Source organism: Lachnospira hominis (ex Hitch et al. 2025) (genome assembly GCF_040096395.1).
Lineage (GTDB): Bacteria > Bacillota > Clostridia > Lachnospirales > Lachnospiraceae > Lachnospira > Lachnospira hominis.
The window spans coordinates 1-53,814 of record NZ_JBBMES010000017.1 but is presented as its reverse complement, the minus strand read 5'-3'; the positions used below and the strand labels follow the sequence as shown (position 1 = coordinate 53,814).

The 53,814-nt window shown below is 35.8% G+C and carries 43 protein-coding genes and 2 pseudogenes; 6 read left to right on the top strand and 39 right to left on the bottom strand.

Annotated elements, in window-relative coordinates:
* Nucleotides 1-777: hypothetical protein (locus tag WMO38_RS12530; protein ID WP_349162924.1), on the top strand; the 777-nt coding region annotated here is incomplete at its 5' end.
* A gap of 77 nt (nucleotides 778-854) precedes the next feature.
* Nucleotides 855-1,148 carry a fatty acid kinase subunit FakA-related protein gene (locus WMO38_RS12525; protein ID WP_021865254.1) on the top strand — a complete coding sequence of 98 codons (294 nt, stop codon included), beginning with the start codon at nucleotides 855-857 and terminating at the stop codon, nucleotides 1,146-1,148.
* A 62-nt stretch (nucleotides 1,149-1,210) separates the two neighbouring features.
* Here the strand turns inward: WMO38_RS12525 and WMO38_RS12520 are convergent, their stop codons facing one another.
* The 5 genes from WMO38_RS12520 to WMO38_RS12500 form a co-directional block, all read right to left on the bottom strand.
* Complete coding sequence (locus WMO38_RS12520; RefSeq protein WP_349162923.1) at nucleotides 1,211-6,793, bottom strand: MBG domain-containing protein; 5,583 nt, start codon at nucleotides 6,791-6,793, stop codon at nucleotides 1,211-1,213.
* Between the two features lie 182 nt (nucleotides 6,794-6,975).
* Nucleotides 6,976-9,393, bottom strand: a complete 2,418-nt coding sequence (locus WMO38_RS12515) for a hypothetical protein (RefSeq protein WP_349162922.1) — start codon at nucleotides 9,391-9,393, stop codon at nucleotides 6,976-6,978.
* A gap of 281 nt (nucleotides 9,394-9,674) precedes the next feature.
* Entirely contained in the window at nucleotides 9,675-11,522 is a 1,848-nt protein-coding gene (locus tag WMO38_RS12510; protein WP_349162921.1) for an O-antigen ligase family protein, read from the bottom strand.
* A 19-nt stretch (nucleotides 11,523-11,541) separates the two neighbouring features.
* Nucleotides 11,542-12,420 carry a hypothetical protein gene (locus tag WMO38_RS12505; RefSeq protein WP_349162920.1) on the bottom strand — a complete coding sequence of 293 codons (879 nt, stop codon included), beginning with the start codon at nucleotides 12,418-12,420 and terminating at the stop codon, nucleotides 11,542-11,544.
* Nucleotides 12,407-14,809 (bottom strand): bacterial Ig-like domain-containing protein, encoded by a 2,403-nt coding sequence (locus WMO38_RS12500; RefSeq protein WP_349162919.1) that lies wholly within the window; start codon nucleotides 14,807-14,809, stop codon nucleotides 12,407-12,409. Before WMO38_RS12500 ends, WMO38_RS12505 begins: the two co-directional genes overlap by 14 nt.
* Before the next feature lie 170 nt (nucleotides 14,810-14,979).
* Between WMO38_RS12500 and WMO38_RS12495 the strand changes: the two genes are divergently transcribed.
* On the top strand, nucleotides 14,980-15,210 hold the full coding sequence (locus WMO38_RS12495) for a helix-turn-helix domain-containing protein (protein WP_349162918.1): 231 nt from the start codon (nucleotides 14,980-14,982) through the stop codon (nucleotides 15,208-15,210).
* 310 nt (nucleotides 15,211-15,520) lie between these two features.
* Here WMO38_RS12495 and WMO38_RS12490 read toward each other — a convergent pair whose 3' ends face one another.
* The 23 genes from WMO38_RS12490 to WMO38_RS12380 form a co-directional block, all read right to left on the bottom strand.
* On the bottom strand, nucleotides 15,521-17,086 hold the full coding sequence (locus tag WMO38_RS12490; RefSeq protein ID WP_349162917.1) for a glycoside hydrolase family 25 protein: 1,566 nt from the start codon (nucleotides 17,084-17,086) through the stop codon (nucleotides 15,521-15,523).
* 193 nt (nucleotides 17,087-17,279) lie between these two features.
* Nucleotides 17,280-18,626 carry a sensor histidine kinase gene (locus WMO38_RS12485; protein WP_349162916.1) on the bottom strand — a complete coding sequence of 449 codons (1,347 nt, stop codon included), beginning with the start codon at nucleotides 18,624-18,626 and terminating at the stop codon, nucleotides 17,280-17,282.
* A 2-nt stretch (nucleotides 18,627-18,628) separates the two neighbouring features.
* A complete protein-coding gene (locus WMO38_RS12480) occupies nucleotides 18,629-19,315 on the bottom strand; it encodes a response regulator transcription factor (protein ID WP_021865250.1) in 687 nt (228 codons plus the stop codon).
* 34 nt (nucleotides 19,316-19,349) lie between these two features.
* Nucleotides 19,350-21,170, bottom strand: coding sequence for a Na/Pi cotransporter family protein (locus tag WMO38_RS12475; RefSeq protein WP_349162915.1), 1,821 nt, complete (start codon nucleotides 21,168-21,170; stop codon nucleotides 19,350-19,352).
* Between the two features lie 128 nt (nucleotides 21,171-21,298).
* Nucleotides 21,299-21,955, bottom strand: a complete 657-nt coding sequence (gene phoU / locus WMO38_RS12470; protein WP_186837418.1) for a phosphate signaling complex protein PhoU — start codon at nucleotides 21,953-21,955, stop codon at nucleotides 21,299-21,301.
* A 120-nt stretch (nucleotides 21,956-22,075) separates the two neighbouring features.
* Nucleotides 22,076-23,359, bottom strand: coding sequence for a homoserine dehydrogenase (locus WMO38_RS12465; protein WP_186837419.1), 1,284 nt, complete (start codon nucleotides 23,357-23,359; stop codon nucleotides 22,076-22,078).
* 11 nt (nucleotides 23,360-23,370) lie between these two features.
* Nucleotides 23,371-23,811: a hypothetical protein gene (locus WMO38_RS12460; protein WP_349162914.1), complete on the bottom strand. Its 441-nt coding sequence runs from the start codon at nucleotides 23,809-23,811 to the stop codon at nucleotides 23,371-23,373.
* On the bottom strand, nucleotides 23,792-24,550 hold the full coding sequence (locus tag WMO38_RS12455; protein ID WP_349162913.1) for a zinc ribbon domain-containing protein: 759 nt from the start codon (nucleotides 24,548-24,550) through the stop codon (nucleotides 23,792-23,794). Before WMO38_RS12455 ends, WMO38_RS12460 begins: the two co-directional genes overlap by 20 nt.
* A 5-nt stretch (nucleotides 24,551-24,555) precedes the next feature.
* Nucleotides 24,556-25,347 carry a zinc ribbon domain-containing protein gene (locus tag WMO38_RS12450; RefSeq protein WP_349162912.1) on the bottom strand — a complete coding sequence of 264 codons (792 nt, stop codon included), beginning with the start codon at nucleotides 25,345-25,347 and terminating at the stop codon, nucleotides 24,556-24,558.
* A gap of 92 nt (nucleotides 25,348-25,439) precedes the next feature.
* Nucleotides 25,440-25,811, bottom strand: a complete 372-nt coding sequence (locus WMO38_RS12445; RefSeq protein WP_349162911.1) for a heavy-metal-associated domain-containing protein — start codon at nucleotides 25,809-25,811, stop codon at nucleotides 25,440-25,442.
* 67 nt (nucleotides 25,812-25,878) lie between these two features.
* Nucleotides 25,879-26,880 carry an SGNH/GDSL hydrolase family protein gene (locus tag WMO38_RS12440; protein WP_349162910.1) on the bottom strand — a complete coding sequence of 334 codons (1,002 nt, stop codon included), beginning with the start codon at nucleotides 26,878-26,880 and terminating at the stop codon, nucleotides 25,879-25,881.
* A 36-nt stretch (nucleotides 26,881-26,916) separates the two neighbouring features.
* Nucleotides 26,917-27,492: a histidine phosphatase family protein gene (locus WMO38_RS12435; RefSeq protein WP_021866263.1), complete on the bottom strand. Its 576-nt coding sequence runs from the start codon at nucleotides 27,490-27,492 to the stop codon at nucleotides 26,917-26,919.
* 48 nt (nucleotides 27,493-27,540) lie between these two features.
* Entirely contained in the window at nucleotides 27,541-28,368 is an 828-nt protein-coding gene (locus WMO38_RS12430; RefSeq protein WP_021866264.1) for an undecaprenyl-diphosphate phosphatase, read from the bottom strand.
* Nucleotides 28,369-28,418: 50 nt separating this feature from the next.
* Nucleotides 28,419-30,542 (bottom strand): polyphosphate kinase 1, encoded by a 2,124-nt coding sequence (ppk1, locus tag WMO38_RS12425; RefSeq protein WP_349162909.1) that lies wholly within the window; start codon nucleotides 30,540-30,542, stop codon nucleotides 28,419-28,421.
* 28 nt (nucleotides 30,543-30,570) lie between these two features.
* Nucleotides 30,571-31,644 (bottom strand): 6-phosphofructokinase, encoded by a 1,074-nt coding sequence (locus WMO38_RS12420; RefSeq protein ID WP_021866266.1) that lies wholly within the window; start codon nucleotides 31,642-31,644, stop codon nucleotides 30,571-30,573.
* Nucleotides 31,645-31,787: 143 nt separating this feature from the next.
* Nucleotides 31,788-32,642 carry a DegV family protein gene (locus WMO38_RS12415; RefSeq protein ID WP_349162908.1) on the bottom strand — a complete coding sequence of 285 codons (855 nt, stop codon included), beginning with the start codon at nucleotides 32,640-32,642 and terminating at the stop codon, nucleotides 31,788-31,790.
* 2 nt (nucleotides 32,643-32,644) lie between these two features.
* Nucleotides 32,645-33,913, bottom strand: coding sequence for a peptidase T (gene pepT, locus WMO38_RS12410; protein ID WP_349162907.1), 1,269 nt, complete (start codon nucleotides 33,911-33,913; stop codon nucleotides 32,645-32,647).
* A gap of 58 nt (nucleotides 33,914-33,971) precedes the next feature.
* Nucleotides 33,972-35,126, bottom strand: coding sequence for a DUF4317 domain-containing protein (locus WMO38_RS12405; RefSeq protein WP_021866269.1), 1,155 nt, complete (start codon nucleotides 35,124-35,126; stop codon nucleotides 33,972-33,974).
* Nucleotides 35,127-35,265: 139 nt separating this feature from the next.
* Nucleotides 35,266-36,135 (bottom strand): L-serine ammonia-lyase, iron-sulfur-dependent, subunit alpha, encoded by an 870-nt coding sequence (gene sdaAA, locus WMO38_RS12400; RefSeq protein ID WP_349162906.1) that lies wholly within the window; start codon nucleotides 36,133-36,135, stop codon nucleotides 35,266-35,268.
* Between the two features lies 1 nt (nucleotide 36,136).
* Complete coding sequence (sdaAB, locus tag WMO38_RS12395; RefSeq protein ID WP_021866271.1) at nucleotides 36,137-36,799, bottom strand: L-serine ammonia-lyase, iron-sulfur-dependent subunit beta; 663 nt, start codon at nucleotides 36,797-36,799, stop codon at nucleotides 36,137-36,139.
* A gap of 151 nt (nucleotides 36,800-36,950) precedes the next feature.
* Nucleotides 36,951-38,642: an NADH-dependent [FeFe] hydrogenase, group A6 gene (locus WMO38_RS12390; protein WP_021866272.1), complete on the bottom strand. Its 1,692-nt coding sequence runs from the start codon at nucleotides 38,640-38,642 to the stop codon at nucleotides 36,951-36,953.
* On the bottom strand, nucleotides 38,636-40,471 hold the full coding sequence (locus WMO38_RS12385; RefSeq protein ID WP_279287884.1) for an NAD(P)-binding protein: 1,836 nt from the start codon (nucleotides 40,469-40,471) through the stop codon (nucleotides 38,636-38,638). The genes WMO38_RS12390 and WMO38_RS12385 overlap by 7 nt, the downstream gene beginning before the upstream one ends.
* Nucleotides 40,472-40,701: 230 nt before the next feature.
* Entirely contained in the window at nucleotides 40,702-41,286 is a 585-nt protein-coding gene (locus WMO38_RS12380; protein WP_021866274.1) for an ECF transporter S component, read from the bottom strand.
* A 240-nt stretch (nucleotides 41,287-41,526) separates the two neighbouring features.
* On the opposite strand from WMO38_RS12380, the gene WMO38_RS12375 reads away from it, so the two are divergent.
* The gene (locus tag WMO38_RS12375) at nucleotides 41,527-42,888 is read left to right on the top strand and encodes an MATE family efflux transporter (protein ID WP_349162905.1); all 1,362 of its coding nucleotides are present in this window, start codon (nucleotides 41,527-41,529) and stop codon (nucleotides 42,886-42,888) included.
* 97 nt (nucleotides 42,889-42,985) lie between these two features.
* On the opposite strand, the gene WMO38_RS12370 is transcribed toward WMO38_RS12375, so the two are convergent.
* From WMO38_RS12370 to WMO38_RS12325, 10 genes and pseudogenes are all read right to left on the bottom strand, one after another.
* Entirely contained in the window at nucleotides 42,986-43,180 is a 195-nt protein-coding gene (locus tag WMO38_RS12370) for a hypothetical protein (RefSeq protein WP_021866276.1), read from the bottom strand.
* A 22-nt stretch (nucleotides 43,181-43,202) separates the two neighbouring features.
* Nucleotides 43,203-44,957, bottom strand: coding sequence for an ABC transporter ATP-binding protein (locus tag WMO38_RS12365; RefSeq protein ID WP_349162904.1), 1,755 nt, complete (start codon nucleotides 44,955-44,957; stop codon nucleotides 43,203-43,205).
* 2 nt (nucleotides 44,958-44,959) lie between these two features.
* A complete protein-coding gene (locus tag WMO38_RS12360; protein WP_349162903.1) occupies nucleotides 44,960-46,693 on the bottom strand; it encodes an ABC transporter ATP-binding protein in 1,734 nt (577 codons plus the stop codon).
* Between the two features lie 28 nt (nucleotides 46,694-46,721).
* Nucleotides 46,722-47,735: an L-lactate dehydrogenase gene (locus WMO38_RS12355; RefSeq protein WP_349162902.1), complete on the bottom strand. Its 1,014-nt coding sequence runs from the start codon at nucleotides 47,733-47,735 to the stop codon at nucleotides 46,722-46,724.
* A gap of 55 nt (nucleotides 47,736-47,790) precedes the next feature.
* Complete coding sequence (locus tag WMO38_RS12350; RefSeq protein WP_349162901.1) at nucleotides 47,791-48,513, bottom strand: acyl-[acyl-carrier-protein] thioesterase; 723 nt, start codon at nucleotides 48,511-48,513, stop codon at nucleotides 47,791-47,793.
* A gap of 127 nt (nucleotides 48,514-48,640) precedes the next feature.
* Nucleotides 48,641-48,871: pseudogene (locus WMO38_RS12345) on the bottom strand (transcriptional repressor); the annotation flags it as partial.
* Nucleotides 48,872-48,886: 15 nt separating this feature from the next.
* The gene (locus tag WMO38_RS12340) at nucleotides 48,887-49,024 is read right to left on the bottom strand and encodes a FeoB-associated Cys-rich membrane protein (RefSeq protein WP_186837432.1); all 138 of its coding nucleotides are present in this window, start codon (nucleotides 49,022-49,024) and stop codon (nucleotides 48,887-48,889) included.
* A gap of 38 nt (nucleotides 49,025-49,062) precedes the next feature.
* On the bottom strand, nucleotides 49,063-51,558 hold the full coding sequence (feoB, locus tag WMO38_RS12335) for a ferrous iron transporter B (RefSeq protein ID WP_021866282.1): 2,496 nt from the start codon (nucleotides 51,556-51,558) through the stop codon (nucleotides 49,063-49,065).
* A 93-nt stretch (nucleotides 51,559-51,651) separates the two neighbouring features.
* A complete protein-coding gene (locus tag WMO38_RS12330; protein WP_021866283.1) occupies nucleotides 51,652-51,870 on the bottom strand; it encodes a FeoA family protein in 219 nt (72 codons plus the stop codon).
* A 48-nt stretch (nucleotides 51,871-51,918) separates the two neighbouring features.
* Nucleotides 51,919-52,131, bottom strand: a complete 213-nt coding sequence (locus WMO38_RS12325) for a FeoA family protein (RefSeq protein ID WP_021866284.1) — start codon at nucleotides 52,129-52,131, stop codon at nucleotides 51,919-51,921.
* Nucleotides 52,132-52,398: 267 nt separating this feature from the next.
* Between WMO38_RS12325 and WMO38_RS12320 the strand changes: the two genes are divergently transcribed.
* Together WMO38_RS12320 and WMO38_RS12315 are read left to right on the top strand one after the other, a co-directional pair.
* Complete coding sequence (locus WMO38_RS12320) at nucleotides 52,399-52,773, top strand: metal-dependent transcriptional regulator (protein ID WP_021866285.1); 375 nt, start codon at nucleotides 52,399-52,401, stop codon at nucleotides 52,771-52,773.
* 376 nt (nucleotides 52,774-53,149) lie between these two features.
* Nucleotides 53,150-53,443: a hypothetical protein gene (locus WMO38_RS12315; RefSeq protein ID WP_349162900.1), complete on the top strand. Its 294-nt coding sequence runs from the start codon at nucleotides 53,150-53,152 to the stop codon at nucleotides 53,441-53,443.
* Between the two features lie 110 nt (nucleotides 53,444-53,553).
* Here the strand turns inward: WMO38_RS12315 and WMO38_RS12310 are convergent.
* Nucleotides 53,554-53,814, bottom strand: a pseudogene (locus tag WMO38_RS12310) (hypothetical protein); the annotation flags it as partial.

The following is a 53,814-nucleotide window of genomic DNA, read 5'->3' as shown; positions in this document are numbered from 1 at the left end:
ATTGTCTATATGTCTTATAAGAATGACATATCTTTTATTCTTGGAAGTGAGATGTCACTTTTTGAGCATCAGAGCACATTTAATCCAAACATGCCGCTCCGTGGATTGTTTTATTTTTCAACTCTTTATAAAAAGTATGTGGCTGAAAATAATATCGACATCTACTCATCAAAACGGGCACAGATTCCAATACCACGCTACATAATATTTTATAACGGTCGTCAGGAGATGCCGGAAAGATGCACGCTGAGGCTGTCGGATGCGTTTTCTAAAGTCTGCGACACTACGGAAGATAAAATGTCCCAATTTATTTTTCCACCGGCAATGGAAATCACCGCTCATATGATTAACATAAATATTAGTAATAATGCTGAATTGATAGAAAAATGCAGGCTGCTCCACGATTATGCAGTATTTATCGGGCTAATCCGTAACTATATATCTCAGGAAAATGATATTAACACAGCCGTTACACTTGCAATTAACCATGCCATAAGCCATAATATTCTAAAAGAAGTATTATCAGTGCATACAGCGGAGGTGCGTGACATGATTCTGACAGAATATAATGAGGAACAACATATTAAAAATGAGAAAAATATCAGCTATGACGATGGATTTAATGATGGAGTCGAGCGAGGTATTAGCCAAGGAACACAAATAGCAAATACCAAAGCAATAAAAAACATGATTAAACTTAATGTCCCAAAGGATAAGATACTGGAATGTTATTCGGAAGAAGAATATAATTCTGCCCTTAATGATACTGAGAATTAAATTTCTTGAATATATGCAAAATTTATGTCATAATAGCGTAGATTAAGAATACATATACAAAGAAAGGCGGATTTTTTATGTCAGAAATTCACAGTATAGATGCGGAGGACGATCAGTTCGCATATCGTTATGACACCCAGCTTTTAATTGACAAAAGAGACAAAGATTTGGATGAAGATGAAATTTCCGATTACATAACAGAACATTTTGAAGGCAACAGCCTTATCGCTGCCGGAGATGAAGATTTAGTAAAGATTCATTTTCATACAAATGAACCATGGAAAATCCTTGAATATTGCAACACTGTCGGTGAAATTTATGATATTGTCGTAGAGGATATGATTCGTCAGACTGCCGGATTACAAGGTTAATAAACAGGCTCCGCCAACACATAAGTGCCAGCGGAGCCTTGATTTACAATTAATTATTATTATTATTTACAGTTCTTCTTTTTTCTTCTTCCAGACATTACTGCAAATCCAGCAAACGATACCATGAAAAGCATTGACCAAAGAACCGGCTTTGCTGTATCTCCCGTCTGTATAATATCTGTACCCTGATTATTATTTGTATCTGCAACTTCATTATTGACAATTGTAAAACTTGTAGATGCTATACCATCTTTCCATATAATTTCAAATACATGGCTTCCTACAGACAATGTCTTAATATAATCCGGCTTTAATGTGATTATTGTTGAGCCCTCTGCAACTGTATAATTCGTGGCATCAACGCTCACACCATCCACTTTAATTCTTATGAACTTGGCAAAATCACCATTTCCTTTTATCACAAGATTCATATCAGTATTCTGTGACCATGAACTGTCTGCACCGGCAATAATCTTATATTCCAACGGCACAAGTTTTTCAATATCAGCTTTTTCAAGAATTGTTCCGCAAACCTTACATTCTTTGTGTCTGCTTCCTTTCTCTTCAATTGTTGCCTCTTTATCTGTCATCCATTCACTTACGGTATGATTTGCGTTTACAACAAAATTAACCTCTGTGCTGTTACCTGCTTTATCATAAGCGATTACCTTATGCATTCCATCTGCTAAAATATATCTGCCATTAATTGATGTCAGCGTTTGCACATCATCACCAATTATATCAGTCACCTTGTCAAAATTGTCATCTGATATAGTAAATTCTACCTTTTCACAGTAGATTTCACCTTCTGCAACACCATCTATAACAGGTGTAGTTGAATCAATTACCACACCATCTGATGAAATATATGTTGCATTTCCTGCGTGGTCTTCAATTCTTGCAAAAACAACATACTTGTTATCGGGATTAACATTAAATGATGCTTTGTAATTCTTAAATTCTCCCGCTGTGAATCTCTTATCAAGTTCATCTGTTGTATAAGCCTTCGCTTCGTCTCCACTTGCAAGCAGATATGAAATCTTAACCGCATCTTCAGATAAATTAAAACCATCACTGCTATAACTGTCATCTGTTCCTGCAATTGTTACTTTCTGTGTCGCACTAAAGAAACGTCCGAAAGTTATTTTGTTAAGAAGTGTATTCCATGTATTATCACTTAACTTAATCTCACCTGTCGGCTTAATCGTATCTGCCTTAAAATCTCCGTGTTCCGCTTTACAGTCATCACATATTGCCTTTTTGAAATATGTAGCTGTTCCACCGGAACATTTTTCTGTTTCCTTATACGTGCAGCCTGAATTCGTACAAATCCTGCTGTGTGTATTGTCTCTGTTTGATGTCCATTCTGACATATTGTGTCCTGTTGCTGGTGCTGCCTCAAAATTTCCTTTTATTTGTGTCTCAAAATCGTTATATAAAGAATTCTTAAATCTAGCAACATATTCTATAATTTCAGGATTTGTACAATCTCTGTTTTGTACTACCACAATATCAGAAGCGGCTGTCTCTGAATCAGTATACTCACATATACTGCATTTTCTTACTGCAGTACATGTCTTATAATCATCCGACCATGTATAAGTATATTCACATGTATGGGATATCTCCTGGATTTTATAACCGTCACTCTTGTCACAATAAGATTTTGTACATTCTTTCCAGTGATTTATGCTATCACTGTGCCATACTGCATTATCGAATCCATGTGTATGAGTAACGATAATTTTAAATCTACATGTCTTTGTATCACCGTTTTTTGTATATGATACCGCAAGAATCTTTTCACCTACCGTATTCATATCCAATTCATCTGCATTTGTTGTATATCCTGTAATCTGCTCACTATAACCGTCTTCATAATATGCAGTTACCGTAATATCATCAACATTCAAAATTTCTCCTGCTTCATAAGCAGTTTTTTTCTTGTGGGCATCAAGCCTTGTCGGAGCAAGAGATGTATTATGTTCAATTACAAGCTTTCCGTCAGACAAAGCAATGTCATAATTTGATGTCACATCCTTTGAACCGTTTGTAATTGCTATACTGCTTACGCTGATTGTTCCGTTATCTGTAAGTGCCGTTGTACTTGCTTTAAGTGTAATCTCCGAAATACCGTCGCCTTCTGTCAAACCGCTTACATTATATTTTGTGTTATCAATATCATTTCCCCATACTATCTTCTGGTCATCAACTTTAACTTCAAGATCTTTTTTCGCAATAACTACTTTCTTTTCACCTGTAACCGTGCCATAGTTTGACTTTTCAATCTTATAGCAGACGGTATATTCACCCGCATCGGTAAATACAGGATTATTTGTGCTGTAAGTTTTTCCGTCCGTACTGTAAGTTACATTTGTCGAAGACGGACTCATAACATCAACGCTTATACTATGCGGTTTGCCGTCATATGTGCCGCTGTAATCCGTAGCGTTATACAATATCGTGCCGTTTTCCACAGTAAGCGTAATTACAGCTTCACCAGCCGCATAATTTCCGTTTGCCGCTGTTATAACTTTTACTTTAAAAATTCCTGTATTTTTAATATTTAAAATACTTCCGTCAAGTGTACCCTCACCGGTAACCGAACCGTCAGTCTCTTTTGAAACCAAAGAATAGACCGCTGTACCTGCATTACTGTCGATTGTAAAGTATTGTGACACATCAATATCCGACTCATCATACTCAAGTCCTGTATCTGTTCCCGTAATACTGACAGGTGTAGCCGCTTTATTTTTAATTACCGCTATACCTGTTGTCTCACATCCTACAGCTATTTCATAATCTTCTAATTTGCTAACATCAAAGCTCCATCTGAAAGTATTTTCTGCCGAAGGACTATCATTATAATCTCCCTCTAAAGTCCATGTAACATCAATTTCACCCGTAACAGGTTCCATGCTTCCGTCAAATGAAAGACCTGCCGTGTTTCCAAGTTCATCATTACTATCTAAAATACTGTCCTCTGTATAATATTGCGTAAATGTATTATCAGCAGGAACTACAGGTTTTTTTATGGTTGTAATCTTACGTTTATCTGATTCAAAGCCTCCTGTTGCACTAATAATTCCGTTTTTATCAACAACCTTTCCATCCACAAATTCTCTTCCGTTTATAAATATCTTTGTATACGGTGCCAATACATAACCTTCGGCAGGTGAAAATGTTAAATGTGCCTTATACTTAGCCGGATAGTAGTCCACCGTTGAACTTACAGCGTTTCCCTGTATATCCGTCCATGTGATTGCTGCATCTGCAATTCCCTCTGTATTACATTTTATATCTGTATCAAACTTTTCTTCTCCTTTTGGAGCATTGATTGTCGCATCAATCCTGTCTATAACTTTACCACTTAATGCATTTACGGCATATGCCATATCATCTTCTTTTGTTTCCAGCCAGATGTGGCATTTTGACAGGTCAATATCTTCAGATAAATTCAATGCCTCTTTAATATATGAAGATGTACATACATACTCTGCTGAATCCAACTCTGGGCTGCAATAAAACCAGTTACTTCCTCCGTCATTTCCCTGAACCATAAGAACCACACGACCTGAGCATTTTCCTTTTTTAGCAATAATCTTTCCTTCTCCGGCATCATAAGCTGCAAAACCAATATCTTTATTACCTCCGTCAAGTCGCAATGTCATAGCTGTTCCATCGTAAACAGTCCCCTTTGCCTCATCGGTCTGAGAGTAAAATGCTGTTGCTGATGACGCAAAAAGAACCGATGAAAGATTCAGATTGGAAGCCGCACGTACTGCACAAACATTCTCGGCACTTTCAAAGTACCTTGAGCCGACTTTATCACCGCAAACAGCTATAAGTGCACGATCTGTACCTGCCGTACGCAGCCAAAATGCACTGTCTTGACTGTTATTCCAAAATGTCCTCATTGGCAATATTATTTTGTCAAAAGTTCCTATCTTTATATCTAAATCACCATAACCGCCCCCGGGTACATATAATTTATCGGAAACAGTATATGAATCGGAATTCAATGTATCCCACATATTAAGCGTTGTAGCCTGCATCAGGGTTTTCTCTGTCGCGGTAAATCTGCTGCTGTCAGCTATACTCAACAAATTTTGTCTGAGTTCACATGCGCCGTAATGATCAGAACTTACTGTCGTAGGAACATAATCATAGTATGTATATGTTCCCATACCTTCCTGAAATGTTACATCATTATTATCAGGATTAAACTTGATTCCCGTTGCCAAAGGACTCACGGTAAAAATAACTGTATTATCACCATCTATATTGTTATCTTTTCCCAATATGTACCAAGAATATGCACCGTCTTCATTTTTACCTAATTCCAGCTTTCCGATACCATCAGGTGTTCCGTCATAATGTAAAACCGAATCCATCAATTGGTCTTTTGTTGCAAAAACCGTACTGATTTCTGCCGGTACAGCATAAGTTATTCTGTCCCCATCTGTTGTCTCAAGCCATATCTGACAATTTCTCCAATCAATATCATCAGAAATATTTAATGCACTCTGAATATCTGAAACTTTAACCGTATCCGTTTTGTCTATTTTTTTACTGTAATACCAGTCATTCGTTCCATCGTTTCCTTGTATCACAAGTGACACCGTATCAGAAATGCTTCCCTTTGTTGCTCTAATATATCCGTTCTCGAAGTTATAGTACACAGACCCTATATCCTTATTCTTTCCGTTAACCCGCAGTCTCATCGCTGTACCCTCTGCGATTGTGCCATACACCGCAGAATCAGAAGTAGCTGCCGTGGCTGAAGACGCAAAAAGAACCGTTGCCAGATTCAGATTGGCAAGAGGACGTACTCCGAATTTTTCGTCCACATCATGACCTTCTATTCGATACGAATTCTTTATTTCATCGGGATTCGCAGTAAGTCCTATAGTTGCACCTCTAGGTGTACGTATCCAAAAACGTTCTCCGACAGCCCAATAAATGCTGCTTGCTATTTTCTTTGTATTAGTATATACTGCTATCAGCAGTTCTTTCTGACTAGAATCATATAAATTACAACCTGGAGCATATAACTTATCCGATATAGTATAGCTTTTATTGTTTAAACCCTCTATTGTTACTTCTACCTCATTCATTATAGCCTTCTCTGCATCGGAAAAGTATGTATCATTGTCATCTCTTACCATATCCTGAAGAACTTTCCTTAACTCACTTGCACCATAGTGACTTGCATATACTTCTTGCGGAGCATTATTTCCATAATTTCCGTACTCCTCCTTATATGTTTTTGTTGTCGAACCTGAAGATATGTCCTCAAATATCTGTTCTTTTTTTATGGAATCGGCTGCAAAAATAATTGTATTATCCTTTACATTATTTACACCCCCATCCTTTCCAAGAATATACCATTCCTGTATATTTCCGTCTTCGTCATTACCAAATGCCAGTTTACCGACAATATCCGATATTCCTTTATAATTCGGTGTAAATGTCTTATCCATCAACTGTTCCTTTGTCGCATACGCCGTTACGCTCGGCTCCTTGCTTCCTGCTGCCGCCTGCACCTTGCTCACACTATGTGGCATAAACGGAACAAGTCCCGCCATTAATGCAGTTGACAGTATAACTGCCGTTCCTTTTTTGATTTTTTTAATTAATCTCATATAAGTCCCTCCTTTGTATATAAATATTATTAATATCAAACGCACAATAAAAGTATCACGAGAAGATAATATATCTTAACAATATTATACATTAAACAGCATAAAAAAAATGCCATTTGCACGAAATGACATTTTTTCAACACGAATGATATTAATTTGTCAGAACACAAATTTCATCACACTTATTTATTAATTTTCGATAATCCCAATATATCTTTTTGAACTGCCTCAAGATCTAAAACAGATATATCATTATTCCCTTCTGATAGAAGTGCTGCCTTTTCATATACTCCTGTTAATATATCAATTCCTAGAATAGATTTTTGTATTAATTCCATATCTAACACATCTATCAATCCATTTCCATCTGTATCTCCTTTAATTACCACCACAGCTTTATCCATAACACTGCCGCTTTTTATTAATTGAATCTCACAACCGGTACCTACTTTATCACTATTTGTTAATTCATTTCCATCCTTATCGCATATTTTTACATCGTCAAATTTATCACTAACATCTTTAGCTGAAAGATTCTCTGATAATCCTAATACCAATTGAACATCCGAATTATATGTTTTATCAATCTTAATTTCTTCGTCTTTTATAACATCTGATAAAGTTTTCTTAGCCAAATTATTAAGTCTCAGAACTGTACCATCTTCACATATAACAATATATAAGTCGCCTGTTTTTATACAGTGTTTATAATTATTTAACATCAATTTTCCATCATATGAATACAAATTGTAATAAAATGTGGTGGATTTATCTTCGTTATATCTGTAATAATGGATTATAAAATATGGATATTCATTAGATGTATTTGTTAAAGCAACATCTATATTTTTATTATTTTCATCATTATATAATTCATCTAGATTTATATCTACCTCATTACCTTCAGGGTCATACAACCCACATCTATTATCAATTTTATCAGTATAATATCCTGTATCACCTATGTACTTAACTGTTGTCTGTGTTGTATATATTATTTCTTTATATGAACCATTATTATTTACATTATATTTTTTGCCGTCTTCCGTATAGTAGTAACTTGAATAATTTTTACTATCACTATACCATTCCATGTCGGGCATTTTTTCAACAATTTTTTCAGATGAAAAATCATACATTTTGTTTATTCTGTAATAAAATGTTTTACTTGCTCCGTTAATATCAATATTTTTATCTACAACATCATATGAGCAGATTCCCTTATCATCATATCCCAAATTTCCTCTTAATACCTTGACATCAGTAAAGTTACTCTCTTTTGAAACAAATAAATAACAATCTTCGCCACTACTATTATATTTATATAAAATTCCTGCATTATATATTGTTTCATAATAGTAATTTGGGGCTACCCCTTTTATATTTTTTACCGTCTCATTACATAAATCTCTTATTTGCTTCATATCTTTTTTTATATTACCATTATTATAATAATACCAGACATCTCCATTATCATCTTCAAATACAGCACCATTATAATCTCTATCATATTGCACAAATTTCATACTTTGCTGTGGCCAGCAATGTCCACTTGAATCTCTTATTATTGACTTTCCATTGCTATCTGTAATCTCTATGTTATCCCCATACATAGAGAAATACTTCCAATTACCATCAATAAAAAACTGTTCGTCCATGTTCTCATTATAAAATACAGCTTTATCTTCCCTCATACTGCATATATATTTATATCTTTTATATCTGCCGTTTTCTACACACACTTTGCCTGTGTCAAAATTAATATATACAAAAAAATTACTATAATCCAATATAATATATTTATAATCGGATTTTGTTTTAAAATCTGGATCAAAACCTGTTTTACCCTGATACATTTTCTTACCGGTCATATCATATACAGATACACTGTCATCGCTATGACTTATTATCATTCCTCTATACAATAATTGATAGCTTTTTCCTATCAAACTAACCTCTGTAACATTTTCATCAGAAAATACAAGAGTTCCATCCTCTTTTACCACTTCATATTTATATGTTTCATCTGCCTGTTTTGTATACAATCCATAGTATGCTTCTTCATTAATATTATATACCTGAATATCATCGTACCAATTCTTTTGCAAAAAACTTACTTCTGCTCCATTATAATCTATTGCTCCGATTTTTCCATCTTTCCCAACTAAAGCATAATTATAAAAAGAACCTGATAAATATCCGAAATAAATATTATCTGCTTTTACTGTTCCATCTTCATTCTTATTTTTTATATCTTTTTTGTTACCTTTTTCATCCATATATGTTATAACTGTATCTTCATTTACACTATAACAATAACGGCAATTTGTTCCGCTGCCTCTAGATGATTGTGCATCACTTAATAACACTACACCTTTTCCCCATATATTAGCTTCATCATACTTTTTATTGCTTATAATCTGAGCATAATTATCCTTAATATACTTATTAGTATCATCTGTGCTTAAAACCTGCTCATCAGTAATTTGCTCTGCATTAATTTTCTCGGTTCTTACTATACTGTTAATACCAATTGTACCTATGGCAATTGCCGCTGCCAGTATTGCCGATATGGTTTTTCTCAAAGTTCTTTTTACCATTTTATTTTCCTCCTATTCCTAATAATCCCCCAGCTGCTCCACAACCGGGGGATATTTATACTACTCAATGCTGATTAATCATTTCTATTCCAAGAATATTTTTCTGAACAGCCTCTATATCAAACACTGACACTTCATCTGCATCACTCAGCAAAGCAGCTTCTTTATATGCTCCCGAAAGTTCCTCTCCTATTCCAAGGATTGATTTTTGAATAGCCTCTATGTCAAGAACATCAATAGTTCCTGAACCATTGCTACTGTCTTTTTTATAAATCGCTTATTTAGCATATTGTTCCTCCTTGTAAATTTATTCCATATACGCTTGAAATATTAATTCCTAATAACAGCCAAAATATTGGGTTTACCGTAACCATACTATCATTAAATAATGAATATATAACAAATGCAATTATTGATACTATACTAGCTGCCGCTATTTCTCCCAGATAATTGTTATCATGCAGCAACGATGCATTAATCAAGGAAACACTTTTAATACAATTAATAGACGCTAAAATTATTAATATAATTACAGCTGCCAATGCTATGCAACCTTCTTCCACAGCAGTCTGAAGATACATATTATGTGGTTTATCAATAACAAACCGACTGCTTCCATGTGTATTAGCAAGCCCTACATAATCATTTTGTGGAAAATAAAATGAAAATGTTCCCGCACCATGTCCGCATATAAAAGTATTCTTTAATAAAGGGATTGTATTAACCCACATATATCCACGACCTGTAAATAAACTATAAAATTGTTGTCCTTTCCTGTTCGTTATTGATACATTATCTATCATAGAACCATCCTGACCAACGCCGTAGAATCTACCATCTGAAATATAAAATATGAAAGCATCCTTATATCCGGCATCTACAACAAGCTGCTTATATGAATTCACACTAACACTTATCATATCAAAAGTTTCTGCATTCAGATGTATGTTTCCATCATTTTCAATTGCCTGAATCACTTGTCCGTTTTCATCATAAAAAGAAAGATTATTATCTTTTATCTCTATTATAAGTGTGTGATTATCAGATATAAGATTTAATTTATTTTCTTCAATTTTAATATCTGATAATAAAAATATACCCTTGTTATCATCCACGGAATACGATGTATTTTTTATAATATTTTTGCTGACATCATATATTTTTCCATGGGTAAAGATATTAACAATCAACAAAATAATCGCTGTACTTATAGGTACGACCAGAATTTTGCACCATTTCCACAATGTACTTTTCGACTTTACCACTTTAATAAAATATGTTGTTGCAATCACTATAATTTCCATTATCATTAAATAAAATGATGCCGACGATCTGGCACATAATATTGAAAAAATCATTCCTGATGATAATATTCCATAGATTACATTATGCAACATTCCTTTTGCTCTAAGAAAAAATACGAGTGAAAATGGCAATAATAACAGACAAAATCCACCATAATAATTGGGATTATAAAATGTTAATGACGTCATATCTGTAAATTGTGTTACCTGTAATGTGTCCGCAATATACCTATATTCTTTAGATGATATAAATATTTTTACAAACGGTATTTCTAATAAAGGTTTATAAAAAAATTCTACGCAATTCAATATAATTGTTATACTCATAAGGATACAAATCATGTTCTTTAAACACTTACAGACACTTTCGTAACAAAAATAATTCATGCCTCCGACAAATATCACCATATATGATATAAGTACATATGCACTTTCAAATCCCGATGGACTTCCACTTTTTACCACAGCCGTATATTTTGAAAAAGCTGCTGATATTATTGTCATAACTATGTACACAAGCACACATATTAAAAACTTAATGTTACCCTTATATCGTACAGGTGTATTTTTTAATACATTATCCGGAAAAATATTTTCTCCGACAATCATAACAATAATTAATACTGCCATAGTAATTACTATTATCGACTTACAATATAAAAACACATCTACTATATATCCCTCGGTATTTTGAAAGTATTTAGATGATACATCATCTAATTTTATTACTTTTAATTTTGTAATCCATGGCAGAACAAGCATAAATATCATTATCAAAAATGCTTCAACATTCTTATAAAATGGAATATCTCTATTTTTCTTCATTATACATTTATATGCTTTTTCACCATCCTTTTCTCTTGTAAATCAGCACACACACCACAGCTATAACAACTGCCACCATTACAGCTATTACAAAAGTTGTAATTGACACGATTTTATTTTTACTGTTTTTATCTGCCAATAAATTAACTTTTTCCTGATTTTCGCTTTTATTATCACTAACACTCTCTGTAATATCTTCAATACTGCTTATGCTGTCTGATTCATATGTTTCTTTTTCATTTAAAGCATTCTGCTGTATGGTGATTTGTTCATCATCTGATAACAAATCACCATCAGAATTATATTCTCTCAAGCCTACAGCATCATCACTGGCTATCACTCCGGCAGATAAATCCGTAAAATATTCAACATTAGAAATATATCTTACAGAAGGTGTAACAGAGCCATCCTGAATAACAATTTTACCTGTCTTTATTACATCTTTAATTCTTTCCAATGTATCTATACTTTCTTTAACATCAAATACCAATGAAAATAAATCTGTACTACCTTTCTTTAAATGTTCTTCAACATCCACATACTGATATTTTACATTGCCATTTTTATTTACATCTATATGAGAAAATCCCATACTTCCGGTTTTCTTTGCAATTTTTTTTACAGTTTCTATCTCAGGTTTTACAACATCCGAATCATAAACAAGTTCAATAATCATAGTCGTTATATCACCTGTAAATTGATCATTATAATTATCTAAAGAAACCGTTATACTCACCTTTTCATTATCCGAATATGATTCCGCATCCGTTGTTATGTTTATATTAACTATCTGCTCTGATTCGGTATAATTTTCCTTCGCATTGATTTTATCTGTAAATCCGAGTATTAATATATTCACAAAGCATATAATTATTATTATTTTTTTATATTGATTCATTATTACTACGTATCTTTTTTCTTTTTGAAACTGTCACAGAAAATATTCCCGCTGAAACCACAAGCATTGCTATTATTACCATAAGTAATGATGTATCACCTGTTTCAACAGAAGAATTTCCATCTTCATTATCAAATATTGTATTATCCGTATCAGAGTCATTGCCAATATTATTATCCTCATTTATGAGTCTATTAATTGTATTTTCAAGATTCTCAAGAGATACAATATCTACCTGTGCCTTTTCAACATCAGATAATTCTTCATACAAATTTCTTAAAGCTTTTATTGAATCGGCATCACTCTTTGTAATTTGCTTATCCAAAAGAACTTTTAATGAACTCTTATACGAATTAACCGCATCCCATGTCTTTACATTAACCTCTAAAGATGTTTCCTTTAAAACTTTATTTCCTGTATATGTAATCACAATCTTCTGTATTCCGGCCTTGCTTAAATCATCACCGGAAATCTTTACAAATTCTGTTATATTTTCTCTCGTTCCATTATTATATACAGCTTCTACTTTTAAACCGTCAGGAACAAACTTTTGACCTTCAAGATATATAGTCTGAGGCATATCTACAATATCTATATCAACAAGTATCTTTGCCTTGACCTCATAAGTAAATGTCTGCTTAACTCCGTCAATAACAACTGTCGCAACTGCATCTCCTACTTTGCTTGTATCAGCTGTAACCATATCATCTATAACTTTGACAATACCTTTGGTTCCATTGTTATATACAACATCTGCTGTTATATCTGATATGTCAAGCTTCATTCCCTCGGTTACACTTTTTCCTTCTGCACCATTAAGCGTGAAAGAGATTGCTTTTTTTGCAATTACATTAACATTAAACTTAGCTGTCAGACCTTCTACTTTAACTATAACATCTATTTTACCAACTTTATCTGTGTTATATATAAGCATATCCTGTGTTACCGCAATATTCTTAACACTTCCGTCGTTATATGTAATATCTGCAGACATTTTTTCTGTGTTGATTTCATTTCCCTCAAGAACATTTACTTCGTCAACTCCATTAAGCTTAACTGACTGTGGTAACTTTTCAACCACATTAATCGTAAATGAAGTTGTCATATTTCCATAAGTTACAGTTACAATCTTTTTTCCAACTGTTGTAAAATCAACTTTGCTGCACATATCCGACGTTACATTGATTAATTCACTCGTATTGTTATTATACATTGCTGTTATTTTTGCTCCTGTAACATCAAGTGTTCTATTACCTACAACATAATTAACAACATCTGGTTCTGCATTTATACTAATGCTTTCCAATGATTTTTGCTCTACAGTAATATCAAATGTTTTTGTTATATTTCCAATCTTAACCTGAACTGTTGCAATTCCGACTTTATCTTTATTATAAGTAATCATATCTTTTGTTAATTTTATATTTTCAGACGTACCATCATCATATATAACATCAGCTGACATATCTGTAATATCTAAGTCGGTTCCTTCTATAATTTTCTTATTATCAACACCACTTAATTCAAAATCAATCATCTGTTTATCTACAACTTCAATTTCAAATACAGATGTTTTTCCATCATAATTTACTGTAACTGTTTTCTTGCCAGGTGTGGATAAATCAACATCACTACACATATCTGATGTTAAATCTAACTGTTCTGTTGTTCCATTTGTATAATGAACCTTTATTTTTCCTCCTGTTACATTTAATGCACTACTACCTGTAAAATAAGTTGTTTTTACAGGCTTTTCTAACACTTCAATTTCTGATACTTCTTTTGCTATTACATTAACAGTTGCTGGTGTAGAATTAACAGTATATGCGTATTTGTCTCCCTTAGGAAGCTTAAAATTTTTCAATATAAGCCTGCTATCATCTACATCAAAAGATACCGTACTGTTCTCCTTTACATCATCCTTTACCTTCAAAGTAAAACTATATATATCTGATGTTGCATTATTCCCTGATTGTTTATATATTCTCTTAACAACATCTTCATCATCTGGATCATAAGATACTGCTGATTTTACCTTTTTTTCTAATGCGTAATAATTAATTCCTACATTATTTACCAGTCCTCCCTCTTTTGACACAAACTCAAATATATCTGTATCAATAGGAACTGCCACCTGATACTCGGAAATGAGAGGATTTGTGTCTCCTTCAATACTTGACTTAAAACTATCAATTGAAACAGTTACCTTAACCTCTTCTCCCGGTCTTAACTCTGCCTTATCAGTTTTAACGGAAAGAGTAACATCTGGTTTTGAATCATCTGAATTTGCTTTAACAAATGAAATCCCCAGACTATTACATAATCCAACAATAAGAACAAGTGATAAAAATAATGCTAATATTTTCTTTTTAAATATTCTCTTAGACATAATTTTCCTCCTATCTTATATTTTACTTAAAATACTTTTTGCACCTATATAGGTGCAAATTCATCTTACTACTTACGCATAATAAAGTCAATTGCTAATTTGATGAGTATTTTTATAAATTTACCATTTTATTGTCAGCAAATTATGAAAGGCTTAGTGTGAGGAATTTTATGGATGAAAAATATGAACAAAATTTTGGAAAAAACATACGTCAAATAAGAAAAAAGAAAAAACTAACACAGGAACAACTCGCTGCACAACTGCAAATTAATGGATGTGATATAACTCGAAGTGCACTTGCAAAAATTGAAGTTGGACAACGCCATTTATATCCGGATGAAATACGTACTCTTAAAGAAATATTAGATGTAACTTTTGATGATATTTTTTACTTTGATTAACTAACTCTACAATAATTTAAAGGACTGATGTTCAATAGACACTTTCATCCATTGAACATCAGTCCTTTAATTGCTTTTTCTTCAGTTTTCTCACCGCCTTCACCACAAATAACAAAAGGCTCCCGCAGGAGCCTTTCTGACTATGGGCTTCTCAAGTTTCCATAGTGCAATCACTAGGTATAGTATATTCTTTTCAAATAAATTCACCAAGAAAAATATACCTATTTTAGTTTATGTAAATTTCACTAATATAATTCATCTATTGTATTAAATATACATAAGTTTCTGTTTCATAACTTTTTATCCCTACTTATTCCACAGAATTCTTTCGTTCCCTGTTTTCAGCTCCTGCCGTCGTTCCGGATGATGATTCCTCCGATGCTTTTGTTGTGGGATTCTCACCTGTTCCGGTCTCGCCCTCTGTCGGTTTTTCTGTCGGCTTTTCAGTCTCTTCCTCTTTCTTTAATACAGTAAGAGTAACCTTCCTGCTTGTATAACCTTCTTTCGGATCAATGAAACTATACTCTATTGTATACACGCCAGGTGTCACATTAGCGTCTTCAATAGAAACTTCATCACCATTGGCATTTTTTATTACATAATCCAAATCTTCATCATAACCTATAGAGTTCGTTGCCTTAACACCGTTCCATATGTCAAAAGCACCTTCCGATTCTGTAACAGTCACATTATCTGACGGAACTTCTATCTTAGGTTTCTGAAGCCCGTTTACCTGATAATTTGCATATCCGAAAAATGCGATATTCATATCTACATAACCATCAATGCCGTCTACAGTATTAGTTACGCCGTACTGCCACATATCAAAGTGATAGTCAAAGTTCGGAAGCACATCGCCATACTGCCAGCGTCTTGATGTATAGTAATAATCGCCAAGGTATGCAGCCATCCATACTTTATACTTATTAGAAATCTGTGCACCATTAAATGCATCATACCAGCGGTATTTATTAGAATATACCATTGGTTTATAACCTGAAGCTGCTATTACATCACAGAATGTCTCACATACTTTTGTAATAGTATCATAGCTGCCATCGCCATATGCTAATTCCCAGTCAAATGCAACCGGATATGTAATCTGATATCCTCTTATAAGATTTACACAGAAACTTGCCTCCCTGTATGCAGTCTCAACGTCTCTTGCTCCTGAATAAAAATATATGCCGACCTGAATTCCATTAGCCAGAGCACCCTGGATATTCTGCTGGAATTTTCTATCTTCATAAAGTCCGTCGTCACCGCCGCCGCACTTTATCATGGCAAATGTAATTCCTGAATTGGCAACCCTTGTCCAGTCAATATCACCCTGCCATCTTGATACATCTATACCATGAACAAGCTGTCCGACTTCATATATCTGATCAGACTTTGGTGCTTCTGGAGCAGGCGGATCTTCTATAACTTCGTCTTCATTACGCTCTGGTTCAGTCGAATTATCATCAACTATTTCCAATTCTTCAATTGGAATAATCTCAATATCGCCTGATTCAATCATATCTGTAATCTGTTCTTCGTTCATATCCTGAGGTGCAACTTCCTCTTCTGTATGCTCTTCTGTTTGCTCTTCCGTTACTTCCTCAGTGTGCTCAGTTGTTGTTTCTGTAACAACCGCCTTTAATGTAGCAGGTTCAGTCTCTGTAGGAACTGTCTCTGCAACAACAATCTGTCTGTTATTATTTGCGTGATTAACGTAAACCGCCGTTGCAACTGTTCCTGTAGTTCCAACAGTAACGACGCAGCCCGCTATTATACATGCCTTCGCATGTGTGACCGCCATAATTTTACAAAATCCCGTAAATTTCTTTCCTGTAAGTGCCAGCTTACTTACTGCCTGTGCCAGCCAATTTTTCAAAATAAAACCTCTTTTCCCCTCAGCAGAAACCTGCATATATAGCAATAATCTGCATTAGCATATAATTATTTTACAGTTAGTATATTTTATATACTCGCTATATCTGACATACTACACCATAAATCCGCTTAATTCAAGGGTTTTTTCACATTTAATACAATTTTGGATAATATTATACATATTTATACAATTATTAATTAAATACAACTCTTATAGTTGTACCCTTACCGACTTCACTCTCAAGTTTCAGTTCAGCATTAGGATGTTTTGCAACAATATGCTTTACAATAGCAAGGCCAAGACCTGTTCCGCCTGTTGATTTTGAACGGCTCTTATCAACTCTGTAGAAACGTTCAAATATGCGTTCCTGATGTTCTTTCGGAATTCCTATTCCGTTATCCTTAACTTCAACAAATGTTTTACCATTATCTTCATCAACCGTAACTTCAACTTTTCCACCTGGATTATTATATCTTATAGCATTATCGCAAAGATTATATATAAGTTCGTCCATCATCTGTCTGTTTGCCTTAACTGTCCGGTTGCTTCCTTTAATTGAAAGAGTCACATTATGTTTATCCGCACTCATCTGAAGCATATCAACACAGCTTTCTGCAATTTCATACAGATTAACATTCTCAAATATATCCTCTCTTACCGTAACATCAAGTTCTGATAATCTTATTATATCATTGATAAGTGTGAGAAGCCTGTTAGAGCTTTTATGTATTTCTGCTGCAAAACGGACAACATCACCATCGCTTGCCATACCACTCTCTATAAGCTCAGAATATCCCGAAATTGAAGTCAGCGGAGTCTTTAACTCATGTGATACATTTGCAGTAAATTCCTGTCTCATATTGGCATTTCGCATAATGTCTTCATGTTGTTTTCTGATTGTAGTCACAAAAGGAACAAGCTCCTTATAAACTTTTATAGAATCCGAGGCATCAAGATTTCCCGCAAGTCTCTCTATCGGTCCTACTATGCTCTTAGTAAGGAAATTTGATAAAATCACACACAAAATAAACAAATTCACACAGAGAACAAGCATAACAGGAACCGCCTTTGCTATAACACTCGTAAGACTGCTCACTTCCTTTGAAACACGCAAAACACAGCCATTATCAAGCCTTACCGCATAATAAAAAGCACTTTTCCCCATTGTCTCTGATTTTCTTATTGCCTCACCACTGCCATCTTCAAATGCTTTCGCAATCTCTGGACGCTTCCTGTGATTTTCCATATAACCGACATCTGCATTTGTATCATATAAAGCTTTTCCTGATGCATCCACAAACGTTATACGAAGATGTGAATTATTATTTTGTAATGCCGATTCCATACTGTTGTTATCGGGGTCAGTCACTATCTTCCATGCATCAGAATCAACCATCAAATCAGTATATGTCTTTAAATCTCCGACGACTTCCTTTTTTATAAGTTCATAAAACACAACACTTGATATTGCTACAGTTGCAATTATTGCGAGCAGTGTAAGAAGCATATATTGAATATTAATTCTTTTTTTTAAACCCATAATCAGCCTCTGTCATCTACATCAAGGTAATATCCTACATTTCTTACTGTTTTAATATAACACCCTACAACGCCCAGCTTTTGTCTGAGTGTCTTAATATGGACATCCAAAGTACGCGACTCACCCTCATAATCTAAACTCCAAACTTTTTCCATAAGATTATCTCTTGAAAGAACAATTCCCTGATTTATTGCAAGATACCTAAGAAGTTCATACTCCTTAAAGGTAAGCTCTACCGGCTTATCATCCACATATGCAACATGCTTTTCATCATCTATAAAAAGCAGGCCTATTCTTATAAACTTTTCTTCTTCCATTCCACCCACACGGCGGAGAAGTGCCTTGACTCTTGATATAAGCTCCATTACACCAAATGGTTTTGTAAGATAATCGTCAGCTCCCATATCAAGCCCTTTTACTTTATCTATCTCTGTAGTTTTGGCTGTGACAAGTATTACTGGAACTCTTCTTGTCTCCGGTGTGGCACGCATTTTTGTAAGAATCTGAAGCCCATCCTCATCAGGGAGCATAATATCAAGAAGAATAAGGTCAGGTATACGCTCAATCACTTGCTTATGAAATTCCTTTCCACTTGCACACTCTACAATCTGATGTCCTGCATTCTTCAATGCAAAGCTTTCTATTTCGCTAATATTCTTATCATCTTCAACTACATATATGAGTGCCATAACTCCTCCATTCCGCATACCTGCCAATTAATCATCAAGCTTTGACTGCTGCAGGCTGCATATCATTTTCAGTAAATTTTCTTGTCTCAGGTAACTTATATTTTTCCTTATATAAAGCATACTGTTTTCTGAATTGCTCATTATCTTCACGTTTCATGATTCCAAGATACTCATGTGTCTCAAAACCTTCCTGCTTTATCTCAATTATGCATACACCGATATTAGAGCAATGGTCTGCTATTCTTTCATAATTAGTAATTATGTCCGAATGTACAAAACCAAGTTCAATTGTACATTTGCCTTCTCTGAGCCTTCGTATGTGACGTGCTTTTAATTCCATATTCAAATCATCTATAACTTCTTCAAGCGGCTCAACTTTTGTCGCTTCATTGATATCTTCTGCCTTAAAAGCATCAAAAGCTATATTTACAATATCTCTTACTGCCTCTGTAAAAATTCTTAGTTCAAGTGCCGCTTTTTCTGAAAAATGCATGTTTTTATCAAACATTTCCCTTGCTGCATTTACAAGATTGCATGCATGATCTGATATTCTCTCAAAATTTCCTATGCAATGCAGAAGCATGTTAAGCGTCTCTGAATCCTGCTCTGTCAAATCACGGCTGCTTAATTTCATAAGATATGTCCCAAGTACATCTTCATATTTATCAACACGTTCTTCTATATCACAGACATCACCGGCTTTTTCTTCACTAAAATCTGAAAACAAATCTAGTGATTTAAACAATGCTTCTCTTGACAAATCAGCCATATTATTAGTTACCATTCTGCAATGTTCCATCGCAAGGCTTGTCTTATCAAGAAAACGCTCATCAAGAAGGTCAAAATCCATGTTGGCATCAATTGTTTCTTCTCTTTCCTTATCATCCCTGACCGAAAGACATGCAAGTTTCTCAAGTCCCTTGCCAAACGGTAAAAGAATTATTGTTGCAAATATATTAAATACACTGTGAATCGTTGCAATTCCTACAGGTGTAGCTCCCTGTGACAAAAATTCAAAATGTATAAATGCATTAATAAGATAAAACAGACACATAAAAACAAGTGTACCAATTATATTGAAATAAAGATGAACAAGTGCTGCCCTCTTTGCATTTTTCTTAGCTCCGATAGCTGAAATCATCGCTGTGACACATGTACCGATATTCTGACCCATAATAATAGGAAGTGCTGTTGCAAATGTAACGCTTCCTGTTGCACACAAAGCCTGAAGAATACCGACAGAAGCCGATGAGCTCTGGATTATTGCTGTAAGTACAAGTCCCGCAAGCATACCAAGCACTGGATTTGAAAACATGGTAAGTATATGTGTAAATTCCGGCACATCTGCGAGCGGTTTTACAGCCGAACTCATTGCTTCCATTCCATACATAAGAATTGCAAAACCTACAAGTATTTTTCCGATGTCATGCTTTTTTTCTTTTTTACAGAACATAATCATAATAACACCGATAATTGCAAGAATCGGAGAAAATGACATTGGTTTCAACATGTTTATAAAAAAACTGTCCCCTTGTATTCCTGTAAGACTTAACAGCCATGATGTAGCTGTTGTACCAATATTGGCACCCATAATAATTCCGACTGCCTGATGCAGCTTCATTATTCCGGAATTAACAAAACCAACAACCATAACTGTTGTTGCAGATGATGACTGGATAACGGCAGTAACTCCGGCTCCGAGAAGCACACCCTTAATCGGATTTGAAGTAAGCTTTTCAAGAATTGACTCGAGCTTTCCTCCCGATGTCTTAGAAAGTCCCTCACCAAGCAGATTCATTCCATACAGGAAAAGTGCCAGACCGCCAATCAATGCTATTGCATTAAAAATACTCATATGTTTCCTCCATACAGGTGAAAATCACCTTAAATGCTTTACTTATTTTTTACATTTTGGAGTATAATTCAGCCATCTGAAATCCATATCAAATTTATGTAAAATCTATGTAAAATTTCATATGGATTTTACTTTCCTTTTTCTCCGGGATGAGTTCCGGTTATTGAAAATATTACCCATTCAGAAATATTGGTTGCATGGTCTCCTATCCTTTCAAGATATTTTGCAACCATCAGCAAATCTGTTGCCTGCTCCCCAACATCGACATTTTCATGAATCATCTGTACAAGCTCTGTTTTTACTTTTGAAAACAGGTCATCCACAACATCATCTCTTTTAATTACAGAGTCTGCCTCTTCGATATCTTTATTTACAAATGCTTCAATGCTCTTTACAAGCATAATCATTGTCTCTTTTGCCATCTGCTGTATGTGTTCAAGCTTTTTAATATATGATTTATCTGCAAGTGCAATTGTTATCTCAGAAATATCTGTCGCATGGTCACCTATTCTCTCCATATCAGTAACCATCTTTAATGCAGACGATATAAGCCGTAAATCTTTTGCAACAGGCTGCTGCTGTAAAAGGAGTTTCAGACACAAATCCTCAATCTGTCTTTCCTGCTGGTCAATTTCATCATCAGACTCAATAACCCGGTTTGCAAGTTCAACATCCTGATTTACCATTGCTTTGACTGCTGTCTCAATTGACTTTTCAATCATGCTGCCCATCTCAATAAGCTCATTATTAAGTCTTACAAGTTCCCTGTCAAATCTGTTTCTCATAATAAATCTCCATTCCATTATATATGACTGTGCATATACTAACAATGGAATGTAAAATCTACTATCATGTTTTTGTAAAATACACGTAAATTATGAAAAAGCGACAGGAATCTATATGAATTAATGAACCCTGATTACACCTGCAATTTCTGATATGACAGACATTCCTTCAAATATTGCCATTGCATCATTAAAATTCTTTTCTTCAACTTCATCGGTTATAATTACAAGTTCTGCAACACCGCTGTTTCTTCTCTTCTGCACAACCTGTGCTATACTTACATCATTGTTGCCAAGTACGCTCGCAATGTTGGCAAGAACACCCGTTTTATCCTTAGCTTTAATTCTTAAAAAGAACTTACTCTTTGTCTCCTCAATTTTCTTAACGTATAACTTTTTATAACAGCTGCATCCGATTCTTCCGCAGCAATCACATACAATATCTCTCATAACATCGATTATGTCACCCATAACAGCACTTGCTGTTGGCATCTCGCCGGCTCCGCGTCCCATAAACATAGCATCGTCCATCGCATCACCATGTACAAATACGGCATTAAATGCATCTTTAACTGTTGCAAGAGGATGATTTTCATCTATAAGCATAGGATGAACTTTCACCTCTATCTGACCGTCTACATTTCTTGCAACACCCAGAAGTTTGATTACATATCCGAATTCTTTTGCATATCTTATATCATCAGCGGAAATTTTTGTGATTCCCTCTGTATACACCTGTGAAAATGTCACTCTTGAATTAAATGCTATTGATGCCATGATTGCAATCTTTCTTCCGGCATCATAACCTTCTACATCAGCCGTTGGGTCTGCCTCTGCATAGCCAAGTTCTGTGGCTTCTGCAAGTGCATCTGCATAATCCATTCCTTTTTCTGTCATCTTCGTAAGAATATAATTAGTCGTTCCGTTGACAATTCCCATAACTTCAGTTATATGATTGCCCGCCATGCTCTGTTTTAATGGGCGAATAATCGGAATTGCACCTGCTACAGCCGCTTCAAACTGAAGGTCATTACCTGATTTTTCAGCCGCAGACATAACCTCTTCCCCATATTCAGCAAGTAAATCCTTATTAGCTGTAACTACCTGCTTTCCGGCATTTAATGCTTCGATAACATATTTTTTTGCCGGTGTAATTCCACCCATAAGTTCAACTATAATATCTATTTCAGGATCATTTATTATTGAATTCCAGTCATCCGTAAGAATCTCTGACGGTATTCCCTTACGCTCTTTATTTACATTTCTTACAAGCATCTTTTTAATGACAAGTCTGGCACCTGTCTTGTGAAAAATGTCTTCCTCCATTGCCTGTGCGAGTTTGTATACACCGCCTCCGACTGTTCCTGCTCCCAAAATTGCCGCATTAATAACTCTGTTTTCCATTATCTTCTCCTTTAATTAATTCCATACACTTCTTTTATTGAAACAAGTGCATCAATAAAAATCCTTCCTGTTATTTTTTCCTCATTTTTCTTGAATTTATCAAGCATTTCTTCTGCCTTTGTCATTTCATTATTTTTTATGTACATTTTATAGTCAACTGCAGCATTATAACAATCCGAAAATGCATAATAATTTTCTTCTTCTTTAGTTATTTTTCTTCCCACACCCTTGTTGTACTCTATCTTGTCAGTCAACATTCCGTATTCATTATCTATAAAGCACTGGAAAAGTGTTTCTTCGCTATAACCTTTCTGCCGTCCGGTAATTCTGAACACATCCTCCATGATATTTGATGTGAGTGGAATAATAACAAGAACTGCTATAACCGTAACGGCAATCATTAATTTTACCTGAAGCGGTCTTTTGCTTTTTTTAATTTTTTTGTTCATCATCAAACATCCTCCTTGAAAGAAGCGTTATAATATCTGTCTGTGATTTTTCTGGCAAACCTGTTATATCATCATCCGTAAAATTACAGTATGCTTTTAAAAACATATATATCTTATCTGTTATGTCATCAATATATGGAACTGACTCTTCAGCCCTGTTTCTGTATCTGCTGGTGTTATTTATTATGTCTTCTGCATTTCTTATTGCCCTTGACGCATTTGACAGTGCAGTCTCTGTATAATACGAATTTTCCTGTCCCGGGTCATACAACGAACAGATGCTTACTCTCAAATCCCTGTAATAATATGCCATATTATAAAAATCTGACCAGCCATATCTCTCACTGCTGTCAAGAGTACGCTCGGCATCTCTGTCTAAAAGATAAAGTCCCGTATAATTTTCATCATCGAGCATCTTATTAAGCTGTAACTGTATCATTTTGTTATTTTTTTTATTTTCTTTTCTGTTAATGGCATGAGCCAGGTCATATCCGCCAAGTGCCTGATTCCAGACTATAGCGGCCGCTATCGCTATTATAGCTATAACCATGGCAGTAATCGGTGCCATATATTTTACAAACCACTTGCTATTGCTTACTACCTGTTTTCTTGTTTTATTAAACTTACTGTCATAATTTTCCATGTCTGAGACATGTTTGGCATTTTCCTCATTAAGCGAACCACAATTTGGACAATATTTCTGGTTTAATTGTATCGGTGCCCCACATTTACTACATTTCATATACCTTAACGCTCCTGATAATTTTTATAATATTTATCTTCGTAATCTTTTCCTGCTTTGTAATCATAATAACCATCAGGGTAAAGTGATATCATAAAGGAGTCTATTTCTTCCTGTGTAATTCCTGCTTTATTTTCCAGAAAATCATATGCCGATTCGACCCATCCGTCTACAATCTTTTTTTCATCGTCACTGCATGCAAGATAATATCTGCCCATATAGTCTGATTTAATATTTTTTGAAAAATAAACCAAATCCAGCGACCTTCTGAAACCAGAATCAAATTCATATTCGCTCAGCATATCATTTTTATTATATATATCATTCACACCCCTGTAGTAACTGCCATACAATGTTATAAACGAATAATGATTCCATTTCCGGATAACACTGCTGTTCCCCTTATAACCATCTACCAATTCACTTACAGTATTGTAATCAGCTTTTGCATAAGCTTCATCCAGCTTAGAAACATTATTGTTATACCACTCAATTGACTGGTGAATCTTTTTTCGCTCTGCCGAAGAATTATTATCAGCCCGGTACCTCATAAATCCCCAAAAAATCCCAATTAAAACAGCTGCCGCAATACATATAATTATGATTGCGGCACTCTTTAATACACTTGAAAAAACATATTTATTAGCCTCATCATCCAGATTATCCATCTGCGAATTCATCTTATAAAGATTATTCATATATTCAGCTTCTGAAGCATCATACTGCATAGCATTACAATATGGACATGATGTGGCTTTATCATCAATTTCAGCCCCACAATTTCTACATACCATCATATACGGTCTCCTCATATTTCATATTAAAACCTTAAAATAATTGTATCATATATAACCGATATAAAAAAGGGGAACATTTTCATTTGTTAGTATTAATCATTTACTGTTTCTATCTTTGTAACTTTAAAATCAAGAAATTCTATTGCATTTCTGATTTTGTCATCTGAAATTTCAGTGCTGTACTCAACAACTGCCATTTTCTTTTTAAGGAAGACATGACATGCAACACCATCATATTTATTTATCGCGTTCTCTATACTGTTCTTACAATTGTTGCAATGCATTCCCTCAATATAAACATGCTTTTCGCCTATCTTTGGCTCAATAAGCTTCTTATCCTGCGATGGTACACTGTCCGAACCGCCGCCACAGCATCCACCTTCACCCTTGAAATGTTTCTTTGACGAAATCACTGCTGCAGCAACAATAACAATTAAAACTGCTATTATAATAATAGTACCCATATTTTCCTCATTTCTACGGACAAAGTATCATATATCCGGTTAGTATATTCTAACCCGAATAATATCACTAAAACTCCTCAAATACAAGCGGCTTTTTCACATATTTTTCTATATCAATCCCATCTGGATTTTTAAGCATGCCTTTTAAGCCGTCAAGCTGACTGCTGTCTGATTCTTTTATAAGCTTTACAAGCCCCTGTGTTATAAGCATTGCTCCATATTTATTAAAATGAGTATCTTCTGATACTGTTTCTTTCTTCTGCATTTCACTGTTAAAATCGTCAGGCCATATACCTTTATTACAACCCTTTTTTATAGAAGTTATCCAGTGAATTTTTTCTCTTCCGATTTGTTTATAAAGCCCGCATGAATATGCAAATAAATCAATCACCGGAACTTTTGCCTCTTCTCCTAACTGCTTCATTGCTCTTATATACGCAAAATTATTGCCGCCATGAAGCCCTGCTCCGTCTTTTATATTGCCATTTGCATCATATACTGTTCTTGCAGGAGCTGTCACAAATACAGGAACTGCACCTTTTTCTCTTGCCATATCGACAAATTGTTTTAAAAACCAAAGATACGTTCCCTTTGAACCGTCTGCTGAATATGGATAATATGTATCATGCGGATAGCTTTCAAGAATTTTGTATACACTATCTAAAACAGCCTGCTTATCCTTAACATTTTCATCTTTTCTTAATGCATCAATATATTCAGGCGGTATATAATCCTTGGGCATGGCCTCACCCGGTATAATAGGAAATCGTCCGTCACTGTCAGGCTCTCCGAGTGGTGTCAGCCTGTTAAACATTGTCTTATATTCTTTACTTGCATCATCATTGTGACAGAACTCTATTAACAAATAATCACCTGCACTGATATTTTTTTCAATATTATCAAATCTGCCCTCGTTAATAAAAAGCCTTGAACTTCTGCCACCTTTTGCATCGTTTACAACTTCAACACCATCTTTTATAAAAAATGGCAGAAACTGTCCCCAGCCTGCAATAAATTCTTCTTTTTCGTAATTCTGGACTATCGAGTCGCCCGCAAGATATATCTTCATGTTAATTTTACTCCTGTAATTAATATACCGGTCGCCTTATATAAGCTTCATCAACTTACAATTCTTAATTCCGGCTTTCCAGAAATTTTCAAGCGGTTCATTCTTAATCTGGCATACTATGCTTGAATTCATGGCACCATGGCCTACTATAAGCACATCTTTGCCATCTTCAAGCTGCGGTCTTACAGCCTGCTCCAGAAATTCGCCTGTTCTTGCAAACAACTGCTCAAAACTTTCTCCATTTTCAACCGGAATATAATTTACCGGGTCTTTAAATAATACATTTATAGGACAATCCGGTATTTCAAATGAATTTTCTATTCCTTCATATGTTCCAAAACACATTTCCATAATTCTGTCATCATAGATAATCGGAATATTTCTGGCGGAAAGAAATATCTGTGCCGTCTCTTTTGCACGTATCAGAGGAGAGCAGAAACATATATCAAAGTGTATATCTTTATATTCTTCTGCCGCCGCAGCTGCCATTTTACGTCCTTCATCATTCAATGGTATATCTGTCCGCCCCTGTATTTTATGTTTTTCATTCCAATCTGTCTTTCCGTGCCTCATAATATAAAGACTTCCGTGTTTTTCATTTGCCAGTGTCATACAAAGCCATTCCTTTATAAAATATGTTAAAACTATTAAGTTCCAAATTTATCTGAGTATTAAAAGTACAAGTATGCCAAGTACAATTCTGTACCAGCCAAATACTTTGAAATCATGCTTCTTGATATATGACATAAGAAACTTAATTACAAATACCGAAACAATAAATGCAACCAGTGTACCGATAACCAGAATAACAAGCTCGCTTCCAGTCATTGCAACGCCTGCTGCAATATATTTAATTACTTTAAGAAGACTGGCACCGAACATTACAGGTACAGCAAGGAAAAAAGTAAATTCTGCTGCTGTTGCCCTGGAAACACCGATAAGTAATGCACCAATGATTGTTGCACCTGAACGAGATGTTCCCGGAAATACTGCTGCAAGAACCTGAAATAAACCAATTATCACAGCGGCTTTGTAAGTAATCTGTCCGATATTTCTTATTGAAGGCTTTTTGCCTTTCATTATTGTTTCAACAACTATAAATAAAACACCTACAACTATAAGTGCAATTGCAACCGGTACGGGATGATAAAAAAGTTCATCAATCTTGTCATCAAAAAGCACACCTATTATTGCCGCCGGAATTACTGCAACAATAATTTTGAGCCACATACTAAGTGCACCATCTTTCCATGCCGGTTTCTCATTTTTCATATGAAATGGCCACAGCTTATTCCAGAAAAGAACAACAACCGCCATAATAGCACCAAGCTGAATTACAACTTCAAACATTTTATAAAAATCAGCCGAAACATTAAGGTGAACAAACTGGTCCACAAGAATCATATGACCTGTGCTGCTTATAGGAAGCCACTCTGTTATACCTTCAACAATTCCGAAAAGAACTGCCTTTAAAATTTCAATTAACATAAATCCTCATTTCTTTGACATACAATGTCTCTTTTATTATTTAATTAATTTTAACGTGCCGCAAAATATTCCTGAGAATTAATGCGTAAGCCTTCTGATGCCTGTTCCCATTCTTCATCAGTAAAATCTTTAATATCCGCAATAGTTCTGTGGACATAATTGCCGTCAGAACAGAGCTGGCGTGCTTTTACCGTGTCACATTCCATAATATGGAACATATTTCTTATTCTGGTTTTTATGCTGTCATCATAGATAGGAGCCGCTATTTCAACACGTCTCTCCATATTTCTTGTCATAAAATCAGCTGACGAAATGTAAATATTATCCCTGTCAGGTGTTCCGAATATATATACTCTTGAATGTTCCAGATACCTTCCTACTATACTTATAACTGAAATATTCTCTGTATGTCCTTTAACACCCGGAATAAGACAACATATACCTCTTACTATCATTTCAACTCTTACGCCTGCTTTTGAACACTCGATTAATTTATCAATAATCTCTTTATCTGTCAATGAATTAATCTTTGCTCCCACATATGCTTTGCCGCCGTTTCTGGCAATTTCAATCTCTTTATCCATATAATTAAGGATTTTGCTCTTCATGCATTTTGGTGCAACTAAAAGATAATTAGTTTCATCAACAAACTCTCCCATGCAGAGCTTTGTAAATACATATGCAGCTTCCATTCCTATCTGTTTATTTGCTGTAATAATCGAAAGATCCGTATATAGCTTTGATGTCTTTTCGTTATAATTACCTGTTCCAATCTGTGTTACATATTTTATCTGTCCTTCTTCGCGGTATGTTATAAGACAGAGTTTAGAATGTACTTTTGTATAATCCAGTCCATAGATAATTCTACAGCCTGCATCTTCAAGTCTTCTCGACCATTCAATATTATTTTCTTCATCAAATCTTGCTCTCAATTCAACAAGAACAACAACTTCCTTACCGTTTTCTGCAGCACTTATAAGAGATTCTACAATCTGTGAATTTTTCGCAACACGATAAAGTGTCATCTTTATTGAAACAACTTTTTCGTCTTCTCCGGCTTCCTGTAACATCCTTATAAATGGCTGCATTGACTCATATGGATAACTTATAAATCTGTCTGCCTCTTCAACCTGCGAAATAACCGGCTTACCTGATACATACCATGATGGATTCTTCTGAATATGTCTCTCATAAAAAAGATTCTTATTATTTCTCAATGCATCCTGAAGTCCAAACACAAATGACAATTCAAGCGGAGATTCTGAATAATATATCTGCTCATGATTAAGATTAAGCTCTTTACAAAGATTATGTATGATTTTCTCATCAAGTACACGCGAATATTCCATTTTTACAGGACAAAGCTTTTTTCTCTGGCGGATAAGCTTCTCCATCATATCACGGTAATCTGTATCTTCATCATCAACAGCTTCATCAACATCAATATCTGCATTCCTTATTATTCTTATTAAAGACTTGCTCTTAATCTGATATTTTTCAAATATTATCGGCATAAAATGAAGAATAAGCTCTTCTACAAGCATATATTTATTCCTTTCAGACGGAATTGAAATAAGTCTTTTTAAAATTCCGTTACTGCATGGAACAAGCCCCACTTTTTCGTTACTTTTTGAACCAAGAAGAGCCACCGCATATATTTCCTTATTCTTAATAAACGGGAACGGCTGTTTTTTTCCGACAACCTGCGGTGATAATATAGGCATAATCTGCTCTTTGAAATAATTTTCAAGATAAACGGCATCCTCATATTCAATGTCACTAAAATTTAAAAGTTCAACGCCATACTCTTTTAATTCATCCATAAGATGACGATACGTATGATCTTTTTTTCTTGTCAGGTCTCTTGCTGCCTTAAAAATATGACTGAGCTGCTCCCCAGCTGTCATATTTGTCTTACTCTCACGTTTTGTCTCTGAAAAAAGCATCTGGTCATGTAATGAACCTACACGCACCATAAAAAATTCGTCCAGGTTACTCTGGAAAATAGATGCAAATGATAATCTTTCACAGAGCGGGACATCCTTATCACTCGCTTCATCGAGAACACGCTCATTAAATTTGAGCCATGAAAGTTCACGATTTTCATAGCAAGGTGTCTTCTCCCTGTACTTTGGAATCTCCTCTTTTTTATTTTTCGCTATATTACCACCCATATCTTAATACTCCCTATCTCAATATTTATCATTCCCCAAGACATATTCCCAGCTGTCTTGCCTGTGTTATTAACTCATTGCCGGGGTCAACCATTTTGGTCTTTCCGGCGACATCGCAAAGTGATATTTTTACTATTTTATTATCCTTTACACCTACCATATAACCATATTCATGATTTAAAATAAGTTCTGCTGCCCTGACACCAAGTCTTGTTGCAAGAACACGGTCATATGCAACCGGCTGTCCGCCTCTCTGTACATGACCCGGAACCGTAACTCTTACTTCCTGACCTGTCTTTTCTTCAATAGCAGCACCTATTCTGTATGCTGTACTTGCATAATTTTCCTGTTTTCTTAACAACTTTAACTCTTTCTTGCTCATTGCAGCTTCTTCTTTAGATATTGCTCCTTCTGCGGCTGCAATAATCGTAAATCTCTTACCGCTTGCAGTACGTTTTGCAATTGCCTGTGATATTGCCTCAATTGAATAAGGTATCTCAGGAATAAGAATTATGTCTGCACCGCCGGCTATACCTGCATGAAGTGTAAGCCAGCCTGTTTTGTGCCCCATAAGTTCAACAATAAAAACTCTGCTGTGTGATGCTGCTGTTGTATGTATACAATCAATCGCATTTGTTGCTATATCGACAGCTGACTGGAATCCAAAGCTTATCTCAGTCTCAGCAAGATCATTATCAATTGTCTTTGGAAGAGTAAGAACATTCAGTCCTTTTTCTCTTAAAAGATTAGCAGTCTTGTGTGAACCATTGCCACCAAGAACAACCAGACAGTCAAGATTCAATTTTTTATATGTATCAATCATTCTCTCTATTTTATCAGAACCATCCTCAAGCGGAACACCGATATATTTAAAAGGCATTCTTGAACTTCCAAGGATTGTTCCGCCAATGTTTAAAATTCCTGAAAAATCATCATTTTTTAACAACCTGTATTCACCATAAATAAGACCTTTATAACCATCCGTAAATCCATATATCTCAACTTCACTGCACTGGTTAAAAAGGCTCTTTGCAACGCCTCTCATAGCCGCATTAAGTGCCTGGCAATCCCCTCCGCTGGTAAGCATTCCTACTCTCAACATAATCATTCCGCCTTTCCTGATATTTGCGGTAGTACATTCTTTTAATCGTACTGTAATCATTTTATTAAATGAATGTAAAATCCACTATCATATTTATGTAAAATTCATGTAAAATATTTTTACATTTTATGTCACAAAAAACATTAGTTTTTTCCGTCTATAAATAAAACTCCAAGCGTTCCCGGTCCACAGTGTGATGAAATAACACCACCTGCACACGTTTCAATAATCTCATCAAACCTGTTAAGACTTTTAAGATACTCTTTCACATTGTCAACGATTTCTTTATCACACCCTGAATGTGTAATAAATACTCTGTCTTTTTTGGCTGCCATTAAATCTGCTTCCATATCTTTTACATAATCCATAACAACTTTGCTGATTTTTCCGCGGTATTTTTTTCCGGGACTCATCTTTCCTTGTGCTACTCCGATTCTCGGATGAAGCTTCAACACACCACCTGCCATTGCTGCAAGTCCGCTACACCTTCCACCCCTGTAGAGATATACAAGAGTATCAACCACAAAGCTTGCTCTTACTTTCGGTTTTATCTGTTCTATATATGATACAATCTCATCTGCATTCATTCCATGCTGTGCCATAATTGCTGCTTCCACAACCTGATGTCCTATTCCTGTTGAAAGATTTGCTGAATCAATTACTTTTATTTTATCCTCTGCATTAAGCTCCTGTGCTGCAAGTCTCATAACATTTGCCGAAGTTGACATATCTTCTGATATTGCAAATGCAACTATATCATATCCTTTTTCAATACATGGTTTAAAAGTTTCAATAACACTTTCCATTGATGGTGCAGAAGTTTTTGGTGTTGTCTTGTTGGCATCAGACCATGCAAAAATCTCATCCGGCGTAATATTAACTCCGTCTTCATATTCATTATCACCCATTAAGACATGCAGCGGCACAATATCAATATTGTATCTGTCAACAATTTCTTTTGATAAATCACATGTGCTGTCCGATATAATCTTTACCATACCTATTCTCCTCTTTTTGCAAGCTTTATTAATAATTCCGTTATTTTTTCCATTGATTGTATACAACAATACTCATACCTTCCATGATAGTTGTGTCCACCCGTGCATATATTCGGGCAAGGCACTCCCATGTATGAAAGTCTTGCACCATCAGTACCGCCTCTTATTGGATTGATTTTTGGCACAATTCCAAGCTCTTCCATTGCATTCTTTGCATCTTCAATAAGAAACATTGCATCCTCAAGCTTTTCTTTCATATTATAATATTGGTCTTTTATCACATATGACGCTGTACCTTCACCATATTCCATATTGATTGACTCTGTTGCTTTTTTTATAATATCTTTTTTCTTTTCAAATAAATCCCTGTCATGGTCACGCAGAATATATTTTAAAACTGCATGTTCAACGCTCCCCTGCATATCAGTAAGATGATAAAATCCCTCATAACCGCTTGTATATTCCGGTCTTTCATTTTCAGGAATCTGTGCATCAAATTCTATTGCAAGACGTGATGCGTTGACCATCTTGTCTTTTGCCTCACCCGGATGCACACTCTGTCCAGTAAGTTCAATTACAGCCGATGCAGCATTAAAATTTTCATATTCGAGTTCACCAATTCCGCCTCCGTCTACTGTATAAGCATATTTTGCACCGAAACGCTTAACGTCAAAGTGGTCCATTCCTCCGCCGACTTCCTCATCAGGTGTAAATGCTATATATATGTCAGGGTGCTTAATCTGCGGATTATCAAGAAAATATTCCGCCATTGCCATAATCTCTGCAACGCCTGCTTTATCATCTGCTCCAAGAAGTGTTTTACCATCAGTTGTAACCAAATCTTTTCCAATATAATCTTTTAATTCCGGAAAAACTGCCGGCGAAAGTACATATTTTCTGTCATTTTCTTCACCTAAGAAAATATCTTTGCCATCATAATTTTTTACAATCTTTGGATTAACGCCTTCACCGCTCACCTCAGGAGAAGTATCCATATGAGAAATAAATCCTATACCTGTGGTTTCTGGTACGCATGTACTGTCTGCATTGCCTGTATAATTTGTTTTCTCTGTATTTGCGGGTATTTTTGCATATACATAACAATATTTTTCATCAAAATAAACATCAGATACTCCCATATTTTTGAGTTCTTCTACAAGCATTCCCGCCAGATTGAACTGTTTTTTTGTACTTGGAAATGTCTCTGATAACTCATCAGACTGTGTATCAACTTTTACATATCTTAAAAACTTTTCTGTCACACTTTCCATAACTGCTCTCCTTTTCCAAACAGATTATATTGCATAATCACTTTTATTGTTCCACGGATTAGTATGTATCATTCATTATAACTTCGCCTGTATTAGGATTAACAGTAATTCCATTGACTTCAAGATGTTCATCAATCTGTATTACAAGGCATTGACGGCCTTCAATCATCATTGTTTCCACTAAATCTGTTCTCTCAGGATTAACTTTAATTACAACATCAGGTGTTTTTACTTCAAATTTACGTGTCTCGGCAACATTTGCTGCAAGAAGCTTTCCGTTTTCTCCAGCTGTCTGTTCAAAGTGTTCTTCAAAAGTTTCAAGCTTTTCATCACTTACACCGCTCTTTTCAAGAAGCTGTCTCGCACTTGTCTTATCAAGCACAGCCGGCTCAGGATTTCCTTTATTTTCTGCTATCATTTCATTGAGATTTTCATGAATATTTTTAACAGTCTCATAATCGCAGTCTTCTCCCAGTGTCTCTGTCACAAGTGTCTGGAATGTCTCTTTCTGGTCTCCGGCAGGAAGCGGAATTTCACAACCTAAAACTGTCTCCAAAAACATCTGCGGAAAATCGTTAGCATTTTTTGTATAAAATAAAAGTTTATCCCCATCCTCGCTTCTGTCATTAAACGCAGGAAAAAGAAAGCCAATATCAGGTACATCGACCATATGGAACTGCTCCTGATTATGAAATTCATGGCTTTCTTCAACATATCCAAGTCCAGGCTTTGAAAGTGTTACCGGACAGATGCTGCAAAGTATATAATTATATACTTCATCCGATGCATCTTCCATATCAATTCCGTCACTTGTTTTTCCCGGAATATCATATACCTGATGTATTAAAAGTATAAGATAGTTACCCGGATAATAATAATTCTGTATTACCTTGTCATAAAATTCATCAAGCACAGATTCATCTTTTAATTCACTGTCACGCACCTTATAAAGTGCATCCCTTATTCCCCCATCAGCGTATGAATCCATTGTAAACTGCATATCCAAGAGATTCTTGCCCGGTGTTCCTGACAGTGTTTTCTTGAAAATATCAAAATACTTATGCTTTTCTTCTTCGGGAAGATTCAAAAATATTTCGTTAATTTTTGTAACTTTATTTTTTTCTCCGTCAACATAACATCCGCTCATTCTTGCAATTGCACAGTCTTCAAGTGTATACTGTGATTTTATTTCATTTATTTCTTTTCTTGTCATCTTTAATCTCCATATTATTCAGGTTCAAAATGCAGTCACTGCCAAAATGCTTTGTATCATATACATTTTTACAATCACGACATAATATTTATTAAATTATAACTTTTTTAAGGAGATTAAGCAATAATATTAAACTGCTCTAATTTAATCTTTCTTTTATTTTAAGTGCTGAAGGTGTAACTGCAAGTCCGCCCTCGCCCGTCTCTTTAAGGCATGCCGGAAGTTCATTTCCTATCCGTCTCATACTGTCTATAACCTCGTCAGGAGTAATTGCACTTCTTATTCCTGCCATTGCCATCTGTGCCGAAGAAATGGCATTTACAGCACCGGCGGAGTTTCTCTTAATACACGGAACTTCAACAAGACCGCAGACAGGATCACATGTCAGACCAAGCATGTTTTTTAATGCAAATGCCATCGCATGTGAAATACACTCTGCATCGCCTCCCTCAAGATATGCAAGTCCTGCCGCTGCCATTGCACTCGCAGAACCGATTTCAGCCTGACATCCACCGGATGCTCCCGCTATGCTCGCATTTTCTGCTATGACTGCTCCAACCCCTGCCGACACAAACATTGCTTTTACCATTTTATCTTCAGGCACATTAAAACATTCCTCATAGGCAAGAAAAACGGCCGGTATTACGCCGCATGAGCCTGCTGTAGGTGCTGCAACTATCCTTTTCATACACGCATTAGATTCACCCATTTTTATCGCTTTTTCCATAGCAAGTCCCATAAACGGACCACAAAGATTTTTTCCATCTTTATTATATTTTCTCATCTTTTCACCATCGCCGCCTGAAAGACCGCTCGGTGACTTCAGTGTCTTATCATACTCGGCATCAGCTCTCTTCATTGCCCTGTACATATCACGCATTGTCGCAAATGAAGCATCCTCCGCAGCCATCCTCTCAGATGCATCTGCACGTAGTATCACCTGCCAGAATGACATATTATTTTCATTGCATAAATCCACTATATCTTCAATCGAATGATAACTAATCATATTAATCCTCCAGACTAAGGTATGTTACCTTGACTACTCCCTCGGCTTTCTCAAGCCATTTTATGCCTTCCTGTGGTACTTCCTGGTCACACTCGACAACCATAACAGCTTCTCCACCCCTGTTTGAACGGTAAAGCTGCATTGCTGCAATATTGACTGACTTATGTGCAAGCATTGATGTTACTTCGCTTACATGTCCAGGCTGATCTATGTTATGAACAACAAGTGTCGGATAATCTCCCGAAAAGTTTGTATCAATTCCATCAATTTTTGCAATATTGATTCTTGAACCTCCTATAGATTCACCTACTACTTCAAGTTTTCTTCCTGTAACTCCCGTAAGTCGAAGCTGTGCCGTGTTAGGATGTGCTTCTTTTAAATCTGATACGCCAAACGTCACTTGCATGCCACGTTCCTTTGCAATATTCAGACTGTCAGGAATTCTGTTATCATCAGGTTTCATTCCCATAAGTCCTGCCACAAGTGCCATATTTGTTCCATGTCCTTTTCCTGTTGCAAGAAATGAACCATACAGAAGAATCTCTGCCTCTGCAATCTCCTCTCCCATAAGTTTTCTAGCTATATACCCGATTTTTACAGCCCCTGCGGTATGCGAGCTTGATGGACCTACCATTACCGGCCCTATAATATCAAAAATATTCATATCTTTGCCTCATTTCTTCATAACACTTAATAACAAAAGAAACAAAGGCACCTATACCCACAGATACAAGCACCTTTGCTTCATAAAATAAACTTCCTAGGGCTATTATAATTATTCTGCCCATTAGTGTCAATTATATTCTGTTATTTTTTTACACATGTTTAACATGCAGGATTTCATGTGATTTATGCGATAAAGGCTTTTCAAAATACTCTTCATAGCACTTTATAACTGACGGATTTTCGTGTGAAAATCTGATATTATTATGCTTATCAAGTCCATAGAGAACATTTCTTCTTTCCTCTACCATTGATGCATCATCTTTAAATGGTTGTCCTCCACCATTGATACATCCGCCCGGACATGACATAATTTCTACAAAATCATAATGGACTTCTCCTTTTTTGATTGCATTCATAAGGCGTCTTGTATTTCCAAGTCCGCTTGCCACAGCAACTTTAATATCTGTTCCATCAAGATCAAATTCAGCTTCTTTCCATCCATCAAGTCCTCTTACAGCCTTAAATGCATCCGGTTCAGGATTTTTCTTCGTCACAAGATAATATGCACTTCTTAAAGCTGCTTCCATAACACCACCTGTTGCACCGAAGATAACACCTGCACCTGTGCTTTCGCCAAGCGGATTATCGAATTCATCTTCTTCAAGTTCATCTGTCTTAATGAAAAATGCCTTGAATAATCTCTCAACTTCTCTTGTTGTAAGGACAGCATCAACATCTTTTGCACCATCCCATGTGTACTCATCTTTCTTTGCAAGACAAGGCATGATCGAAACGCAGAAAATCTTTTCAGGGTCTACTCCAAGCTTCTGTGCATAATATGACTTTGTAATTGCACCAAACATCTGCTGAGGTGATTTTGCTGAAGAAAGTCTGTCTGCCATATCAGGATACTGGCTCTTGATAAACTTTACCCAGCCCGGACAACATGATGTAAACATCGGAAGCCCTGACTCCTTTATTTCAGGAAGTCTTTCAAGAAATTCGCTTCCCTCCTCCATAATTGTCATATCTGCCGCAAATGTCGTATCAAATATGTAATCAAAACCTATTTTTCTCAAACCACCAACAAGTCTCTTTGCTGTTGCAAATTCCTTTGACAGTCCGAAGCTTTCACCCCATGCTGTTCTTACAGCAGGTGCTACCTGAACAACTGTGATAACTTCATCATCTTCAACAGCATCAAGAACCATGCCTACGTCATCACGTTCTCTTAATGCACCTACAGGACAATTTACCACGCACTGTCCACAAAGTGTACATGCTGTCTCCCTGATATTCTGGTTGCCACGCACATTTACAGTTGTTCTTGAACCTGTATTAACTACATCCCATATATGCATTTCCTGAATATTGTCGCAAATCTGCACACATCTCATACATTTTATACATTTCTGTGCATTACGGATAAGTGGAAATGTCATATCCCAGTTATCCTTTTCAAGAATAGAATCATATGGCATCTCTGAAATATTTAATTCATTTGCAAGTGACTGAAGTGTACAATTACCACTTCTTACACATGTACCACATTTATAATCATGCTGTGAAAGTATAAGTTTTACATTAGTTTTTCTTGTTGTACGAACCTTACGTGAGTTAGTATATACAACCATTCCTTCTTCTACAAAGTTATTACATGCAGTAACACAGCGTTCTGTTCCTTCAACCTCAACAACACACACTCTGCACGCACCGATTTCATTTATCTCTTTAAGGTAACATAATGTAGGTATTGTCTCACCGATACTCTTTGCCGCATCAAGAATAGTGGTTCCTTCTTTTACTGATACTTTTGTACCATTTATTGTTAAATTTACCATTGTTCTTCTCTTCCTCCTCTAAATGAGCCAAAACCAAAATGGTCGCATCTTAAACATCTTCCTGACTCCTGACATGCTTCCTCACATGAGAAACCATATTCAATAGGCTCAAAGTCTTTCTTACGGTCTGCGGCATCACGCACTGCTACCTCAACCCTGCCACAAGGAATCTTGTCCTCATAACCTGCATATGGAATTTCCACATCACATGTAATTTCGTGATGGAATCCAAGATAATCATCAATATTGGCTGCTGCTACCTTACCGGCTGCAATAGCTCTTATTACTGTCGCCGGACCTGTAACACAGTCACCTCCAGCAAATATACCCTTATGTTCTTTGATTTCGCTTGTTGCAAGTGCTTCAATAGTTCCTCGCTTAACTGTAACACCATGTTCCTCAAAATATCTTGTCTCGATACCCTGTCCGATTGCCACAACAATCAAATCGCAAGGTATAAGAACCTCATCTTTTGCTGCTGTCTTAGGTGATGGTCTTCCACCCTTGATTTTACTTATCATCTGCGGCTGTACCCAGAGACCTACAACCTTGTCATTTTTATCTTTTTCAATTCTCACAGGTGACATAAGTTCGAGAATATCGCATCCTTCTGCCTCTGCTCCTGCAACCTCTTCTTCAAGTGCAGTCATATCTTCTTTACGTCTTCTGTATACAATGCTGACTTTTTCTGCACCAAGCCTTACTGATGAACGTGCAACGTCCATTGCAACATTACCTCCGCCGATTACTACAACTTTCTTTCCTGTATAATCAGGTATTTCATCATCACCAATCGCACGAAGCATCTCAACTGCCGATGTCACGCCGATTTTTGCATCTTCACCATCAATACCGATTTTCTTATCGGCATGGGCACCTATTGAAATATAAATTGCATCATATTCTTTATTAATGTCTTCAAGAGTAATATCTGTTCCTACACTTATATTTTTCTTAACCTCTATCCCTGTAGAAAGTATCGCATTAATATCCTCATCAAGTTTTGTTCTTGGAAGTCTGTAGTTCGGAATTCCGTATCTTAACATACCACCAAGCTGTTTTCTCTGTTCAAAAATAGTAACCTTATGGCCCATAAGTGACAGATAATAAGCTGCACTAAGTCCACCTGGACCTCCACCGATAATGGCAACTTTCTTTCCTGTCGGCTCACCACATTCAGGAACATCAACAACGCCAGCATTATCAACTGCCATTTTCTTTAATCCACGAATATTAACAGGTGCATCTATAAGTGTTCTCTTACATCTGTTTTCACATGGATGTTCACATATATATGCACATGTAACAGGAAGCGGATTATCTCTTCTGATAAGACGCACTGCATCTGCATATCTTTTGTCATGCACAAGTGCAATATATCCCGGTATATCAACTCCGGCAGGACATGATTTAACACATGCAACAGGCTGGCTGCTGTTACATGAACAAAATCCTCTTTCGATGTGGGAACGGAAATCGTCCTCGCATCCATCTATACATTTTAAAACAAGCTTAGCTGCTTCATATCCGATTGCACAGTCAGCAGACAGATAGATTCCTTCTGCTGTAAGTCTTATAACATCAAGTGTCTCATCTGTTGCATTTCCATCAAGAACATCATCAAAAAGTCTTGCAAGCTGTCTCAGACCCACCCTGCACGGAACACATTTACCACATGACTGTGCAAGACACATTTTTATAAATGACCTTGTAAGGTCAATAGTACATAATCCCGGAGGACTGGCAACTATCCTTCTCTCCAAATCCTGATACAAAGACTCCATTGTAACCTGAGCCTTGTCTTTTGTTATAATCGTTAATCTGCTCAATTTTTACTCCATTCCCGCGTAACCCTTACGCACATTAATTAACCTTATACACTCTATCATAATTATTTCAATCTGTCACAAAAAATTTATTAATTAAATTTTTAACAAACCTGATATAAAAATAACACTCTTTTCCGGCTGCATTCCGGGCATAAAAAATGCCGGTCACTTTTAACTGAACCGGCATTCCCATATTGACTTTTACAGTCTCACATAAACTTATATATAAATTACATTTCTCTTAACATACCGCTCTTTTTAAGAACAGGTCTTAAAATAAGATAAATAACTGATGCAAATATTACAGCTATCACTGCATTAACAGAAGTTGTCAACGCACCGATTTTTGCAAGTGCCTTAGATAAATCCTGTGGAACTCCAAGAATATATGTCTTGTAAAAATATCCAACAATTGGATCTGCAAATATATTAAATACCATTCCTGCCGCACTTGATACGATTGTTGCCATAGTTACATATTTTGCTGAATGTTCTTTTGAAAGTTTAAAGCCTTTGTGTGCAACAAGACCTACAATAAGACCGATACAAAGTTTAAGAACAAATGTCTTAGGTGCACTTGTAACGTATGATGTTGTCAAATCACTGATTGTCATTCCGACTGCTCCAGCAAGCCCTCCCCATGGACCGCCAACAAGAAGAGCTGCAAGCACACAGAAAGTATTACCAAAGTGGAACATTGTCTTTTCTGTTCCAACAGGAATATCAATCTTTATAAATGTTGCTCCGACATAACATAATGCTGCACATAAAGCTGCCTGTGCAAGGACCTTTACATAATCCTTTGATTTTTCCATAATGATTCTCCCTTTTCTATTTCTATTTTTTTGAGGAATTATTATCTTCTGAATTCCTTTCCACGAAGATTACTCTATATCTGATATTATTTATAGTGCCAAACTACATTTATTTTATATGGTCAGTTTGGTAATACTTGTAAATTTTATGTAAAAAGTGTATAGTACAGTTACTTTGCTTTTTAAAATAGACTTTAGAACGTCCGCTACAATTGCATTTTCATAAAAAGGAGAAAAAATATGGATGATAATAAAGATTTCCTCGGCACACAGCCTATAGGCAGACTTTTATTAAAGCTTGCTCTTCCTACTGTTGCTGCCCAGCTTATCAACATGCTTTATAACATAGTTGACCGAATGTATATCGGACACATAAAAGATGTCGGTGCTCTTGCCCTTACCGGAGTCGGTGTGTGTATGCCGCTTATTATGATAATATCGTCATTTGCGGCACTTGTAGGAAATGGTGGTGCCCCTCGTGCATCTATTTACATGGGAAAGAAAGACACAGATGCCGCTCAGAAAATTCTCGGCAACTGCTTTTCTCTTCAGATTATAATATCAATAATTCTTACAATTATTCTACTTATAGGAAATAAAACTTTCCTGCTCGCATTTGGTGCAAGTGAAAATACAATTTCCTACGCTGTCAATTATATGAACATTTATGCCATCGGAACTATATTTGTACAACTTACACTTGGCATGAATGCATTTATAACGGCACAGGGATTTGCAAAAATCGGCATGTTATCTGTCTTAATTGGTGCTGTTGCAAATATAGTTCTTGACCCTGTATTTATATTTGGAATGAATATGGGTGTCCGTGGTGCCGCACTCGCAACAATTATTTCACAGACTTTGTCATGTATATGGGTTTTAAGCTTTTTATTTGGCAAAAAGACTTTCCTTAAAATAAAGCCGGAAAATCTGAGACTGCATGCAAAGATTATTCTTCCTTGCGTTGCTCTTGGTTCTTCACTTTTTATCATGCAGGCAAGCGAAAGTATTATATCAGTATGTTTTAATTCATCACTCTTAAAATACGGCGGAGATATTGCCGTTGGTGCCATGACAATCCTTACAAGTGTAATGCAGTTCGCAATGCTTCCGCTTCAGGGACTTGGTCAGGGAGCTCAGCCTATTATGAGTTATAATTACGGTGCCAAAAATAATGACCGTGTACGTAAAACTTTCCAGCTGCTCTTAAAGGTAAGTTTTAGCTATTCTATAGTTTTATGGGCAATCGTTATGCTGTTCCCACAGATGTTTGCGATGATGTTCACATCTGATAACGCACTTTTAAGTTTTACATCACAGGCTTTAAGAATATACATGGCTTCAATGTTTATGTTCGGAATTCAGATTGCATGCCAGATGGCATTTAATGCTCTTGGCAAAGCAAAAGATTCAATTATTGTTGCTGTTATGCGAAAATTTATACTGCTTATTCCGCTTATATATATTATGCCTGCAATTTTTAAGGCAAATCAGACCAATGCGGTATACATGGCTGAACCTGTTGCAGATTTTATAGCTGTCTGCTTCACAGCAATCCTGTTTGCATTTGAATTCAAAAAAGCTATGAAGGAAAATAAATAAGCATGTTGCATAGGCAGGCATTTTATCCTATAAGTCAACATCAATCTGGTATATATCAGAAAATCCTGCCCACCAATCACCGGTGAGCAGGATTTTTTTAATTTTTAAAAAGATTTTCAAGCGACTCGCCTGCTGACTTTATTCCGTCTTCAAGTGTATGAGCCATGTTTTTTGCTTTTTTATCAAGTTCTTTTTCCTTTGCAAATGCTGCCGCTTTATCTGCTGCATTATTGGCAGCATCCACAGCTTTACCAACGCCTTTAAGGACTTTTTCCTTATTAATCATTGTCATGAATGTCACACTCCTTCTTACTCTATTGTGCAAACTGGCTTTCATAAAGTTTCTTATAAAATCCATTCTTAGCAAGTAATTCTTCATGATTACCCTGTTCAATAATATGACCGTCTTTCATTACCAGAATCACGTCTGCTGACTGGATTGTAGAAAGTCTGTGTGCAACAATAAAACTTGTTCTTCCTTCCATAAGCTTATTAAATGCATTCTGTATCTTGATTTCAGTTCTCGTATCAATAGACGATGTCGCCTCATCAAGAATAAGCATAGGTGGATGACAAAGCATAACTCTTGTTATACACAAAAGCTGTTTCTGTCCCTGTGAAAGGCTGCCGCCATCTTCACCTATTACTGTATCATAACCATTTGGAAGTCGTTTTATGAATCCGTGTGAATGAGCTGCCTTTGCCGCTTCGATTATTTCTTCATCTGTTGCATCAGGCCTACCCATTATAATATTTTCACGGATTGTACCACTTTTAAGCCACGTATCCTGCAGAACCATTCCATAGCCCGCCCTGAGTGAACGTCTTGTAAGCTCCCTTATATCAACACCCGACACATCTATTGAGCCGCTGTTTACATCATAGAATCTCATAAGCAGGTTGATAATTGTTGTTTTACCACATCCTGTAGGTCCTACAATGGCAATTTTCTGACCTTTTTTTACATGAAGATTAAAATCTTCAATAAGCTTTTTATCAGGGACATATGAAAATTCTACATCATTTAAATCAACTCGTCCGTCAACATTTTCAAGATTAACCGCATTACTGCTCTCTGCAGCTTCCGGCTCTTCCTCTATAAGTTCAAATACTCTCGAAGCACATGCTATAGCATTCTGAAGTTCCGTTACAACGCCTGAAATTTCATTGAAAGGTTTTGTATACTGGTTCGCATAACTTAAAAAACATGAAAGCTGTCCTACAGTAAGTCTTCCATATATAGCTGATATAGCACCTGTAACTGCAACTCCGGCATATACAAGGCTGTTTACAAATCTTGTTGAAGGATTTGTTATTGATGAGAAAAATATCGCGTTAAGCGAATATTTCTGAAGTCTGTCATTGATTTCATCAAATTGTCTTACTGCCTCTTCTTCATGACAATAAGCACTTACAACTTTCTGACCTCCAATCATTTCATCAATGAGAGCTGTCTGCTCTCCACGAGTCTCTGACTGAAGCTTGAACATTTTATATGTTCTCTTTGCAATAAAACTGGCAACAAAAAATGAAACCGGTGTAATAAGAACTACAACAAGTGTAATTTTAACATTTATTGATAACATAAATCCGAGTGTTCCAAGTATTGTCATAACACCTGAGAAAAACTGTGTAAATCCCATTAATAAGCCATCAGCGAACTGGTCTACATCGGCAATAACACGACTGACAATCTCACCGTATGAATGTCCATCTATATATTTTAATGGCAGATGTTCTATCTTTTCTATAGCTTCATCCCTTATATCTCTTGTTACATGATATGTAATCTTATTATTACATATATTCATAATCCACTGTGAAAGTGCTGTTATTCCTATAACAACACCAATTTCAGCAAGAATCTGTGCAATCAGCCTGAAATTAACATTAGATGGTCCAATAATATAATCAATTGCATTACCGACAAGTATAGGCACATACAGTGACGATGCTACTGTTATTGTCGCCATAATAATTGATAATATCAAAAATACCCAGTATTTTTTTATCCTTATTATTACTTTTTTAACTGTCTGGCTGGAGGTTTTTTGTGAATCTTTTTTCATTATTACATTGCCTCCTTTTTAAACTGTGAGTAATAGATTTCCTGATAAACTTCGCATCCTGCAAGAAGTTCATCATGCGTACCAATTCCTGCAACTTTGCCATCATCAAGAACAATAATTTTATCTGCATGCATAAGTGAAGCTGCTCTCTGAGATACTATGAAAAGTGTCGGCGATGACTTCATCCCGCGTATTGCTTTTCTTAATGCAGCATCTGTTGCAAAATCAAGTGCCGATGCACTGTCATCAAGAATTAATATATCAGGTTTTCTCACCATTGCACGGGCAATAGTAAGACGCTGTCTCTGACCACCAGAAAGGTTCTTTCCTCCCTGGTCGATAAACGCATCAAGTTTTCCGTCCTTTTTCTCAACAAATTCCCTTGACTGCGAAATATCAAGAGCTTCCATTATCTCATCATCTGTCGCATCTTTTTTGCCCCATTTCATATTGTCACGAATTGAGCCTTTAAATAAAAGTGCTTTCTGCATAACAACAGCAACATGATTTCTAAGCGACTCTATATTATACTCTTTTACATTTCTGCCATTAATCTTTACTTCGCCCTCTGTTGCATCATAAAAACGAGCAATCATATTTACAAGTGAAGACTTACCAGAACCGGTACCACCAATAACACCGACTGTCTCTCCCGGCATAACTGAAAAGTTAATATCTGTAAGAGCTTCCTCTCCACCACCGGCATATTTCAGACATACATTTTTAAATTCAACAGCCGGAACCTGTGTATTTTTCCCTGTTTCAGATATATCAAGTTTTCCATCTGCCATACTTGATTTAACTGCAAATACGCCATCAATCCTGTTTGCACATGCAAGAGCCTTTGTGATATTAATAACAAGATTAGCAAGCTTAATAAGCTCTACAAGAATCTGTGACATATAGTTGTAAAGAGCAACTACCTGTCCCTGTGTAAGTGTGCCGGAATTAACACGTACAGCACCAATCCATATAAGCAGGATTATAGAAATATTTACAACAGCATATGTCAAAGGATTCATAAGTCCTGCAATCTTGCCTACAAACTTCTGCAGATGATTGAGCTCTTCGTTAGACTTTTTGAATCTGTCTACTTCTTCATTTTCCTTATTAAATGCTCTTATTACACGCACACCAGTAAGGTTTTCTCTTGTTATTCCAAGAATCTTATCAAGACCAGCCTGAACTTTCTTGTATAAAGGCCTTGTCGAAAGCATTATACCGAATACAATTACCGCAAGTATAGGAATTGCACCTACAAATACAAGTGCAGCCTTCACATCTATCGTAAAAGCCATAATCATCGCACCAAATACAATAAATGGCGAACGTAAAAACAGTCTTAAAACGAGGTTTACACCATTCTGCACCTGATTAATATCACTTGTCATTCTTGTTATAAGAGTGGATGTTCCGATTGTATCCATCTCAGTAAATGAAAGACTCTGTATATGTTTAAACAAATGATGTCTCATCTGTGTAGAACATCCTACAGCTGCTTTCGCTGCAAAATACTGTGCTGTAATGGAAGATGTAAGTCCTATTATTGCAAGTGCAACAAGCACAAAACACATCTTTACAATATATCCCTTGTCTGCACCTGCAATACCTACATCAATAATTGCTGAAACTACAAGTGGAACAAACAATTCAAATGTTGCTTCCAGCATTTTAAAAAGAGGTGCAAGCACACACTCTTTTTTATACATTTTTAAATACATCCAAATTCTTTTCATTAGATTTTAACTCCATTCAGCTTTATACTTATTCAAAAGGTTTGTTATCTTCAATAACCTTTTTCAAAGCTTTAGCAGATTCCTGTAATTTAGTAATCTCATCATAGTTGAGAGAAATTGGAACTTTTCCCTGTGCACCATTCTTACCTACAATTGCCGGCATTGAAAGTGCCACATCCTCAATTCCATATTCACCATGCATCATGCTTGAAATTGGCATTATTGACTTCTCATCACGTACAATCGCTTCACATATACGCTTTACAGACATTGCAATTCCATAATATGTTGCATGTTTTTTTGCAATAATTTCATACGCACTGTTTTTAACATCATTAGCAATCTTTTCCATAGCTTCGTGATGATTATAGTGACCTCTCATTTCACAGAAATCATTCAAATCAATACCAGATACATTTGCACTGCTCCATGCGGCAATCTCGCTGTCACCATGTTCACCGATTATAAATGCATGAACACTTCGGCTGTCCACCTGAAGATGTGAACCCAATGCCTCTTTTAATCTGGCTGTATCAAGCACTGTACCTGAACCGATTACCCTGTTTTCAGGAAATCCGCTGAGTTTTACCGCTGTATATGTGAGAATGTCAACAGGATTTGCCACAATAAGAAGAATACCCTTACAGTCTCTTTTCTTAATTTCAGGAATAATAGTTTTAAATATTCCTATATTTTTCTTTACAAGATCAAGTCTTGTCTCGCCAGGCTTCTGGTTTGCCCCGGCTGTTATAACAATAATTGACGCATCAACAATATCGTCATAACCGCCTGCATATATTTTCATAGGTCTGGCAAATGGTGTTCCATGACTGATATCAAGAGCTTCACCTTCTGCTTTATCATGGTCTGCATCAATAAGTACCATCTCAGAAAACATACCGCTCTGCATAAGTGCAAATGCTGATGCAGAACCCACAAAACCACAGCCTATTACTGCAACTTTTCTGAGGTTGACACTACCATAGTCAATTTCTTCTCTGTTTGTTTGGATATTTTTCTTTTTTAACTCATTACTTTCCATTTTCTCATTTCCTTCTTTCTATAAAACTGCAAAAAAGATATATGATAAACTGTCATTAAGACAATGCAATCACCGAATGAATTTTTCCTTCAACTGTCATTATTATATAATGTATATTATCTTCATATAAATATCTGCACTTAACTTCATCCTGTGGACGGATTTCCCGTTTGTACCAGATTCTTACCTGATTGAAGTTCTCATTATTATATACATCTTCAGGAAGCATCTCATATGCAGCATCAAGATAATTGATATTATGCATGTGCATATTGATATCAATATCTCTTCTTTGAATGTTATAAATCATTTCTTCTGCATTTTCAAACATTTCTTTTGAATATTCCGGTTCTGAAATCTCATCTTCAAAAACAGCCCTATCTTCTGATTCATACAATGCAGCTATATCTTCTGTAAGCCTTACCGGTCTTCGTCTTTCTGTATCAGTAAGAATCCATCTTGAGCTTCCTATTGCAAGTATTTCCCCATCTTCGTCTTTTAATTCAAAATCTCTGTATGCACACAGTCTGTCAATCTTTCTTGACCATGTTGATGCATCAATTATACAGCCATATACAGGACGCTTTATAACCTTGATTTTCCAATCAAGCAATACCCATGCCCTGTGTTTTGTCTCAACTTCAAGCACTCCGTATCCAACGTCAGCAGAATGGGCACATGCAATATCTTCCATAATAGAAAGGAGAGCCTTATTAGTTGCCTGACTGTTATGTGCAACATCTTCTATTCCTATTCTATACTTTTCTTTATAAACCATACTATTTCCTCCAATTTATCCTTGTTAATAATATCACATAACAAAAAGCAGGACAATGATGGATTTATCCAATCATTATCCTGCCTGTCTGCTTAAATCACTTTTTTATAAGCGGCTTATCGTCAACCGCAATCTCATATATGCTTCTTCTGCTTATCACGCCTATATCCTCGAGCGTGTTAATCATGCGATAAACTGTTGCGGTGCCTATGCTGCTGTCTTTTTTGGCTGCCTTATAATAAATCTCCTTACAGCTGTTGCAATTGCCTTCAAGTATAATATCAAGCAATATCAGCCTCTGTTTTGTTATCCGGCATCCATTGTCTTTTAATTTTTGAATAACACATTCTTTGCTCATAAGTTCCCCTCTCGTTTATCTGTGACAGCGGCCGCCACAGCTGCTGCAATCACCTCCGCAAGATGACCTGCCATTTTTCTTGTCCTTATGCATTCCTTTTAATATTAATCCTACTACGCAGACAAGCACTGCTGCAACGACTACTGTTCCCATAAAGCTGCCCCTTTCAATAACAAATAACTTATTATCAATTATGCCTTAGCACTCTTTTTTACATTTACTTTTAATGTATTACTTTCCTTATATGGTCTGAATAAGAGATAAAGGAATCCGATTACAAGTGCAAATGCTACTATTGTCCAGAAATTAACTGTACCATGTGCAATAAGGTTACCGATATTGTAAATGCAAAGTGAAACTACATAAGCAAATCCACACTGATATCCAATTGCTGCCCAAGTCCATTTAGGGCTGTTCATCTCTCTCTTAATAGCACCAATTGCTGCGAAACAAGGAGCACAGAGAAGATTGAATGTAAGGAATGAAAATCCTGCAAGTTTCGTGAACTGAAGTGCAAGTTCTCCGTATACAGGAAGTTCACCACCGCCATAAAGGATACCCATTGTACCTACGATATTTTCCTTAGCCACAAGGCCTGTAATTGATGCAACGGCTGCCTGCCAGTTACCCCATCCGAGTGGATGGAAAATCCATGCAATTGCACTACCAATCTTAGCTAAAATACTCATATTAATTTCATCTTCTGCTAACATACGGAATCCATCATCTGTAAATCCAAAGTATGTTGTAAACCAAACAACGATTGTTGAAAGAAGAATGATTGTACCGGCCTTCTTGATAAATGACCATCCACGCTCCCACATGCTTCTTAATACGTTACCAACTGTTGGAAGGTGATAAGCAGGAAGTTCCATAACGAATGGAGCCGGATCTCCCTCGAATAACTTTGTCTTTTTAAGAATGATACCTGAAACAATGATTGAAGCCATACCGATAAAGTACGCTGATGTTGCTACCCATGGTGAACCACCGAAAATAGCACCTGCAATCATTGCAATAAATGGAACTTTTGCTCCACAAGGTATAAATGTTGTTGTCATAATTGTCATACGACGGTCTCTTTCATTCTCGATTGTACGAGAAGCCATGATACCTGGAACACCACAACCTGTACCTACAAGAATCGGAATAAATGATTTTCCTGAAAGACCAAATCTTCTGAAAATTCTATCCATGATGAATGCAATACGTGCCATGTATCCGCATGCTTCCAAAATAGCAAGTAATAAGAATAATACTAACATCTGAGGTACGAAACCAAGTACAGCACCTACACCGGCTACAATACCATCAAGGATAAGTCCCTCCAGCCAGTCTGCACAACCGATTGCATCAAGTCCATCACCAATAAGTACAGGAATACCTGGAACCCATACCCCGTAATTTGCAGGGTCAGGTGCTGCACCTTCATACTTGATTGCCAAATCAATTGCTTCTTTAATGTCATCAGCATCTGCTGTTTCATCTTCTGTTGCAAGTGTTTCTTCATCTTCTACAGTATAATCGACAGAATCTGTTGACTTAACCATAGCCTTTAAGCTTTTAAGTGCTGCAACTGCCGCTTCTGAATCATAATCATCTGACTCTGTGTCGATTGCTTCTGCAATATCATCAGCCTTTGTTCCGAGACTTTCTACATATGCAGCAATGATTTCGTCTGAATCACCGTATTCATCTGATGCTTCTTCATATGCTGATGTACCGATTCCAAAAAGATGAAAGCCATCACCAAATAAACCATCATTGGCCCAGTCTGTAGCTGCCGAACCAACTGTTACCATTGAAATATAGTAAACAAGAAACATAATTGCAGCAAATATTGGAAGTGCAAGAATTCTGTTTGTTACAACTTTATCAATTTTATCTGATGTTGTAAGCTTATCTTTCTTCTGTGCTTTCTTTACACAATCACCAATAATTGAAGAAATATATGTATATCTCTCATTTGTAATAATACTTTCTGTATCATCATCAAATTCATCTTCAAGTGCCTTGATTTCATCTGAAACATCAGGAATTGTTGTAAGCTGCTGTCCAATTTTATCATCTTTTTCAATGAGCTTTATTGCAAAGAATCGCTTCTGTTCTTCTTTGACATCTGTTCCAAGCTTATTTTCAACAGAAGTAATTGCTGACTCAACACTTGCTGCAAATTCATGAACTGGTGCTCCTGCTTTCTTACTTGCAATCTCAATAGCCTTGTTTGCTGCTTCCATGATGCCGGTGCCTTTAAGGGCTGAAATCTCAACTACTTCACAGCCGAGTTTCTTGCTGAGCTTATCAGTGTTGATAACATCTCCGCTCTTCTTTACAAGATCCATCATATTGACAGCCATAACAACAGGAATACCAAGTTCCATAATCTGAGTTGAAAGGTAAAGATTTCTTTCAATGTTAGTACCATCAATAATGTTGATAATGGCATCCGGTCTCTCACCTATAAGATAATTTCTTGCAACCACCTCTTCAAGAGTATAAGGTGATAAAGAATAAATACCAGGTAAATCCATGATTGTAACATCTTTATTACCTTTGAATTTACCTTCCTTTTTTTCTACTGTAACGCCCGGCCAGTTTCCGACAAACTGATTAGAACCCGTCAAAGCATTAAACAATGTTGTTTTACCGCAGTTTGGATTACCTGCTAATGCAATCTTCAAAGACATTTCTATCCTCCTAATTAATGTTAGTCTTTCTATCTTTTGTTAGCCTCACTATCTTTTGTTCGTTCTCGCTAACCATTATGTAAAAAAAACACCCTATGCCACTTCAATCATCTGTGCATCAGCTTTTCTTATAGAAAGTTCATAACCTCTTACTGTAACTTCAATAGGGTCACCGAGAGGTGCAACCTTTCTTACATAAATTTCAACGCCCTTAGTGATACCCATATCCATGATGCGTCGTTTAACCGGTCCTTCTCCGGTAAGTTTTGTAACCTTTACCGTCTGACCACAGGCAACGTCTTTAAGTGTCATCTCTTTTTCTCCTTCTTTCATATTATATTCACGCCAGCCGGATTTGCACTAAACCATAATCTTGTTAGCCATCTCTTTACCAATAGCCACGCGGGAATCTTTGACATTAACAATCAGATTGCCATTTGTCTCAGAAATAACCGTAACGGTACCGCCAACTACAAATCCCAGCTTCTCTAAAAAGCTTCTAACGTCGTCTTTTCCTCCGACTTTTTTAATAATATTAGGTTCGCCCTGATTTGCCATACTTAACGGCATCATTTTATTCCTTCTTTCTTTTGATTATTGATAATTAATTTCATTTCCAGCAAGGTTAGTATATGCTAACATATCTTAGATGTCAAGAACAAATATTGAATTTTTCTAATTTTTTTTAGTTGTATCTACTTATAGTTATAAAGCATAAACGTTTAATATTTGAAATAAAAATTCATTTATTCATTTGTCTTTGTCGCCATTTCGTGTTAAACTATTGTTAAATTTATGAATCTTAAATTTGTAGTATTATAGAATTGGAGTGAAGTTGTCATGAATACAAACGAATCAGCAGAAAATTATCTGGAAACAATACTCATGCTCAGTAAACGACTTCCGGTTGTTCGTTCAGTAGATATAAGTAATGAATTAGGATTTAAAAAATCAAGTGTCAGCGTAGCAATGAAAAATCTTCGTGAGAAGAATCACATAACAGTATCTGATGCCGGTTTTATCAACCTTACACAGTCGGGTCGTGAAATAGCCGAAATGATTTATGAACGCCACGAGTTCCTTTCAAAATGGCTCATAAGCCTCGGTGTTCCTGCGGAAACTGCAACTGAAGATGCATGTAAAATTGAACATGTTTTAAGTAAGGAAAGTTTTCAGGCAATTAAAGATTTTGTCAAAAAATCGCAATTAGATTAAAACAACAAAATTTAATGCTGTTGGATTCAAAAATTGGAAACTGAGAGATGTCGCTTTAACATACTATCCCGGTACAAATACAACAATACAAACAGCGGTAACAACATCGTGTTTCTTTATGTTTTTCTTAATGATATATATAGGTTATATTTTATGTAACAACGACTTGGATATTTCCGAACAATGTATATATGTTAGATGCCGCAATAAAATAAACTACTATTTATATAAAGTTATATGTGTATTAATATTCAGTATAGTTTTAAATTTAATTTTGTTTACATCTGCATGTCTTTTCAGCATCGGCAGTAAAAACGCCCTCACAATCATTCTTTGGTACATTTCTGCCGTAAGTGTCGGATTCTGTGGTGGTGCAATGGGGCAGATGTTTCACCCTGCTATTATAAATGACAGAAAGTTTTCTACTGTTTTTATAATATTAATAAGCACATTATGTGCATGTAAAACAAATATTTTAAATTCACACCCCGTACTTCATTACTTATTTTTTGTATTTCCGCCAATTGAAAATTTCACATCAATTTGCCAAATATCAAATTGGGGAGAATTTATAATAATTGCAAAAGAAACACTCATATTTTTAATTTATGGCATAATCTATGAAACACTAAAATCATTTATATGGGAAAAAAGGAAATTTCTGATGTAATCTATACAAATAAATCAACTGCCGTGAATTTTGTAAGTTCATGGCAGTCAATATATTTTCATGTAAACATGTACAGTTGTTATATTCTCCTACCGTACAAATCAATAGCTTTAATCATTAATATTATCAACTGCTAAATTATATTCCGCTTCTGAATAACACTCTAGAATCTTATCCTTTGGGATATTAAGTTTAATCATGTTTTTTATTGCTTTGGTATTTGCCATTTGTGTTCCTTGGCTAATACCTCGCTTAATTCCACATTCGACTCCATCATTAAAACCATCGTCATAACTGATATTTTTCTCATTTTTTATATGCTGTTCTTCGTTATATTCTGTCAGAATCATGTCACGCACCTCCGCTGTATG

What these genes read in the sequence shown, in the direction of transcription:
- WMO38_RS12370 (WP_021866276.1), bottom strand. Translation starts at nt 43,180, where the DNA reads ATGACAATGATTAATAAGGAAAAAGTCCTTAAAGGCGTTGGTAAAGCT.
- WMO38_RS12360 (WP_349162903.1), bottom strand. Translation starts at nt 46,693, where the DNA reads ATGAAAAGAATTTGGATGTATTTAAAAATGTATAAAAAAGAGTGTGTG.
- WMO38_RS12380 (WP_021866274.1), bottom strand. Translation starts at nt 41,286, where the DNA reads ATGGAAAAATCAAAGGATTATGTAAAGGTCCTTGCACAGGCAGCTTTA.
- WMO38_RS12475 (WP_349162915.1), bottom strand. Translation starts at nt 21,170, where the DNA reads ATGAGTATTTTTAATGCAATAGCATTGATTGGCGGTCTGGCACTTTTC.
- feoB (WP_021866282.1), bottom strand. Translation starts at nt 51,558, where the DNA reads ATGTCTTTGAAGATTGCATTAGCAGGTAATCCAAACTGCGGTAAAACA.
- WMO38_RS12450 (WP_349162912.1), bottom strand. Translation starts at nt 25,347, where the DNA reads ATGATGGTATGTAGAAATTGTGGGGCTGAAATTGATGATAAAGCCACA.
- ppk1 (WP_349162909.1), bottom strand. Translation starts at nt 30,542, where the DNA reads ATGGGTGGTAATATAGCGAAAAATAAAAAAGAGGAGATTCCAAAGTAC.
- WMO38_RS12485 (WP_349162916.1), bottom strand. Translation starts at nt 18,626, where the DNA reads ATGGGTTTAAAAAAAAGAATTAATATTCAATATATGCTTCTTACACTG.
- WMO38_RS12430 (WP_021866264.1), bottom strand. Translation starts at nt 28,368, where the DNA reads ATGTTAATTGAAATTTTAAAGGCAGTTCTTTTCGGAATTGTTGAAGGT.
- WMO38_RS12325 (WP_021866284.1), bottom strand. Translation starts at nt 52,131, where the DNA reads ATGATGCCGTTAAGTATGGCAAATCAGGGCGAACCTAATATTATTAAA.
- WMO38_RS12365 (WP_349162904.1), bottom strand. Translation starts at nt 44,957, where the DNA reads ATGAAAAAAGATTCACAAAAAACCTCCAGCCAGACAGTTAAAAAAGTA.
- pepT (WP_349162907.1), bottom strand. Translation starts at nt 33,913, where the DNA reads ATGGAAAGTGTGACAGAAAAGTTTTTAAGATATGTAAAAGTTGATACA.
- WMO38_RS12440 (WP_349162910.1), bottom strand. Translation starts at nt 26,880, where the DNA reads ATGAAGATATATCTTGCGGGCGACTCGATAGTCCAGAATTACGAAAAA.
- WMO38_RS12355 (WP_349162902.1), bottom strand. Translation starts at nt 47,735, where the DNA reads ATGGAAAGTAATGAGTTAAAAAAGAAAAATATCCAAACAAACAGAGAA.
- WMO38_RS12405 (WP_021866269.1), bottom strand. Translation starts at nt 35,126, where the DNA reads ATGACAAGAAAAGAAATAAATGAAATAAAATCACAGTATACACTTGAA.
- WMO38_RS12510 (WP_349162921.1), bottom strand. Translation starts at nt 11,522, where the DNA reads ATGAAGAAAAATAGAGATATTCCATTTTATAAGAATGTTGAAGCATTT.
- WMO38_RS12525 (WP_021865254.1), top strand. Translation starts at nt 855, where the DNA reads ATGTCAGAAATTCACAGTATAGATGCGGAGGACGATCAGTTCGCATAT.
- WMO38_RS12315 (WP_349162900.1), top strand. Translation starts at nt 53,150, where the DNA reads ATGGGGCAGATGTTTCACCCTGCTATTATAAATGACAGAAAGTTTTCT.
- WMO38_RS12415 (WP_349162908.1), bottom strand. Translation starts at nt 32,642, where the DNA reads ATGGTAAAGATTATATCGGACAGCACATGTGATTTATCAAAAGAAATT.
- WMO38_RS12515 (WP_349162922.1), bottom strand. Translation starts at nt 9,393, where the DNA reads ATGGTAAAAAGAACTTTGAGAAAAACCATATCGGCAATACTGGCAGCG.
- WMO38_RS12435 (WP_021866263.1), bottom strand. Translation starts at nt 27,492, where the DNA reads ATGACACTGGCAAATGAAAAACACGGAAGTCTTTATATTATGAGGCAC.
- WMO38_RS12520 (WP_349162923.1), bottom strand. Translation starts at nt 6,793, where the DNA reads ATGAGATTAATTAAAAAAATCAAAAAAGGAACGGCAGTTATACTGTCA.
- WMO38_RS12330 (WP_021866283.1), bottom strand. Translation starts at nt 51,870, where the DNA reads ATGACACTTAAAGACGTTGCCTGTGGTCAGACGGTAAAGGTTACAAAA.
- WMO38_RS12465 (WP_186837419.1), bottom strand. Translation starts at nt 23,359, where the DNA reads ATGGAAAACAGAGTTATTAATGCGGCAATTTTGGGAGCAGGAACAGTC.
- WMO38_RS12340 (WP_186837432.1), bottom strand. Translation starts at nt 49,024, where the DNA reads ATGGGAACAGTAGTCGTTGCAGCAGTGCTTGTCTGCGTAGTAGGATTA.
- WMO38_RS12495 (WP_349162918.1), top strand. Translation starts at nt 14,980, where the DNA reads ATGGATGAAAAATATGAACAAAATTTTGGAAAAAACATACGTCAAATA.
- WMO38_RS12460 (WP_349162914.1), bottom strand. Translation starts at nt 23,811, where the DNA reads ATGATGAACAAAAAAATTAAAAAAAGCAAAAGACCGCTTCAGGTAAAA.
- WMO38_RS12420 (WP_021866266.1), bottom strand. Translation starts at nt 31,644, where the DNA reads ATGTTGAGAGTAGGAATGCTTACCAGCGGAGGGGATTGCCAGGCACTT.
- sdaAB (WP_021866271.1), bottom strand. Translation starts at nt 36,799, where the DNA reads ATGAATATTTTTGATATTATAGGGCCGGTAATGGTAGGTCCATCAAGC.
- WMO38_RS12320 (WP_021866285.1), top strand. Translation starts at nt 52,399, where the DNA reads ATGAATACAAACGAATCAGCAGAAAATTATCTGGAAACAATACTCATG.
- WMO38_RS12505 (WP_349162920.1), bottom strand. Translation starts at nt 12,420, where the DNA reads ATGAATCAATATAAAAAAATAATAATAATTATATGCTTTGTGAATATA.
- WMO38_RS12445 (WP_349162911.1), bottom strand. Translation starts at nt 25,811, where the DNA reads ATGGGTACTATTATTATAATAGCAGTTTTAATTGTTATTGTTGCTGCA.
- WMO38_RS12480 (WP_021865250.1), bottom strand. Translation starts at nt 19,315, where the DNA reads ATGGCACTCATATATGTAGTTGAAGATGATAAGAATATTAGCGAAATA.
- phoU (WP_186837418.1), bottom strand. Translation starts at nt 21,955, where the DNA reads ATGAGAAACAGATTTGACAGGGAACTTGTAAGACTTAATAATGAGCTT.
- WMO38_RS12375 (WP_349162905.1), top strand. Translation starts at nt 41,527, where the DNA reads ATGGATGATAATAAAGATTTCCTCGGCACACAGCCTATAGGCAGACTT.
- WMO38_RS12500 (WP_349162919.1), bottom strand. Translation starts at nt 14,809, where the DNA reads ATGTCTAAGAGAATATTTAAAAAGAAAATATTAGCATTATTTTTATCA.
- WMO38_RS12390 (WP_021866272.1), bottom strand. Translation starts at nt 38,642, where the DNA reads ATGGTAAATTTAACAATAAATGGTACAAAAGTATCAGTAAAAGAAGGA.
- WMO38_RS12350 (WP_349162901.1), bottom strand. Translation starts at nt 48,513, where the DNA reads ATGGTTTATAAAGAAAAGTATAGAATAGGAATAGAAGATGTTGCACAT.
- WMO38_RS12455 (WP_349162913.1), bottom strand. Translation starts at nt 24,550, where the DNA reads ATGAAATGTAGTAAATGTGGGGCACCGATACAATTAAACCAGAAATAT.
- sdaAA (WP_349162906.1), bottom strand. Translation starts at nt 36,135, where the DNA reads ATGATTAGTTATCATTCGATTGAAGATATAGTGGATTTATGCAATGAA.